Source organism: Bacillus sp. FSL P2-0099, assembly GCF_038007445.1.
Lineage (GTDB): Bacteria > Bacillota > Bacilli > Bacillales > Bacillaceae_G > Bacillus_A > Bacillus_A mycoides.
This window is the reverse complement of record NZ_JBBOXE010000001.1, coordinates 2,270,288-2,327,958: the sequence shown is the minus strand read 5'-3', so window position 1 is coordinate 2,327,958 and position 57,671 is coordinate 2,270,288. Positions and strand designations below refer to the sequence as shown.

Genomic DNA, 57,671 nt, shown 5'->3' with positions numbered 1-57,671 from the left:
TCAGGAGCGAATGTATTTGGATCAAAAACAACGTCCTCTCGGAAGGCCTCGTCAAAATAAAAATACAAAGTCTACAAAAGAAATCATTTTAGAAGTTGCAACTAGGTTATTTCTCACTCAAAGTTATCAAGTTGTTTCAATGGATGAGGTCGCGAAAGAATGTGGAGTTACAAAAGCAACTGTCTACTATTACTACTCAACAAAAGCTGATCTATTTACCGCTACTATGATTCAAATGATGGTGCGCATAAGAGAAAATATGGATCAAATACTCTCTACGAATAAAACTTTGGAAGAAAGATTATTGAACTTTGCTACAGTATACTTACACGCAACGATGGATATTGATATGAATAATTTTATGAAAGATGCAAAACTTTCTTTATCTGAAGAGCAATTAAAGGAATTAAAAAATGCCGAGGATAACATGTATGAAGTGTTGGAAAAAGCGCTAGATAACGCAATTCTCCTTGGAGAAATTCCTAAAGGAAATCCTAAATTTGCTGCCCATGCTTTCGTCGCTTTATTATCAATCGGGAATTTTAAAGATGAGAATCACAATCCTACTCTTGCAAATATAGATGAATTAGCAAAAGAAATCGTTTCGTTTTATTGGAATGGATTAAGTCATCAAAATTAAATTGATTATATTTAATAAAGAGCACATTTGAAATTCCTTCAAACATGCTCTTTATTAATTTAAGGGTTTTATTTATATACTAGCAATTAAATTATACTTTAGCACTGATTAACAAAAAATTCTTATCTATAGCTCTTGAATTTGTGCATTTATATTCCCCTTACTTAATCCACCATGGTAACAAACTACAGAATCAATTTCTAGATTTAAATACTTCTTCAAAGAATTTTGCGCTTCTTTTATATCCAAAGTAGTTGGGGCATGAATTCCACCTAAAATTCCGTTTACGCTATACATTGAATCCCCAGCGATAAGAGTTTTACTTTGTCTCAAATATAAACTAATATGACCAGGAGTGTGCCCTGGGGTATGAATAATAAGAATACCACCGCAATATGGAAGTTCTTGGCCGTCAACCAAAGTATCATCCACTTTTCCCTTCGGAGGATTCTGTACTTGTGCATCCTTCAACAAAGGTAACTCCCCCTCGATATACGGCTTATCTAGATCGTGAGCATAGACTTTTATATTACTTCCACAGTTTTGTAATAGTTCAGGAAGACTACCTATATGATCTATATCTTGATGCGTCAAAATCACGGCTTTTAGTTTATCAAACGATACTCCAACCTTCCCCATCTCTATTCGTATATCTTCAATTTGTCCAGGAAATCCAGTATCTATTAAAACTGCCATTTCATCATCCCATAAAAGAATTGGGTGAATAATATACTCTTGAAATTCAAGATGTAACATCTCTACCCCTTTAGCAATCTCCATAACATTATTCTCCTTTATAACGAAATTTTTGAAATCTAAAAATTGGCCTGATAAACAAGTAATTCTAAATTACAAAGCCCCGCTATCGTTTAATATGTTTCGTCATACCAATCGAAAATCCCTCAAATCCAATTGATTCATAGTAAGATTTTAAATCTTCAACACACATAAGTTGTGGAATAACTCGTTTTTGTTCACAGTGCCGGATTAATCGTTCCACTATTTCCTTTCCAACGCCCATGGACTGATACTCTGGCATTACACATACACCGCAAATAATGCCCGTTATTACACCATCTGATATTACTCGTCCCATCCCAATTAATTGTTGCTCTTTAAAAGCATATATCACATACCAACTTTGTTTACACATTTGCTCTAACTCATTAACCGATAATTCAAGAGAATTCCATCCTAAAGATTCATACATAGTTAATAATTCATTGAAATCTTTAGGGGGTTCAATCGTGTAATTTAAAATAGTTTTCATGTAAATACTCCTTATCATCCTTTTTGTTTTTATTCCATAAAATTTTTGACCGTCGTTAAACTGACTAGAACAATACTTCAATAAAAAAAAATGAAACTCCTTCTCTTTAAAAACATAAGCTTAATAAGATTGGTACCATATATATTTCTCTATTTAATATTTGTTTAATATATCAACTAATGGTGAGTATAAAATATATACATTTCAACCATCACCAAATACTGAATCTAAATTACAATTATACGAAAAAGAAGGTATCTCATCTTTGTGAGATACCTTCTTTTATATCAATCCATCATTATATTATCAACCAAAAATCATACAGCTACATACGATAAGAACAAACAAAACTAATAAACTATTTGAGAAATAACCCATAGAATACTACCCCTTTATTTCATTATGTAAAAGATTTTACCATAAAATTATTAATAGTATAATGACTGAAAAAGACATTGGCTTCATTAGTTTTTTATGTATAAAGTAATATTTTATAATCTTTCTACTCACCGCTCATAAAAAACTTTAACTTTTCCTCTACTGCATCTCTCACGATTTAAATAACATTGATATTAGTAAAAATAGTAATAAAATAATTACTAAATTGATAAAGGACACGAAAAATAATGACTAATAAAGAATTAATAAACGAATACATGAATTTATTATTAAATATGTCAGGTACTTTCAAATTATTATCAGAGAAATCCACTGAATTTACACATTTAGAGCAACACATAATTGAGTATATTGCCCAGCAAAAAGTCGCTGTAAATTTAAAAATGATTGCTAGTTATTTAAACATACCTAAACAACAATTAAGTGTAACCGTTCGTAATTTAGAGCAAAACGGATACATTGTAAAAAAACAAGATACAGTAGATAAACGAGCTGTTTTAATTTCCTTAACAGATAAAGCTGAAAAAGTACATTATGAAAGATGGAAACAAATTTATAATAATTTCACTAGTAATCTTGAAAAACTCAGTGAAGAAGATCAACGTGATTTAACTTACGGACTGTATAAAACAAATAAAATGCTATCAAAAATGCTAAATAACGACTAATCATATATATATGATATTTTTTTATTATTAAATGGAGGACGTTTCATGGTTAAAGAAATAGATTTACAATCAGTTCAAAGTACTATGCTTATTCCACTATGGGGACGAGCATATGGTAGTGAGAAAAACAAGGATATTTTAGATGATACGGAAGCTATTCGGATTATTAAAGAATGCGACTTTGATTTCTCTAAAATAGCAGATACATTTGGCGAATATGGATGTATCACTTACATTACCCGTGCAAGAAAAATAGACGATACTATTAAACAATTTATTAGAAAACATCCGAATGCTACTATAGTAAATATCGGTTCTGGACTAGACACTACTTTTTCAAGAATTGATAACGGTACCCTACAGTGGTATAACCTTGATTTGCCTGATGCGATCGCTTTCCGCAAAACATTAATTGAAGATACACCACGAAATATAAGCATTGCCAAATCATTTTTTGACACTTCTTGGTTCAACGATATAAAATATGATCCAAAAGACGGTATTCTTTTTATATCAGCAGGTGTGTTTTATTACTTTAAAGAAGAAGAACTGAAGGAGATATTTGTCGCTATGGCAAAACGTTTTCCTGGAGGAGAGTTATATTTTGATGCCGAATCAAAGTTCGCACTGACACTTTCGAATGCTACTGTAAAAAAATCTGGTAATAACGGCGCTATGATGTATTTTTACGTAAATAATCCAAAGACAATAGAAAAGTGGTCTTCTAACATAAAAATATTAAGCTGCTCCCCTTTCTTTAAACATATACCTACAAATAAAGATTGGGATGGAAGTACACGAATTATGATGCGGATTGTAAATTTAATAAAGATGTTGAAGTTCGTTCATATACGGTTTGAAAAATGATAAATCTATAATATATTAATCATATATAAAAGAAGACCTCGATTTTATTAAATTCATATAATAATCTATAGGATAGTTAGTCCATTATGAGGGCTAACTATCCTTTTTTATTTACATAATGAATGAAATAAGTAAACAATAAATATTTAGTTTAATCAGTATAATAAAGATATATAACTTGAAACGTTCGATTGGTTTTGGGAGGAGGACATGCTTCAGTTATAGTTTGTCACTATTTGAATTATAAATCAGTTATTTTATCTTTATCTGGATTCTTGCCCAAACTAATGACCTCTTCTCCTTTTCAATAGTTTCGAGTTAGGTCCGGGATTTCTAAAGGTCGCGTACGTTCCAAACAATCTCACCGCGCTCGTCCCACGTACTGTGATGCCTCTTAAATCCTATCTTTTCTAACACCCGGAAGGACGCAACATTCCAAGCGCCTACAGTCGACCAAAGTCTGTGGCGCCCCGTAGCAATCGCAGCGTCCAGCACAACAGATGCTGCCTCAGTCGCATAGCCTTTGCCATGAGCACTGCGGAACAACTCGTATGCGATCTCCGGCTCTTCCAGTGTGGAACGACCGATAATCAAGCCACAGTATCCGATGAAATCACCTTCGTCTCGTCGGCGAATAGTGAGAAGGGAAATGCCATTTTCGCCTGCTCTCTTACGCATCTCTATAAGCATGCTACGAACGGCGTCAAGGGTTGGCATATCCACACCACGTTCGCCAATTAATTTTCTCATCCAGACTGAATCGGATTCCTCCCACATACTCAGATCAAGTCGTTCAGTTTTCAGCTGGAACTCCATAGCTTTAAATAAAGCTGTCATAGTGGAAACCTCCTTGTTATGTCACTGCACTCATAATATAATGTACACCATCTTCCAACATGTACTGAATCACTTATTTTCTCTCCTTATCGCTCATTTACTACCACCTAAATGTATATGTTCTAATTATTAACACCTTTTTCCTTTAAATTCTTTAGACCCTATCCTCATTTATAGTAATAGCTTTCTTATTCGAAAAAAGATTTTTAAAAATTCCTACCCCTACAATTAATAGACCTATACCAATTAATTTATTTATTTGTATAGATACTCTCTCCATTCCAAACAATCCAAATGTATCAACACATAATGCAACAACTAATTGAGTAATAAGGCTAATGAGCACCGTATAAGCTGGACCTAAACTCTTTATTGCACCCATTATACAAATAATTAATCCGATACCAAACAATCCACTTATATAAAATAAATAATTTGCAGTATAAAAGTTAACGCTTATACTTTTCTCTGTAATGATATGAAATAAAACAGAACTTATGAGACCTATTCCAAGAACACATGCAGTTGTTAACCACTGTCCTACAATTTCATTCACTTTCGTATTAAAAACAGATTGTAAGCTAATTGATATTCCAGCTAATATAGCTAAACTAAATCCAATCATAACCCTTCTCTCCCTTTCATTACTCATATATATTATCTTTAGCAACTTCCTTCATTCTAGAAAAATCTTTAATTACAATAACTCCATTTTTCTTTTTAATTAATTTTTCACTATAAAATTTTTGTAAAACTCGAATTACATGCCTATAACTTACACCTATAAAATCTGCAATACTTGATACAGAAGTTGAATCTAAATCCTCTTTATACATATTCCCATTACTATCCGTTGAAATCGAAAGTAAATAACTAGCTACACGTACTTCTACCGGATAAAGTAAATTTAGAGCTGTAAAACGAGTCGATATTTTTAACGTGTTCGCAATGTTTTCAAGCAAGAACTTCATAAATATAGGATCATGTAATAACTTATTTCTAATAACTGTATTAGAAATGGAGATTGCTACAACATCTGAACAAGCTTCAACAACATTATGTGCTTTGCTATTTTGTATTAATTCAATATCACCAACAATTGCTAATGGATTGATAAAGCGAAGGATTAGTTTCTTTCCTTCTGGTGTAATCGTGTAAACTTTTACTTTTCCTTTAATAACAAAATATAAACGATGAATTTCATCATCTTTATCGCAAATAAGCTTGCCTTTTTCAAAATGATTTACTTGAAAATTGTCAGTACTTATTCCTGAAAAAATTTCAAGTATATTATAAGCTTTCAAATATTGAATAATTAAGTCTGATTTATTATCCACTTACAGTCCCTTCTTTCCTTACATATTAAACACAAAAATACCTAAAATCATTACTATTGTCCCCACAATATGGTATCTCTCCATTTGTATCTTTTTTATATGAAATAATCCTTTCATTTCAATAACAGTAGCTGTTAATAATTGAGCAACCATAAGTGTTCCAGCTGTTAATGTAACTCCCATTGAATATATCGCCATTGTTTCCGCACAAATAATCAACCCACCAAGTGCGCCAGCTGCTAAATATACTTTTTTTACACCCTTTAAATCCGTTACTTTCTCTTCTTTCTTTAACAAAAATATAGTTGTTGCAATAAGAAACCCAATTAAATGCGTCATAATACTCGTCGACCATATACCGATATCTGAACTAAGTTTCGCATTAAACGTACCTTGAAGTGTAATGAATACTCCTCCAAAAACTGAAAGTAAAATACCTTTCAAAAAAATCATCTCCTAATCTTCTATCTATGATTTAATTAAAAGCTACAATACTACAACGACAAAAGGACAAATGTCACATCGATATGAAAATAATTAGTAATGTACACGAAAAAACACATCTCAAAATATGTGAGATGTATTTAAAATACTTAATCCATATATAATATTTTAGTAATTAAAACTACGCTACATTAACAGCTTTATTCTTCAAAACAAACTTTCCAAATAAGAAACGTACAAGAGGTCCCATTATTATTAATTGAAGTGGGTACGCCATAATGAAATTTTTAATGAAAATCGAGAAATAAATTGAAGCGAATGAGTCACCATGTAACCCATTATGTAAATACATCATAGCCATTCCGTAAAATGACATAAAGAATACCATTCCGATTACCATTGTTGTTGCCATCGCAATAATCATGTTTACTTTTTTTGATTTATCAAATGGTAATGCAAATACAATCTTTTTCGCACACGGTCCAACGATACATATTTCAATTAATAGCGCAATAATAAATCCAATTATTAGTTCTAATGCGATTTCCTTAATATGAATTGGTCCTCCTGCTCCATTCATTAATAAATTGTAAAACGTCATAACGATAACCATCCCGAGGCACATCATCATACCAAATTGGAGGTTTTCCTTTCTTGTTGTTGGCAATTTTCATCATCCCTTCTCTTTGAGTCTTTGTCATTATATCGATATTGGAAACTCCTTCGTAAGTGAACATTTTGTGAACATTTTTAAAGCGTTTACGTGCATTTCTTCCACTCTTCACTCCAATCCTCCCACTTTATAACTTTTTACTTACAAAGGTTTTATATATTTTGATGTTGAATTATTAAATTTAATATTGAATTATATGATAATTACTACTAGGAGGATAACCATGAATAAAGCAGAATTTTACGCATATCACATCGTTACAAGGAAAACAATGAGTATCGGAAAAATCATTCACTTTGACAAAAATCAAACTAATACCCTCTATCACTTCTTTTTTGAAAGAGAACAATTAAATTCTAATGATGAAGACTCCATTCAAATTTTAAAAAGGCATTATATCAATGAAGAATTACATATAAATAATGAAAATGCTAAAGTAGTTCTGAATTATATAGATCAAACAATTAGAGCAGTTAGAGAAACGATTGTGGAAATGGTTAGGCTGCAAGAATTTCCTGAATACCCGTCAAGGTTGTCTTGCTTATATGCTGCCAAAAGCTATGAGGATGCTTTGAAATGGAAAGCTTTATTTGATTCTTATAATCGAAATGTTTTACAGATTGTTAAACTACGAGTGATCGGTAGTTCTTTTGAAGGTGACGGAAATCTTTTACCGAAAGAAGATGGTATTCCTTTCGCTCAAAAAATGGAACAAGCTAGAGAGTATTGGAAAGGAAACGTTAGAAATGAACTTCCTGAGTTACTGATTAATGGGAGAATTGAAGTGGTGGAAATTATTGATGATTTTTCATCAATTAAAATTTAATTCCTGGTTAAATATTAAAGAATGGAGATTAAAATGATGAAAAAAGTGTACTTCAATCATGATGGTGGTGTAGATGATTTAATATCACTATTTTTACTACTCCAGATGGAAAATGTAGAACTTACAGGTGTTTCAGTTATTCCTGCAGATTGTTATTTAGAACCAGCAATGTCTGCCAGTCGTAAAATTATAGATCGCTTCGGCAAAAATAATATTCAGGTAGCAGCGTCCAACTCTCGTGGAAAAAACCCATTTCCAAAAGAATGGCGGATGCATGCATTTTATGTAGATGCTTTACCAATTTTAAATGAGTTTGGGAAAGTTGTTACACCTGCATCAAAAAAACCTGCACATCATCATATAATAGAGACTCTTCTACAAACTGATGGAAAAACAACTTTATTATTTACAGGACCCCTGACTGACCTTGCTCGTGCACTATATGAATCTCCAATAATCGAAGATAAAATTGAACGTCTCGTTTGGATGGGCGGTACATTTCGTACTGCAGGCAATGTACATGAGCCAGAACATGACGGAACAGCCGAGTGGAATTCATTTTGGGATCCCGAAGCAGTAGCTCGTGTTTGGAATGCTAATATAATCATTGATTTAGTAACTCTAGAAAGTACAAACCAGGTTCCGCTAACTATAGACATACGTGAACAGTGGGCAAAAGAGCGTAAGTATATTGGTGTTGATTTCCTTGGTCAATGCTATGCAATGGTTCCCCCTCTCGTTCACTTCTCAACGAACTCTACTTACTATTTGTGGGATGTATTAACTGCTGCGTTTGTTGGGAAAGCTGATCTTGCAAAAACAAAAACGATTGCTAGTATCGTTCATACATACGGACCCAGCCAAGGACGTACAGTGGAAACTGCTAACGGAAGACCAGTAAATGTCATTTATGATGTAAAACGTGATGCATTCTTTGAATATATTACTGAATTAGCTAAAAAAGCTGCTACTTGAAACCTCAATTTTACGAAAAATAACTTTTAAAATTACAATACATATATTCTGAGAAATCACTCCTAAAAGTTAGAAACCCAAACGAAAAGTATATTAAGAATGATATACTTTAATTAATATAACATGGGGTGATATGATGGATTACGAGTTACTAAAAGAAAGAATAGAAATAATAACTTCTAGAATTAAAGAAATAGGCGGTGAAGTTCAAGAAGTTTGTATAGATGAACCATCTTCTCTTGAAAAGATAATCCAAGCGGAAAAAAAACTTGGTGTTAAATTACCAAATAGTTTCAAAAAAGTACTTTTAGAGTTCTCAGGAAATTTTAGCTTACGCTGGTTTTTACCTGACGATATGGAGCTACCAAATGAATTTCGTGAAATTTTTTGCGGAACACCCCACTGGAGTTTAGAAAGTCTTTCTGAGTTTGAAAAAGAACGAAAAGACTGGATTGACACGGTTTTTCCAAATCCTGAAGATGAATATGATATAGTGTGGCATAATAAATTAGCATTTTGTGAAGTGGGCAATGGGGATTATTTAGCATTTGATATGCAAGATAATATAGATGCTCCGATAATTTACCTAAGTCACGAGGATGGAGAAGGACATGGATATAAGATTGCGAATAATTTCATTGAATTCATTGATAATTGGTCAAGAATAGCTTTTGTAGGATGCGAGGATTGGCAGTGGTTACCGTTCGCAACCAGTCTTGAAAGTGGTGTAAACCCAGATGATGAGCCAGCAAAAAGATTTAGAAATTGGTTGGGGCTGGATATTTAATTATTAAAAAGAGTATTGAATTAACTTTCAATACTCTTTTTGTACAGTTTAATTATATTCAAATCAGAATAAGCTTCAATCTGGTTTGAGTTAGGTTTTACAGATTAACCATTTCATAACCATTTACAAAGTACGTTATTGTTTCTAGCTCATCTTCATTTAATTCTCTATCTAGTTCTTGTTTATACGATGCCTTTATCTTCTCTTCATCGCCTTTATGAGTTTCCGTATAAGTTCCTACTGTTTTTAGCAAATGAATTTCTTGTGAAAACTCATCCCGATTTATAGCTGTCCCATGGGAAAGAATATAGGTCTCGGCATCAAATTTCTCTAACTCTTGTATCAGTTTAAACGTTCGTTTCGTCGTATAGTTCCGCTTTGCAGAAAAGATATCTGCATATATACAGTCTCCTAAAAACAAAATCTTTTCTTCTTTAATATAAATAACAACAGAGTCATGTGAATGATCTCCGCCCACATGCTCTAACACACATGTCACATCACCAAGGTCTAATTCAAGTTGTTTCTGAAAGGTTAAGGCCGGCGGAAGAATTTGAATATTTCTTGGTTTTTCACTGAACTCTTTTTTTATACAGTCCGCACAAAATTCAATTTCTGTACCTTCTTTCACTCGTGCGTCCAATGCCTCATCCGACCACTCATAAGAAACAAGTGTGTTCATCTCTTTTTTTGTTTCAAAATGTGCGATAGACAATGCATTTTGTAATACAGGCAATCCAAAAATATGATCCCAGTGCCAATGCGTTAATGCTACAAAATCAGGATTTGAGATATTTTGCTCTTTTAGCATTTCTAAAAACAATTGTGTATGTGCTTCTGAATTACCTGCATCTATCATCAAAGTCTTTTCTTTTCCAACTACCATTCCTAAGATAGGTCTATCAGTCTCGGAAACAGGTGTCATGTACCAAAATGCGTTTCCTATTTTTTTAATTTGCTGCATAACTATTGCCTCCATTTTATGAGTATGTAACAATTTCCAGCCGAGAAAATTCTTTATTTTGTATTTTGATTACTATTAAATAACAATGTCAGAAATAAAATCATTCTACATTTTTTATTATCTAGTGAAATACAAATACTAATTTTGACAAGGGAATCCTTTCTCAACATTTGTTACTTTTAATCTATTTTACGCTACGAATTTACATTTAAATTATATTACAATTTGTATAAATGAGATACATTTTACAATATCGAAGGAGTGTTGAACCTGGAATGCAAAGGAACCAATCATTCCCTATTTCGGTAATGTGTTAACAGGTAAAAAGTTGATCAATGAATTTAATAAGGAGGGCTACCATGTTATCAATTGAATAAAAGCAGCAACTATACAGTTGCTGCTTCCAACATTTCTTTTTGTATTTCAACACGTTTGATTTGGTGAGGGTCTTTAGAAAGAATTTTAAATGCATATCCTTCGCTATTCACTGTTTGCCCTTCTTGGATATCATAATTCTGCATCAGAATCCAACCACCAATCGTGTCAACATCACTATCATTCATATGTAATCCTAGTAAATCATTTAATTCGCTAATTAATACTTTACCTTCTACGACAACATGACCTTCATTCATTTGCTGGATGGGCGGACGCTCATCTTCATCGTATTCATCACGTATTTCTCCTACAATCTCTTCCAGTATATCCTCAATGGTTACAATACCAGCCGTACCGCCGTATTCATCATATAACACAGCCAACGGAATACGTTTCTTTTGCATTTGTAGTAAAAGATTATGTATTGGTATGGTCTCAATTACTTCAATTACTGGACGCGTATACGATTGAATAGAATTGAATTCTTTTATTTCCTTATTCATATAACGAATAAAGAAGTCTTTCACATTCACCATGCCAATGATTTCATCTTTATCTTCCCCAAATACTGGGTAACGTGTATACTTTTCATCACGGATTATTTTCATATGGTCTGCTAAAGAATTATCTACATGTAACCCTATAATTTCTGTACGGGGGACCATGATTTCTTTCGCAATACGATTATCAAATTCAAAAATATTATTTACATATTTGTATTCAGCTTGATTAATTTCTCCACGTTCATAACTTTCAGAAAGAATCAATCGTAATTCTTCTTCTGTATGTGCTACATCATGCTCTGATGCAGGTTTTAAGCCGAACATTCCTGTTATCATCCTTGCAGAGCCATTTAACAAGCGAATAAACGGATACATGATTTTGTAGAACCAGATAAGCGGAGCCGAAAGTAATAAAGTAACCTTCTCAGCCTTTTGAATCGCGAATGTTTTTGGTGCTAATTCACCAACTACAACATGTAAGTACGTCATAATAGTAAAAGCAATTCCTAAAGATAATACACTTGCAATGGAAGGATTGATGTTCCACTTATCAAATAAAGGATGTAAAAGTCTCTCAATCGTTGGTTCACCTAGTGCCCCGAGTCCCATTGCTGTAACTGTAATCCCTAATTGACAAGCTGACAAATACTCATCCAAGTTTGATGTCACTTTCTTAGCTGCCAGCGCACCCTTCTTTCCTTCTAATACAAATTGATCAATCTTTGATCCTCTTACTTTTACAATAGCAAACTCAATTGCTACGAAAAATGCAGTACATGCGATTAAAACCACTACCATGATTAAATTAAATATGTCCAACTAATTCCCTTAGCTTCCTTGAAACTAAAGGATTCACCTCCTGATATATTTTCTCTTTCCAGACCTACTTCATACACATTTTGAGATTGTATAAAATCTACATTCTCAAAATGATGAGGGGTACTCTGAGAAAATCGAGGTCATTTAGCCACCTATCCGAGTCAACATCTGAGTCCAATACATTTCCACCGCCTTGATTAAATTATCTATATGTTAGCATGAGAAATAAATCCCAGTCAACGTTTACATTTTGTATACCCTGAAATTCAAACAAAAAGCTTCTCTTTCCTGTGACATAAAACCGCTTAATGTGTGCATCAAACACTATAACATTTCCTTCGCTGCCACTAACTATATTATTTTTTTGCTCATTTTTTACATTCCTTCTCACATTAAAAATAAAGCGAAGAAACATTTATCAATCTTTTTTTAAAATATTTTGACACACATATTAATAATAACTAATACGATTGTTCAACTCAAATGATTTAGATGTGAAAGCGAAGTTCATACATGGCTTTACCGATAAAATAATGTTACAAATGCTTCAATGTATCATAGGTGGGGAAAAACAGTTTCTTATTTAAATGTCATTCTCTTCTTGTTTTTCAAAATCACTCCATGTCCAATTGGTCCAATCATTATTTACTTTCCCTACAGTTATCAAATTCACATTATTTAATTCAATCGCTTTAGCTAAACTTTGAAAGAATATGCTCTCACTCGGTTTTTGATCATCACTTATATCAGGATGTTCCCATTCTTCTGTTTGATAAAATAGCTTTGGTTTAAATTCTGCATTGGTTTCATCTAATATGTCCGAGGGATTTACCCAGAATTTCTCCTTATATTTAGAAGTTAAAAAACGAATAAGTTTGGTAGGATGAAATAAATCTGTTTCAATTCCTAAACGCTTATACTCTTCTACAGTTGGTGTTAAAGTGATACGTTCTCCTTTCAAAAGTAACTCCATATGAAAAGGATCTACAAGGAAATGATCTTCATCATCGTACCAATATTCTTCATTTACAAGCGTTAAGATTTCATCGAAACATGAAAAGAATCCTTGCTGTCTCATACTATTACTATACACATAGAAGTTATTCGATATCTCAAGGTTTGCATCAACGCCCACAACCTCAAATACAACGAGCCACTTGTCTTCCTCTCGAAAAACAGATATTCTGGATTGTGCTAAGTCAAAATTATAGTTATCAAGTACTGGAAAATCAAACTCCTCCGCGTACCTATCTAGTGTTTCAAGTGTTTTTTCTGCTTTCATAACATTACTCTCCATAAAGTTAGTATAGTAAATTTTTATTACATTCGTTTTTCTTTATTTAACTCATAAACATTATCTAAATACCAGGACATTTTTTTATGACCCTCTAAACTGGCAACCATCCAGTTTTGTTTATTTGTATATTATATAAAACTCTAATGGCTCAGTAAACAACATTTGATTATGACCTTACCGTTCATTTTCTTTATACACAGTCCCCACCATAGCACTCCACTGCAGCTCCTCTTATTCTTCCTTACAATTAAAACAAAGACACATAGTCTATTGTTAATGTGAAATACAGTTTGATCATTTTTTCTAATAACTTACTATATAACAATCGGACGCATTTCTATATAAACGCGTCCGATTGTTATATTCTTAGGAACACTTCTTTATGTCACTTATCAACTAATAATCAGCATCCCTATCTTTTCTTCTGGCAAACTACCACCATAGAATAACAATCCTCCTGCAACTCATTCCCCTCCCAATCATTGTATATCTGTAACAATTCAAACCCATTCGCTACAAGTAATCTTTCTAATTCTTGCGGATACGTATACCGAAGATCTATTGTTGTTTTCAGTTCCTCTACTAGCGTATCCGCCTCATAAAACCTTCTTGTTGTTATGTAGTGCTGTATTTGTTGAATTGAATCATAATTCATCTCAGTATATAAATCACATCTTCTTCCCTTTTCATCTGCAATAGTTGTCCAATATTCTTCTGTAGATGGTTGTATTAATTCTTCCTTTGACGGAAAACGTGTATCAAATATGAATATACCATTAAATGAATTTACAGTTTTTTCTCTATAATTAGTCATAATAATTTGGACTAATCTCCCTCCCCCATTAGTAAGCTGAAAACAAGGGGATAGAATTGGAGTGTGATGATATGGAACGTTTATGGATTCCTATAATCGTTACGTTTTTTTCGTTCGGTGGATTACTATTAGGAGGTGCTGTTGGAGTAGCAACACGCCAACTAATTGAAGAAAAGATGCATCGCTTATACGCATTATGTGGTGGGGTTTTACTTGGGCTTTTATCACTTGAAATTATTCCTGAAACATTTTCAAGCTATGACATAATAGGTCCTATACTTGGGATAGCTATCGGTATTTTAATTATGAGCTTATTAGATAACTATTGTCATCATCCAATGATACATAAGAAAGATCAACAAGCATGGCAAACCTTCCTTTTTCTTTCTTTTGCTATATTCATTCATAATATGCCGAGTGGGTTTGCGTTAGGTACAGCTTTTATAAATCATAATGACTCTGCCATTCCTTTCTTACTTGCGATTGTCATTCACCATATTCCAGAAGGGTTAGCTTTAATTATTCCATTTCTTTTTACAAAACATAAATATATTTCATTTTTATTAACAACTTTATTACTTTCTCTTATCCTAGGTACCGGTACTGTTTTTGGCATTATGATGGACGGGAAAGCGCTCCATTTACAAGGACTTATTATGGGAAGCGCAATTGGTTCTCTTGGCTATGTCACAATTCACGAAATGCTTTGGAAAGCAAAAAAACAGCTATCTCTCCTTCCGTTTCTATCGTGGTCTATTAGTGGATTTTTATTAATAGTAGCCTTCACTCTTTTCACTGGACATCATTAAAACAAATAAGTTATATCATTTGTATATTTTCCCTTTTTCTCCAAAACATAATAGTATCTACCTATTATAAGGAGGAACGATTATGTTTGGAAAAACAGCCGGTGAAGCATTAGTGGATCTTTTAATTGACTGGGGTGTAGAACACATATATGGTATGCCTGGAGATTCCATCAATTCTATAATTGAAGCTTTAAGGAAAAAACAAGATAAAATTAAATTTATTCAAGTTCGCCATGAAGAAGCTGGCGCATTAGCAGCGGCAGCATATGCGAAATTAACAGGAAAACTTGGTGTTTGTATGGCTATTGCAGGACCTGGAGCGATTCATTTATTAAATGGTTTATACGATGCAAAACTCGATCAAGCTCCTGTACTAGCAATTTCAGGACAAGTAGAAAGCGATTTACTCGGAACAGATTTTTTCCAAGAAGTAAACTTAGAAAGAATGTTTGATGATGTTGCGGTTTATAACCAACGAATAATGTCAGCTGAACAGTTACCTGCTGTAGTGAATCAAGCGATTCGAATGGCATATACAAAAAAAGGTGTCTCTGTTCTTACAATTCCAGATGATGTTCCAAAATTCGAAGTAAAAAATGGTGCGCGCATTACAAACTCTTCCTTTACATTACCAGAAATATTTCCGCAAGAAGAAGATTTAGCTGTAGCGAAACTCGCACTTAATGAAGCGAAAAAACCTGTTATTTTAGCCGGAAAAGGAGCTAAACATGCGAGAGAGTCTTTACTTGCATTTGCAGAACATATCGGTGCTCCAATCGTACTTACATTACCAGCTAAAGGGATTGTTCCTGATGAACACCCTCTTTGTATCGGTGGATTAGGATTAATCGGGACGAAACCTTCTTATGAAGCAATGAAGCATGCAGATACTTTAATTATGGTTGGTACTTCTTATCCGTTCACTGGCTTCTTACCCGAAAAAGCAAAAACACTTCATATTGATACAGACCCTGCACAAATCGGGAAACGTTATACGACAGATATCGGCTTAGCTGGTGATGCTGATAAAACATTAAAATGGTTAATTGAAAATGTAGAAAAACACGAGGATCATTCCTTCTTAGAGCATCATCAAGAAATGATGAAAAAGTGGGAAGAAAAATTACACACTCAAGAAGAAGATTCTTCTACTCCAATTAAACCACAACGAGTTATGCATGCACTGCAGAAAGTAGCAGAAGATGACGCAATTCTTTCAGTCGATGTCGGAAATGTAACAGTATGGACTGCAAGGCACTTCCGTATGACAAACCAGAAATTTATCATTTCTAGTTGGCTTGCAACACTTGGCTGCGGTTTACCTGGTGCACTTGCTGGACAAATTGCTTTCCCGGATAAACAAGTGTTTGCAGTTTGTGGTGACGGCGGATTCGGAATGACAATGAACGATTTCGTAACAGCTGTTAAATATAAACTACCAATCGTTGTCATTGTATTAAACAATAATAAAATTGCTATGATTAAATTTGAACAAGAAGTTATGGGGAATATTGAATTTGGTACAGACTTAACGAATCCTGATTTCGCAAAATACGCAGAGGCGTGCGGTGGTATTGGATACCGTGTAGAACAGTTAGATGACTTACTTCCTGCCTTTGAAAATGCGGTAAAACAAAGTAAACCATGCATTATTGATGTAGTTGTAGATGTAAATGAAGCACCAATGCCAGCAAAAATCACATTTGGTCAAGCAGCTGGTTATACGAAACATATGATAAAGGAATTATTTGAAGAAGGTAAGATTGATTTACCACCACTTTAAACAAAAAAGATAGCTGAAAACAATTTGTCTTCAGCTATCTTTCTTTATTTTTGTACCTCTCTATGAAATGAAAAATCATTCACGGTAGGCTGTATTTGTTTCTCTACTTTCACTTCTTCCTTCTTCCGATTCGCTCTTCTAACATTCCCTAGCTTAATCGCATCTTGCATACTATTACTAACTAGATTCCCCGCTAAAATTGTCATGCTATAAAAAGCAATTGGTATAAGTACAATCCATGTATGTGTGGTTAAATGACGGAAGTTTTGACCAATTAGGCCAGTCCATTCTTTTGTTACACTATCTGCTTCTGTACCAAAAATTATTGTTCCGCCAAAAAATAATTCTAACAAACCAAGATGCAAGAGGAGTAATAAAGTACTTACAAATTGCTGGGCTATTAATAAAAGAAATGATGGTAACATATGCGGCCATACATGGCGTCTCAACCTCTGCCACTTACTTCCGCCTAGCACAGTGGCCGCCAACATAAATTCTTCATTCTTAATACGTTTTACTTCTTGCGCCACGTACAACATAACAGTCGGTACAGCAAGGCACGCAAGAACTATAATTTGAAACGCAACCCGTAAATGAAACGGAGCAGCAGCCTCTCCACTTTCGAACATTAAAACTGCATTTAACATAAAATAGGAAATCATAATCATTGGTACAATACTAAACGGATCAAAAAAAGATGAGATTACTGGAAATGAGCGTTTACTGTACATACCAAGTAATAAACCAATAGCTCCTCCAATTACTACACGTAAAACTGCGATAACGACACTTGCACCAACTGTCCATTTCGCTCCTTCTATTATTAACTGGAACAGGTCACGGCCTTTCTCATCAGTTCCAAACCAAAATTTACTCGACGGTGAAAACGGAGCAGCCTCTAATTCTCCTTTTTCGTTATACATCATCGTTAGTTCACGAATATTCCCATCGAAAAACAGCGTATTTCCAATACTAACAATCATTAGTACACTCAAAAAAGTAACACCTAGCAAAAATCTCACATCTCTTTTTACAACTTGCCACATGTTACACACGCTCCTTTATAACATTTTGTAAAAGCGTATGTAATAAACGAAATAGTATAAAAAGCGGTACGTATAATAAAACTAAACTCACTGTGAATATTTCTAATTTTGAATTTTCTTTCACGAAAACGAACATACCGTACGTATTAAACAGCCATTCAATAATATATAAGTTTGATAACATAAATAAAATATTCGTTTTTGCATAATAGACTGTTGTTAACAGGACATTTCTTGAAATATGGTGCGTCAAAATATGTCTTAAACTTAGCCCTTTACTCTTAGCAAATATACTATAATCTTTCTCTAATTCTTCTCTGAAACGTAATAGTAGTAACTTAATAAATAATAATGTTGTAGGTAAAGTAAGGCATATTATTGGTAACAGGCGAGCCCTTTCCTCTCCAAGTCCTGCAAATTTCACTGGCATAAAACCTGTCTTTTGAAAGATTATTACTACTAGAAGTTGAGATAATAAAATTAATAAAATGTCCGGAATACTTTCAAGTGCGACGAAAATCCCATTCCACATACGTTGCTTTGATTGAGAGCGCTGTAATACCCACACAACGATAAGATACGCAATGAGAAAAGATAGTATAAATGCCGAAATAAATACAAACATTGTTTCTACATAATGAATCCATATTTGTGGAAATAACTTTCTTGAATTCCGAAATCCATACGTAATTTCACCTGGTTGAAGTAACTTCTCTCCAAGAAACACAACTGTGTTCCAAAAACCGATTAAATCAATTTGTAATCCCTTAAATAAACGCGGTAGTGCCCCTAAAAATAGAATACAAATAAGCGCCGCAAATAATTGTAAACATGTAACCCCACACCACTTACCAATTCGAATGAACATAACTATTACCCCTTCTGTTTAAACGAATATTCAGAAATTAAAACTATGTATAGTACCTATACCTTTTAATAAAATAACTCCTCTCTCGACAAAACATATCGATTCTCGTCATTTCTCTGAAGTTGTATTATATCTTTCGACTATTATCCAACATTTTCCTTCTCGCTCGATTATATACTATAAAAAAGCACTTATTTTTAAAATAAGTGCTTTTTTATTTAATTTCATTTTACGAATGTATCACACAACCACTCATAAAACTTTTCCTTCTCTTCAAATTGAGGATAATGTGCTGAGTTTTCAAAAGCTATAAATTCTTTTTGATTCGCCTCAATTCTATCAAAATACTGTTTTGCTGCATGAAATGAAGTATTATAGTCATATTTACCCATAAGAAAATAAAGCGGTAGATTCAGCTTAGTTACTTTAGTAGATAATGGATTCTTTAAATCTTTTTCTAATAAGACAGTTTGAGAATGTGATAATCCAACGTTATAACGAATTACGTCTAACAAGTTATATTCATTACTAAATAGCATCCTCATGTTATCACCATCTGGATTTTCAATGAGTCTTGATGTTCCACCATATTTCGCAACATAATTTCGCGGAGTGTATGTATCACCATTTTTAATTTTTTCGGTTAACCCTTTTAAATAGGAAACCTCATCTGTATTCCCCGCATTTTGTGCCTGTTCAATAACATAGTTTAAGCTATCCATTTCACTTTCTACTGTATCGCTCATCTGTCCAATGCCAATATATGCTTCATATTTTTCAGGAGCTTTGTTGGCAGCCTGTATTCCAATATATGTACCATAAGAATGGCCTATTAAAATTACTTTTTCTTTGCCTAGACGTTTTGAAACGTAATCCGTCATAGCTAATAAATCCTCCACGAGTAGATCTGATGAAAGGTTAGAATAGTCTTCAAAGAAATGATACGATTTTCCACTTGCTCTTTGATCGTAATTGACAACCGTGAATTTCTCTTCCAATAAGTCTTGGTATTTTTGAGCATATGGTATTTCCGAAGAACCTGGTCCACCATGAACAAAGATAATAACTGGATTACTCTTATCTTTGCCTCGTATCATAATTTCATGACCAGTTCCATTTATCTCTACTTGTTCTAATGTACTTATACTGTTTTTGACCTTTATTTGTGAGGTCCATGTAGGAAATACCAACGCTATGATTAGTAATAGTATAGTAATGACTCCGATAAGTTTTATTAATTTTTTTATCTTCCTCATACAACGTTTCCTTTCCTGTAAATTTATAAAAATATCAATTCCATCTAAATTTGTTTGTACATTATTAGTCTCCCATACACTTCTTAACTTTCCACTACATAAACCCTTAACATTTCCTTAATTTTCTATATATTCATTGCAGAAAGACTTGAAAACATCTCGCATACACGTATTTATGTATCACAAGCACAGAAAAAAGCCCTTGTTTTCATAACAAGGGCTTTTTCGTTAAACTATTTCACCACTTCTTCTTTCGGCATTACCATACCTTTATAAAGTTGGACAGTAATCCAATAATAAATGAAATAAATTACTATGAAGATTCCTATTGGCATCCACACTTTTACAAATGGGTCAACTAATATGAAACTGAATAAGTTAAGCCCTACTAAAACGTGGGAGATTCCAATAATCGCTGGGAAGATAAATAAATATGAGATTTCTTTATATATACTTTTTGTTAACATACTACGTCTCACACCGATTTTTCGTAGCATTTCATAACGGCGTACATCACGAGAAGCGCCTGTTAATATTTTGAACATAAGAGAACTCGCCATCATTGCTAAAAACGCAATTCCAAGGAAAAACCCCATAAACATTGTTCCGCTCATGAAACTGTTCACGAACTGATAAATTGTCATTTTCGTATATAGTTCTACTTTTGCGCCTGTTGTTTTTTCAATTAATTCTTTTTGTCTCTTATCTATATCGAGCAACAATGGTTTATATTTTTTCATATCATCTACTTTTGCTAATGTTACAGTATGTTCTGTTCCTTGAATTCCTTTGTAATGCTCTTCATCTGCAATTCTTACCGGTTTTCCGTTAAACTGATTATGTGTAATTTGTATCTCTCTTACAACCGCATCTTCCCAATCTTTTGGCATACGAGGAAGCTTATTCGCTACTTCAGGAGCTTCCAAAGCAGAATAGACAGGTTCAGTTAAAGGTGTAGCCACACGTTTACGAGCAGGTTCTTTTAAAGTCTTTGTATCAAAATGATCTGAAATAAGTGGTGGTTTTTCAGTTAAGTCGTTACGTAAATAATAAACCGCTTCTCCATCTACTTTATACTTATACTTGCTTTCTTCAACAATTTCCATTTCTTTTAATGCCGCTTTATCTTGTTCATTTGGATCATGAATTACGACATCATATACACGTGAGAAGTCTGTCATAATGCCTACATTCTTTTGAAACGCCATACCTGCTGTCATTGCACCTGCACCTAATGCAATTAACATCGCTACAGTGCCTAGTACCCTCGATAAACTAGTTACTCGAAAACGTAACTGTGCATAAGTAAAACTATTTAATCCCGTTTCATTTCGTTTTTTATTTCCCTTAATTTTCATTACAAAAAGTGGGAGCAACGAGCTAAAAATGAAATACGTTCCTACTGTCGTAACAATTGTCGCTATTATAAATCCTAGTTCAGCAAACATTTTTATATTCACCATAAAATAATATCCTGTACTTACTAGCAATACACCTAGTACTGTCATAATAACAGTGCGAGTCTTACTTTTCTTCACCTCATCTTGCGTTTCATCTTCACGTATTAACTCTAATTCTGTTTTACGTAATAATCGGAAACTATTCATTAAACCAGTAATGAAAAATAATATTAAGAAGAAAATAGATGTAACTAATATAGCTGGTGTGTACACAGATGCGTAATTACCTTTTGCTGAAATCTCCATTCCATTCATTAAAAAATTTCCTGCTACACTAGCAAGTACTATTCCTACTAAAATACCGATAATAATACTGACAATCCCCATACCAAAAGTCTCAATAAATAATAATTGCGCTACTTTTTTCTTTTTCGCTCCAAGCATCATGTACATACCGAGTTCTTTTCTTCTTAATGTAAGTAAAAAAGAATTGGCATATATGATGTAAAAAACTGTAATGAAAGAAAGCAATATTGCACCAACCCAAAAGACGAGCCTAATACTACCAATGAGACTATTATCTTTTGTAAATTCACTATTCATCGCCATCGTTTGGAACATGTAAAAAATACTAATACTAATGACTAGACCAATAAGTAAAACCATATAATCCTTTAACATTTTTTTCATACTATGACGTGATAATTTGAATAACATAGTCTCGCCCCCCTTACTTCAACTCAGTTGCTGAGCCCATTTGGGCAAGCACTCCTAAAATATCTTGATAGAAATTTTCTCGTGTTCCTTGACGTTTTAACTCTTTATAAAGAAGTCCATCCTGTATAAATAAAATACGTTCACAATAGCTCGCACTAAATGCATCGTGTGTTACCATCAAAATACTTACATTGTGATTTTCATGTAAATCTTGCATCGCTTCTAATAAACTTTTTGCATTTTTACTATCAAGTGCTCCTGTCGGTTCATCTGCTAATACGATTGCCGGATTATGTACTAAAGCTCGTGCTGCCGCTGTTCTTTGTTTTTGTCCACCAGAAACAGCAGTCGGATATTTAGTTAAAATTTCAGTAATCCCTAATTTCGTCGCAACCCCATTTACTTTTCCAGTAATCTCACTTGATGGTACGCCTTGCAAGGAAAGTGGTAAAGCGATATTTTCATAAATTGATAAATTTTCTAGTAGATTAAAATCTTGAAAAATAAATCCTAATTTTTGAGAACGAAAATCTGATAATGCATTCCCTTTCATAGAAGTAATATTTGTGCCAGCTATTGTTACACTACCACCTGTCGCTTGATCAAGTGTACTGATCACATTTAGTAATGTCGTTTTACCGGATCCAGATGGACCCATAATCCCTACAAACTCTCCTTCTTTAATACTTAATGAAACACCCCTTAATGCTTTTGACTGATTCTCATTTCTTTTTCCATACGTTTTTTCTACACTTTCTACAGTAACTACATTTGTTGACATCTCTTTCACTCCATCCCTTTTGTATAGTATAAATTCCCCATATATTTCTTATATTTTTCTCATAAAAATTCTTAAGAATTTTTAAATTTTCCAAATGCAGATTGAGATACATAAGAAATACAAACGATTTCTCTGCTTAATATTCTCACTTTTCTAAAATCCTTTCATTCGATTTCCCTTACATTTACCTTACATTTTTGTAAGGTTAAAAAAACAAACCACTTCATAAGAGCATTTCTTTGGAATGAGAAATGCTTTTTATTGTTATCAAAATTCAAAAGATATTTCAATAACAATAATAATTAAATAAAAAACAATACATTTTTATTGCAAAACGATAAAAAACATGATAAAATCATGTTGTTATTACATAAGTGAGGTGCTTTTTATGAAACAAGTTACGACACTCTTTTTAAAGCTAGCTATTACTTTTATAGGATTCCCAGTTCTTGCATTGTGCATATTTTTGGTGCCTAAGATTGGGAATTTTGCTGGAGAATTGTATCCAGATATTGCTTATATGAAATCTCTCGTTTTAATTGATATGTACGCGGCAGTGATACCTTTTTACTTTGCTCTGTATCAAGCTTTTAAACTTTTAAGCTATATTGATAAGAACCAAGCGTTCTCGGAATTATCGGTAAAGGCTTTAAAGAATATAAAATACTGTGCCATCACGATCAGTACCTTGTACTTGCTAGGTATGCCACTCTACTATCTCATGGCAAAAAAAATTGATCCTCCAAGTTTCATACCAATCGGATTGACCATCATTTTCGCCTCTATGGTGATCGCCGTTTTTGCTGCTGTTCTCCAAAGGCTTTTACAAGAAGCTATTAATATAAAATCAGAAAATGATTTAACGGTCTGAGGTGGAGAATATGGCAATTATTATTAATATTGATGTGATGTTAGCAAAACGAAAAATGAGCGTAACGGAGCTTTCGGAGAGGGTTGGGATTACGATGGCGAATCTTTCCATTCTGAAAAATGGGAAAGCAAAAGCGGTTCGTTTTTCAACATTGGAAGCGATATGTAAGACTTTAGATTGTCAACCAGTTGATATTTTGGAGTACAAAAGCGACGAATTCACTCAATAAATACAGACAACAACTTTCTTCAACCAATGGGATTAAATAGTGAAATTAAAATGAAGGGATAGCAATTAAGCTATCCCTTCTCTGCGTTTGTTATTGTTATTTAATATATCTTTAATTACTTTAAATTCAGTATTACATATTAATGGTGTGTTTTATTATCAATCTCTATTTCCTATTTTTAATTTCCTCTTTCATACTTTCCACAAACGCATCTAGTTCAAGAACTTCTGACTTCTCTTCACCATATTTCCGTACATTTACAGCTTCGCTTTCCATTTCCTTATCACCAACAACAAGAACATACGGTACTTTTTGCATTTGCGCTTCTCTTATTTTATATCCTAACTTTTCATCTCGCATATCTCGTTCAACCCGAATTCCAGCTTGTGCTAATTTGTCTGCAACCTCATCTGCGTATTGTACATGCACTGCATTTGAAACTGGAATTACTTTCACTTGAACTGGTGCTACCCATGCCGGGAACGCGCCTCCAAAGTGCTCAATTAATATCGCTAAGAATCGGTCTAACGAGCCTAAAACTGCCCTGTGAATGACAACTGGTCTTCTCTTTTCATTCTTCTCATCTATATAATTTAAATCGAATTTCTCTGGCATTTGGAAATCGAGCTGGATTGTTCCGCACTGATGACTTCTATTTAAAGCATCTTTAATATGGAAATCAATTTTCGGTCCATAAAATGCGCCGTCACCTTCATTTAGTCTATATTTATAATTTAATGAATGTAATACATTTTCTAATGCCGCTTCTGCTTGCTCCCACAATTTATCATCACCCATTGAATCTTCTGGACGAGTAGAAAGCTCTACTTCATACTGGAATCCAAAAGTTTTATATACGTAATCAATTTGCGCCATTACTGATTTAATTTCATCTTCAATTTGTTCTGGAGTTACAAATAAATGAGCATCATCTTGGCAGAAAGTACGAACTCTTAATAATCCGTTTAAAGCGCCACTAAATTCATGTCGATGCACTTGACCGAACTCACACATACGAATCGGTAATTCACGATAAGAATGTAATTTATTTTTAAACATAAGCATATGGCCTGGGCAATTCATCGGTTTTAACGCAAAACTTTTATGATCTACTTCTGAGAAATACATATTGTCTTTGTAATGTCCCCAGTGTCCTGATTTCTCCCATAATTCTTGATTCATCATAAATGGAGTACGCACTTCTTGATAATTGTACTCATTTTGAATTTCTCTTAAAAATGCTTCTAATTCATTGCGAATAATCTGTCCTTTTGGCAAGTAAAAGGGCATTCCCGGAGCCTCTTCCGAAAACATAAACAATTCAAGTTCACTACCTAATTTCCGATGATTTCTCTTCGCAGCCTCTTCAACAAAATGCAAATAATTTTCTAATTCTTTTTGTGAAGCAAATGCAACGCCATATATACGCTGAAGCACTTGATTGTTACTATCGCCTCGCCAATATGCACCAGAAACATGAGTTAATTGAAATGCTTTCAAATAACCAGTAGATGGCAAATGTGGTCCTCTACATAAATCTACAAATTCACCTTGTTTATAAAGTGTTACACTCTCCCCATTAGGAATTGCTTCTAAAAGCTCTAATTTCAAACTATCATTCATTTCTTGAAACAGTTTTTTTGCTTCTTCTCGAGAGATTTCAACTCGTTCTATCTTTACATTTTCATTTATAATATTTTTCATTTCTTTTTCGATTTTCGGTAAATCTTCTACGTTTACACTACTTGGAAGATCCATGTCATAATAAAATCCATTTTCAATGACTGGCCCTACACCAAGGTTTACATCACCATAAATTCTTTTTACAGCTTGCGCTAATATATGTGCCGCAGAGTGTCTTGCAATTTTTACCCCTTCATCTGAATCCATAGTAATGATTTCAACTTTCGCACTTTCTTCAATGTTTCGTCGTAAATCAAAAGACTTATCATTAACTTTTCCTGCGACTGCTTTCTTTTTCAAGCTACTACTAATTGCCCCAGCAATTTCTTCTAAAGTAATGCCTTTCACAAATTCTTTAACGCTACCATCTGGAAATTTAATTTCGATCATCTGTTTTTTCATTTTTCATCTCTCCATTTCATAATAAAAAGCACACTCATCCCTAAAATAGGGACGAGTGTGCTTTTACCCGTGGTTCCACCCAGATTCCCATCGCAAATATACAATGGCTTCTTTTACGGTAACGTCGTTTACACGGCACTAGATACTTGATTTCCCCAGTGCAGCTCTAAGGTGGTAAGTTATTTTACTGCGTTAGGAAGTTCTCAGCTTTTCTTCCTTCTCTGTATAACCGTTTAAAATAACTCGTGTCCTTTTCTTCGCTTATTATGAAATAAAATATAAAAAAGCATATTCATCCCTAGTAAATAGGGACGAATATGCTTATATTCGTGGTTCCACCCAGATTCCCATCACAAAAAACATAATGGCTTCTTTTGCGATAACGTCGCTTACACGGCACTAGATACTTGATTTCCCCAGTGCAGCTCTAAGGTGGTAAGTTATTTTACTGCGTTAGGAAGTTCTCAGCTTTCCTTCCTTCTCTGTATAACCGTTTAAAATAACTCGTGTCCTTTTCTTTGCTTTTGTAACAATTACATTTATTGTTATTTAATATATCCTATTCATTTTATTTTTACAAGTGTTAAAAATATATTTTTTATTCAAAAAAAAGAAACCAAAAACATTTTTTGGTCTCCCCTTCTCTTTTTTACCAATCTTGTGGTTCGTAATTTAAGTCTGAAAATAGGCGTTTCTTCTCTTTTTTCGATAAATCTCTCCACTGTCCGACTGGTAAATTATTCAACTCAATATTCATAATTCTCGTACGTTTTAACGTGTATACTTGATAACCCAAAGCTTCACACATACGGCGAATTTGACGATTTAGCCCCTGTGTTAAAATAATTTGGAACTCATATTTTGATAACTGTGTTACTTCACAAGGAAGTGTTTTTGTATCTAAAATTTTAACACCTGCTGCCATTTTCTCTAAAAACTCCGGTGTAATCGGCTTATCTACTGAAACGATATATTCTTTCTCATGTTTGTTTTCAGCACGTAAAATCTCATTAACGATATCGCCATCATTCGTTAACAAAATTAAACCGTCTGAGTCTTTGTCGAGACGTCCGATGTGATTAATTCGTAAAGGATGATTCACTAAATCGATAATGTTACCTTTTACGGCTTTTTCACTTGTACATGTAATACCTACTGGTTTATTTAAAGCGATATACACATGGTCTCGAGCAATACGAAGTTGCTCTCCATTTACTCGTACGTCATCACCTGGATTTACTTGGTCACCAATTTTTGCAACCTTACCGTTAATAATTACTTTTCTCTCGTTAATTAACTTATCTGCTCCACGTCGAGACGCTTTTCCAGCTTCACTAATAAATTTATTGATACGCAAGTTAGGCACATCCTTTTCATAAAAAATTTCAAGCTCACACTGCTTCTACCGTACAATACAAAAGGGTAAGCCTCCTATTATAACTTAAATATATTAACATGAAAGGGTATATGACGTCTTCACTTAATTACATGTTTACACGAAAATAATTGGTCCTCTTTTCCTTTTCACCTCAAACTGTTTAGCAGTCAATAGATCAACCCTTGAATATAACATCATTTATTTACTTTTTTCATAGATAATATACCGATATAAGTTTGATTAATCATGCCTAAATAACTCACAATATGTGAAAAATAAAAAAGAACCCTTTTGAAAATAATCAAAATGGATCCTTCTTCAACTAAACGAATACTAGTTTTTATACAAAAGTGTTCAATAATTATAATCTTTGATAGAAAACATCGTTCAACAAACAAAATAATCTCGAACTCCCCTAATTTTTTACGCTTCACTATTTTCTTCACATACTCCAAAAAGAAGCCCTTGATTATCTATACAATAAGCAAAGTAACCCATATTAGGAATAGCAGTTTTAGGTACAACTACTTGTCCACCATTTTCAATAACTTTATTTATGTACTCATCTACTGAAGGTACTTCAATCGAATTAGTTGTCCTAGTAGCACCATCAGGTGATTTCATTAATCCACCATCGATACCAGGTCTATCACTCTCACCTGTAATTATGAACCAATAGTCATGTGGCCCAGGCATTTTTTCAAACTTCCATCCAAAACTATTTGTATAAAATTGAATAGCTTCTTCAGGGTTTGGGACTTGCAATTCAAATCTTAAAACTCTACTCATTTAAATATCTCCCCTCTTATTCTTGTACAAAGTAATTATACAAGAACTAATGTTCTGTATCAAATTTTTCGAAACTAGCTACTTTAATAAGTTCTAACTTTATTTAGAAGCGGCAACAGACCATTCTTCCTTCCGAATAACTCTCTTCCCATTTATATTTTCAACATACTCATTTACATTTGCTAACTGATATAACTCTGGGAAAATTTCTTTCATATAGAGTTCATGTGCTATTTCATCTTGCCAATACGTTAATACTATGTAACGATTTTCAGTCTTTAAAGACTTCCCAACAACTCCACCTAACATTCCTTTTGCATTTTCCATTCCTTTATTCCAAATTGTTTCTTGCGTATGTAAAAAATCCTTTTCTTTACCTTCTTTCACATCGCAAATTGCAACTCTTACAAATGACCCTTGTGCAGTTACGTCTTTCAAAGGAGTTTCTGTTATATCATACAACGTTTGAAACATTTCAATATTACAGGAAGTATATGTGCCTTCTTGATTACTATTTAAAAAAATTGTATCATGAGCATCATTCATGAATGATTGATATGCATTTCTATCCTTCCATAAAGTATACACACACGCTTCAGCTTCATTCCACCCACCAAATTGTCCATAGAATCCGTCTAAATACTGTAAATCACGCCATTTTTCTTGTGCATCAGAAAACAATTCCCTTTTCTCTTCTTCCACCTTACAAAATATTGTTTTTAATAGCATTTCTAATCCCCCTTATGATACGGTTCATTTCCCACTTGCAATACTTTCTATTTTTCCACCAACGCAAACATTAATTTTACTCTCAATCACCTCTGCTTCTATATGTATTAGAGAATGGCGATTTATCTCATCCTCTTGTCCAACATGCATATTTATCTTTTCCGTTCCAAGATAACGATATTTTATAAGATACGCCGCTAAACATCCATTTGAGCTTCCTGTCGCCACATCCTCTGTGATTCCATAATAATCTGCAAAATCACGGACATTAAGATCATTGATTTCCTAAATGTAAAAATCCCAATATCTCTCCTCTCTTCTATTCTTCAATACAATCTGTTTACATAATGAAATTATAGTTTATTAAATTTGTATATTTTTCAAAGAATCCTCTACTTTTTCTATCAACCAATCACCAAACGTATCTAAAAATGATAAGATTTCTTCTATATCTTTTATCGGTTCAATTACATATTGTAGTGCTTTCCTCATATTTTTTTCTTGTTCGGGAAAATGCTTACTAAATAACTCATATGCTGGATATAGGTCCCTGGAATACAGCCCTTCTCTATCAATTGTTAATGCTAGACCTGCCCTGACTACAATCTTCATGATCCAACGACAACAATCCTCTATATCATCTACGTCCTTATTATGAATTAACTCTTCGTGTGTTTGTTCAATTTGTTTCCGCAAATGAATGAGATGTTCATACACTATCTCCTGACTTACTTTATATTTAGGTAAATATAATTTTACGTCTTCACCTAATATACATACACTATGTGTCTGAATCATAAATCCTATAAAAGAAAAATCCTCTGAGTTTATTACTTCTTTTTCACTATAAAAACTTAACTCCACTCCTGATATACAATTAAACTGCTGTGTAATTTGGACTTCTAGCTCCTTTCTCCAGCTTAAGTCAATTACTTGAGGATTCTTTCGAACTAATATAATCATATCTACATCTGCAACTCCTTCTATCCCAATCCCTCTTGGAATAGAACCCCTTATATAAACACTGTGCAAATCATCCCGCAAAAATTGACAACAAGTATCCTTTATTTCTTGTATTACCTCCAAAAACACAGGCTGAATTTTATTAAAATGTGCATCGTTTATAATAAATCCTTCATCATCCACAGGACAAAAACGCCCTATTTTTTTTATTCTTGGCAATTTATCAACTCATTTCCCTATAAAATATTGGTTTATTCCACACATACAACAATTATAATTCAAATAATTCAGAATTGAAAATTTGAAAGTAAGACATAAATAATCCTACATTGTTACGTCCTATCTCTTTTATCACCATTCATTTTTCGAATATATAATAAGTAATCTCTCCTGAGATCATAAAATAGAAGATAAATTAGGAATACCAAAAAAATAAGTTTATTTACTATTTCAAAATAAAAAATGATTGCATTTCATTAATTGTATATCTATAATGTTTTTATTGATTCTATACAGAATCAATGCGTTTAAGTTTTTAATTTTATAATTCGGATGAACCATTCAGGAGAAGGTCTATTGATCTACCGATGGGGCAAAAAGTTGCTGAACCAACTTTGAAACTCTCAGGTCTTGTTTACAAGTAGAACTGCATGGGGACGAATCTCTGGAGAGACTCCCTCTCGCTTAATATAGCGCGGAGGAAAACGAGCACCGAAGGAGCAAATCCGCTAATCTAGCGGATAATCTCTCAGGTAAAAGGACAGAGACAAGCGAAAGAAAATGCCGATTTGTATCGGTTTATTTTTCTATCCCTTGTTTCTCCAGAGACCATTTCATTTCCTTGAAGTGGTTTTTATTTTTTCTAAAAAAGGAGAATACAGATGGAGACAGTAAGTAAAGTATTAGAACAAATTAATCAGTATGTGTGGGGGTTACCAACTTTGTTGCTACTCGTTGGAACTGGTATCATTCTCACAGTGCGCTTAAAAGGTTTACAGTTTAGTAAACTAATATACGCTCACAAGCTAGCTTTTAAAAAATCAGAGGATACATCATCTTCTGGAGATATTAGTCACTTCCAAGCACTGATGACAGCTATGGCTGCAACGATTGGTATGGGAAATATAGCAGGTGTCGCAACTGCTGTGACAATCGGTGGACCCGGCGCAATCTTTTGGATGTGGATTACTGCTTTATTTGGAATGGCAACAAAGTATGCCGAAGCAATTCTTGCGGTGAAATACCGTGTTAGTAATGAAAATGGTGAATACTCCGGTGGACCAATGTATTATTTAGAACGTGGTTTAGGGAAAAAATGGCTGGCTGTTTTATTCGCTATATTCGGCACAGCTGCTTCTTTCGGTATCGGTAATATGGTTCAATCTAATTCAGTTGCAGAGGCAATGCGAATCAATTTTTCTTTCCCTCCTGCATTAACTGGTATACTCATGTCATTCTTAATCGCTATCGTTATTTTGGGCGGTGTAAAAAAGATTGGTAGAGTTACTGGATATATCGTTCCTATTAAAGCATTCTTTTATATAATCGCTGGCCTTATTATTATTTTCTATCACTTTGATCAAATTCCAGAAGCATTTTCACTTATTTTTTCTGGTGCATTTCAAGGTACTGCAGCTGCTGGTGGTTTTATCGGAGCAACAGTTGCATCTGCAATTCAAATAGGAATGGCACGTGGTGTATTTGCTAACGAGGCTGGTTTAGGAAGTGCTCCTATTGCTGCGGCTGCTGCCAAAACAGATTCACCTGCAAAACAAGCTTTAGTTTCTATGACTGGTACTTTTCTAGATACATTTATTGTATGTACAATTACGGGGCTAGTATTAATTACTACAGGCGCATGGAAATCAGGTAAAACTGGTGTTGAAGCTACAACATTAGCATTCCAATCCGTATTCGGTACTGCTGGTAGTATGATTCTCGGTATCGCCATTATATTATTCGCCTACTCTACTATTTTAGGTTGGTCGTATTACGGAGAGAAGTGTGTAGCTTATTTATTCGGACAAGGTGCTGTACGATATTATAAAGCAATCTTTATCGTTATGATTGCAATAGGTGCTAATTTAAAGCTAGGTGTCGTATGGACATTTGCCGATATTGCAAATGGACTTATGGCGATTCCAAACTTAATTGGTCTAATCGGATTAAGTGGTATTGTTGTCGCTGAAACGAATCGCTTTTTACAAGCAGAGAAATTGAAAGAAAGTCATAAAAAACAGGCAAGTTAATCACTAAAAAAAGGAATGGTTCATTTATAATAAGCCATTCCTTTTTTCTCTATTTCAATTCCTTTCCCTCCTGAACCATATGTAAATAAAGTACAAAATCCATCATTGTAGATGAATAACCAAGTTGACGGATCATTGCTGTTATATTCCCTCTATGATATGTACCATGATTTACGACGTGTTGCACTAACTCTAAAATGGAAGTGTCTAATGCACCTGCATATGGGTTCTCAATAACAAATACAGTATTTACGTCTTGTATTCTACTTAAAAATTCTTTATATTGATTTGCCATGTTTTCAAACATTTTTTCTAATTCATGTAACGATTTAGTTTCGATTTGTTTTCGTAATTTTTCTCGGTCTTGTATTACTTCACCCATACTTTTACCATGCAATATGTGTAACCACACTTGATCTGTAATATAAATATGTACAAAAGTATCCTTAATTGATGGGAATACACTCTGTATCTGTTCATTAAAAATTGTCTCATAGTTTGGTAACTCTTTTAGTCGGTTGAATAATCGTGTATTAGCCCAAGCATGGTAATCAAACTGTTTTAACATGTAATCTTTCAATCTAAATCGCCTCCTTATTGTATGAAACGAATGTTTTGCTTCTTCATTTCCGATTCTCTATCAGCTTTTACAATCCCTTTTTCTTTAACTTCATGTTTATTTATAGTTTTATATTTTACATACGTATGAAATTCCGCTTTAAATGGAAACGATGTTATTTGAATTGTTTCTTCATCCACCCATTCAGCTTGAATAGGCTTCTCCCCCTTACTATTAAACATTTCTGTTCCTTCAAAACCCTCTTTAAATAAATCAATTTCATCTTTCTTTTTTACACCAGGTTTATTCATACATACATATAAGGAAAGTTCATCACAAAACTTTAATAATCTATAATGTTTATCAAACATCGCATATTGTTCTTTTGTTAACGTTTTCAAAATTCTTTTTTGTCGTTCCAATTCATTTTTATAAAAAGACATCATCTCTTCATCTTCCTCATTTAATGAAAATGATAAAAAGTGCTTACTACAAAGTAGCGCCCCGTATGGATTTGACTCTTCAACTGCATTCAAACCAATCGTATAAAAAACAAAGCGTAATGAACTTGGACAATCCATAAATGTATATGGAATATTTTTAGCATCATTCAAAATTGGTACTTTATCAAGCTCTATCCATCCTCTATCATGCTCATATATAGCATCAATTGTCTCTTTTAAGTATATTTTATCTTCAAAAAAATCTTCTATTATATGTCTTGCAATTTCACCAGCTAAAAAACCATGATCATGTTGACGAATTAATATACTTTCTTTCTCATTCTTTTCACGAAAAATCATCCGTATATTCCCCCTCATCCTCATATTACAGCTTGTTGTATGCATCAATTCTTAATTAATCCCTAAATATTAGCAGGGATTCAGTTTCTTTCAACGAAATTAACATAAATATACAGCATTCTTTCTAATCACAAAGTTAGCTTTATCTTTACTAACCATTATACTAAAACATTCATTCTAAAAAATTTTTTATGAGGTGAAAACATGAACAAAACAGAATTAGTTAAAAATGTAGCACAATCAGCTGATATTTCTCAAAAGGATGCTTCTGCAGCTGTACAATCCGTATTTGACACAATTGCTAATGCATTACAATCTGGCGATAAAGTGCAACTAATCGGCTTTGGAACTTTTGAAGTGCGTGAAAGATCTGCTCGTACAGGGCGTAATCCGCAAACTGGAGAAGAAATTCAGATTGCTGCTGGTAAAGTTCCAGCATTTAAAGCAGGAAAAGAATTAAAAGAAGCTGTTAAATAAACAAGAAACCAGCCATTTTATAGGCTGGTTTCTTGTTTATTGTTTATTTCTTATTTAAGCAGTTCCTTTATATTCTCTGCATGATACACTTCACAAATATAAAATACACATTTGCAGTTACTTACAATTTGATATTTTCTAGTTGGATAAACATTCGCCGCAACAGAACATCCATCAAACAATTCGATAATATTTCCAGATGGCTGATATCCTTCATATAATACGTTTCTTCTTACTTCCATCTTTTCTATAAGGTTTTCAACAGGAATATTTCCACTCTCTAATTCACTCTTTATTGTATCCGGTAAAAACGAAGTGTCTGCAAAAATTAGATTTTCAGATAACACCTTACCTTTATAACTAACATTAGATACGCGATAAAGAAATGTTCCGTTTTTATCAAAGAAATTCTTTGCTTCTTTCGGAATGTATTGTCTATCGAGCGCTTCCTGTTCAAGTACATCAAACTGAACTGTATCTTTTACAAGTTTTTCTAAAGCTAGAATAGATGACGTATTTCTAGAAAACAACATATCTTTAATTGCCTGTACATTATAAGTTAATTCAGTTTTTCTATTTTCCGCTACTAACATGAGGAACACCTCTTCTATAAGAAATTTTATTAAAAATTAACGATGATTTAATAGCAATCCCGCGTCTAACTGCGTAATTTCAGTTACTTCTTTACTAAATATTGCAATGGAAGCCATATAATCTAAACTAGGTCTTACATCTTCCATCATTGTATTTTCTGCTAACTCTTGTCTATCTTTAAAAATCAACAATTTTGGAGGGTCATTTGGAGCTGATACTGTAATTTCTACTGGTGGAATCAATAGTCCTTCACCTGTCGCTTTCAGCACTGCTTCTTTTCGAGTCCAATATGTTAAAAACCCTTCTAGTCGCTGCTCATCAGGTAATTTCATAACTTGTGCTATTTCAATGTCTGTTAATACGCCCTCTGCCATTTTCATAACATCTATATTTGGATTCATTTGCTCAACATCAACACCCACAGGTGCAGATTTAGTAAATGCCACAACAACCCACTCACCCGAATGTGAGACTGATATTTGCGGCATCCCTTCTGGTAACTGTGGTCTGCCATGTTGTAATTTACATACTGGGCACATTCGATCAATTGGCACTTGAACTGGCGACATAGAAAGTACCTTTCCAAGTACTAATCTACTAATTACACAACCTATTATAAAACGCGCACGGTCTGCCGAATGATGATATGAATTTGCTTTCTCTCGCTCTACATCATTTAGTAAATTGTAATGCCATGATTGTAAATCTGAAATTCTTGCCCACCATATTTGACAACTATTCTCATTAAGGGTTGGTACAGAATCTACAACTTTACTCTCTATCATGTAAACTCTCTCCTTTTAAATGCCAATATTACTTTATTTTAAAAGAGTATTAGCATGCTGCAACTCATTCATTTACAACTTCTTTCTCTTTTTGTAATACAGATAACGGCTTTTTATTCTTCTTTGACATTACCTCTTTATCGGAAATACGTAAAGAAAATAGTAATGCTATGAGTAAAAATATTGCTGATCCAATTAATGCTGCTTGATATGGTAAAAAATCTGACTGTGCATTATTCTGTACGTTATTACTTCCAAAACCAGATAGTATACTAGCTAAAACAGCAACTCCTATTGCAGATCCTAATCGGTTTTGCACATTGAATATAGTAGTTGCTCTCCCCATAGAAGGTGGTGCAATATTGTTAAAAGCAGAAAATTGAACCGCACCGACAGATTGACCTAAGAAAATACCAATGCCAAACAATAGTGCCCGAATTTGCCATGGATTCGTATCATGATTTACAAAACTTAATAAAATAAAGATAACCGCCGTACTTACTAATCCAATAGAGATTACCTTTCGAGCTCCTAAATTCTTATATGACCATGGTACAATCTGCGAAGAAATCATTAATCCAATCGCCTCTGGGAATGTAGTAAGACCCGATTCCAGCGCGGAAACTCCTATTACATTTTGATACATAAGCGGAAAAATAAATAACATTCCTAGTAAACCAGCTGATGAAAACAACGAAATAAGACTCATTTTTCTAAAGACCGGTTCTTTTAATAAGTGTAAATCTAACATCGGTTGCTTTACTTTAAGTTCTACAATAATAAACAATGTAAGTAATACAATCCCAGCTATCCCAATACTAATTATTTCTGGAGAAACCCAACCTTTTGACGGGCCTTGACTGAGTGCATAGATGAGCATCGCAAAACCTGGTGCTGAAAGAACAAAACCGAGAGAATCAAAACGACCAGCCGATTTTTCAATATGCTCTGCTAAAAATAGAAGTCCAAATAGCAACGCAATGATACCAAACGGCAGATTAATATAAAATGCCCAGCGCCAAGACATTTGATCTACAAAGAAACCACCAATAATTGGTCCGATCGCTGGTGCTACAGCAATTGGAAGTACAATAAATCGAGAAATTTTTGGTCTTTCCTCTGGTGAAAATGTTCGGAATAACATCGCCATCCCGACTGGTGTTAAAAGTCCGCCACCAGCACCTTGAATGATACGAAAAATGTTTAATGAAGTAATATCATTAGCAATTCCACATAGTGCAGATGCAATTGTAAAAACGAAAAGGGCAGTTAAAAATACTTTTTTCGTACCAAAGCGATCTCCTAACCAACCAGAAATCGGAAGGAAAATAGCTAAGCTAACTAAATACCCAACATTTACAGTCCCCATTGCAGATGGGGGCACTTGCAGTTCTTTGCTTATCGTTTGCAGTGCTACATTCACAATCGTTGCATCCATCGCAGCCATAAACATCGCTGTTATATAAACGATGCTTACAACTACTTTTGGATTTATTTTTACTTTCATTATTGTTTTCCTACTAATATTTTTTCGCTAATTTGATTTTTTTTCGGCTCTAAATCATTCCAGTTAACTTCAACGTATTCTAAGCAAACTTGTCTGCTAGCTTCTTCATGTACGACATTCCATCCAATTGGTACATCGAGAAAGGCAGGCCAGAGAGAATACTGGCCCTCCTCATTCATTAATACTTTATATGTGTAATTATCATTTTCAAATGGATTCGTCATACTTTACTTACCCCTTTCTTATTCTGCAAATATTTCGCTAGCACTTGTCCAATTTCTGTAAGTGGGCCTGGCTGACATAAATCTTTATGTCTACAATCAATGTCATGCTGCACGATTTCCCCGTCTAAATAATTTAGCCACGTATTTGGAGAAATAGGATCAAACCAGTCTGGTATAACAGTAGATCTAAAGAATAAAATATCCCCGTTATAAACTTTTGGCACGTATTTCCCTAACAACCCTACTGAATTTACATATGTTTCTTTCAAGTTTAAAATAGTCTCTTCCTCAAGACTTGCTAATGCACTTCCATCTTTGCGAAGTATTGCAACCGCACTTTCCATAGTAAGTGGTTTACCATCCATGTTATCTGGATCATATCCACCTAAAGCAAGTAATGCGATTAACGCTTCTTCTTCAGTAGGTGCTTCCGTATTCGGTAAGAAGTGACCAGGATACGAATCCAGCATAACGAGTAATTCTACTTCTTCCCCTTCATTTTGAAGTTGCGCCGCCATAGCATGAACAACATTTCCTCCAAGCGACCATCCGAGTAAACGATATGGTCCGTGAGGCTGTATTTCACGAACGTGTTTTAAATAATCCGCCGCCATCTCCTCTAAGCTTTTTGGAAGTTCTTCATTTTCAGCGATACCACGTGCTTGTACACCATAGATTGGATAATCTGTTCCTAAAGATTTCATAAGTCCTGCATAGCACCAACTTAATCCACCTGCTGGATGTACACAAAATAGTGGTAATTGATCTCCGCTTGCTCGTAATGGAAGCAACACATCAAGTGCACTTTGACCATTCCCCATTTCAAGTCTTTCAGCAAGCCCTGCAACAGTAGGTGCTGCAAATAAAGTTCCGATATTTAGTTCAACCCCAAGTGCCTCTTTAATACGGCTCATCAGCTGCACTGCAAGAAGTGAATGACCACCAAGATCAAAGAATCCATCATCAATTCCAATTTGAGACACACTTAAAACTTCTGTAAACAAGTCGCATAACATTTCTTCTTGCGGTGTTCTTGGTCCGCGGCTAGAAGATGATGCAATAAATTCTGGAGCTGGCAATGCCTTTCTATCTAATTTACCGTTTGGAGTTAAAGGCAACTCATTTACTACTACAAAAGCGTACGGAACCATGTAATCTGGTAAACTACCTCCTGCATGCTGACGCATTTCATTCGTATCAATCGTTTCATTATTTGATGCGACGATATAAGAAACTAATCGTTTATCCCCTGGTTGATCTTCTCGTACAATAACAGCTACTTGTTCAACTTTAGGATGTTTCATTATTACCGCTTCTATTTCCCCTAATTCAATTCGGAATCCACGAATTTTAATTTGATGATCTGCACGTCCTATATAATCTAACGTCCCATCTTGACGCCAGCGCGCTAGGTCTCCTGTACGATACATTCTTGTGCCTGGCTTACCAAATGGATCTGCGATAAAACGTTCAGCAGTTAATCCTGCTCTTCCTAAATATCCACGAGCCAGTCCTGCACCTGCAACATACATTTCTCCAACTACTCCAGGTGGCATCGGTTGTAAATAGTTATCTAATACGTATACTTTAAGATCCGGTATACTGCACCCGATTAAACTATTTGCTCGTAAAGAGACGATGCTCTCATCTAATTCAATATAACTAACATGTACCGTCGTCTCCGTTATACCGTACATATTAATAAGCTTCGGTGAGTTATGAGGATGACGACTATACCAATCTTCTAATCGACTTAGTTCAAGTGCTTCTCCTCCAAAAACAACATATCGTAAAGATAATTTTTGACCAATCTCTTCATTTTCACGATCGGCTTGCATCAATTGATAGAACGCTGATGGAGTTTGGTTTAAAACAGTCACCTTTTCCTTAACAAGCAGTTGTAAAAATTCTTTCGGCGAGCGACTTACAGTATGTGGTACTACAACTAAACGCCCTCCATATAATAAAGGTCCCCAAATTTCCCAAACCGAGAAATCAAAAGCGTATGAATGGAACATCGTCCACACATCTTCTGCGTCAAATTGGAACCAATGATCAGTTGCTCCTAAAAGTCTTACTACATTTTGATGAGGTATCATAACCCCTTTCGGTCTACCTGTTGAGCCTGACGTATAAATAACGTAAGCAATATGTGAAGGAGATAACGGCTTCATGCGCTCCATTTCATCTATATTGTCTTCACTATATTTCTCAATTTCTTCTATTACGTTCACATCATCAACTAAAACCTTTAGTGCTTCATCACATTCAATTTCCACATCTGAATTTGTTAAAACACATGATGGTTTCGCATCGTGTAGCATAAATGAGATACGATCTGACGGATAATCCGGATCTAACGGAAGGTATCCCGCACCAGCTTTAAGAACAGCAAGTAAGCTTACAACCATATTTAAAGATCTCGGCATCGCTAAAGCAACAAGTTGATCAGGACCGATTCCTTTCGCTATTAACAAACGAGCTATTTTATTCGCTTTTCTATTTAACTCTTCATAAGTTAGCTTTTCATCTTCAAAGACGACAGCAATAGAATTTTGATTTACATGAGCCTGCTTTTCAAATAATTGTGGCAATGTCATTTCAGGTACAATTTGAAAACCACCATTCCACTTTTCTAAAACTGTATTTCGCTCTGCTAAAGTTAATATTTCTAATCTACCAATTGATTGATCCGGATGTTTCTCTGCATCATCTAATAATAGAATGAATCGTTCTATTAGTTTTTGAACCGTTTCACGTTTATATAAATCGGTACTAAACTCTAACAATCCGTGTAAGCCGTTTGGAGTACCATCAACTCCGTTACTCTCGCTAATTTCAAATGTTAAATCAAATTTTGCAGAACCAACACTTTGAATTTCAAGGCTCGCTTCTAAATCCGGTACATTAAACGTTGCTTCTGGCGTATTTTGGAAAGCTAACATAACTTGAAACAGCGGATGGCTATTTCGAGTTCGTACTGGGTTTAACACTTCAACAAGTCGTTCAAATGGAACATCTTGATTTTCATAAGCTGCAAGGTTTACCTGTTTCACTCTATTTAATAATTCTTTAAAACTTGGATCTCCTGATGTATTAGTGCGTAACACTAATGTATTTACAAATAAACCAACTATATCCGTGAGTACATCGTCGTTTCTTCCAGCAATCGGACTACCTAATGGTATATCAGTTCCAGCACCTAATCTTGTAAATAAGGCACTTAGTCCTGCTTGCAACACCATAAACAAACTAACTCCATTTTTACGAGCGAGCTCCACTAACCTACTATGCATACCTTCATCTAAATGAAAATGAATTGTTTCCCCGCGATAACTAGTTTCAATTGGGCGCTGGTAATCTGTAGGTAACTCCATTTGATCTGGTAAACCTTTTAACTCTTCTTTCCAAAAATCTAATTGTGTTGAAATAATACTGTCTGGTTTTGTTTCATCACCTAATAGCTGTTGTTGCCATAGTGAATAATCTGCGTATTGAACTGGAAGGGTTTCTAGTTGAACACTATCACCTTGACATCGTGCTTTATAAGCCGCTGTAAAGTCTCTCGTTAACGGTTGTAATGACCATCCATCTCCTACAATATGATGCAAAAGAATTAGTAAAACATGTTCGTTTTCACTCACTTTAAAAAGTTGCAAACGAACTGCTGGCTCAACATCAAGGTTAAAGCTATATTTTACCGCCTCTGAAAGTACACTTTCTAATTCATCTTTACATGTTTTTGTTATAATCATTTCTAGATTTAAGTCTTCCATATTTAAAATTTCCTGATATGAACTACCTAATACATTAGGGAAAATTGTTCTAAGTGTTTCATGTTTCTTCACTACATCATAAAAGGCACCTTGCAGTGCTTCCTCATTCAATTTTCCAGACATACGAATGACTAACGGAATATTATAAGTAGGACTTGGACCTTCTAAACAATTTAAGAACCATAACCTGCGCTGTGCAAATGAAAGTGGAACTTCATTTGGCCTACTTACTTTCTTAATAGCTGGTCTTGCGCTTTTTGCATGATCCAATTGTTTCGCTAATTCAGCAACAGTTGGTAATTCAAATAGCTTTCCGATTCCTAATTCTACACTTAACGTTTCACGAATTCTTGCCATTAAACGAGATGCAAGAAGCGAATGGCCACCCATTTCAAAGAAATTATCATCTATACTAATTCGTGAAACACCAAGTACCTCAGCAAATAAATCACATAATATTTCTTCTTTCGGATTTCTAGCAACTCTCTCATTGTTCATTCCATTAAAATCAGGAGCAGGTAATTTCTTTCTATCAATCTTACCATTTGGCGTTAATGGTAATTCTTCTAGCACAACAAATGCCGATGGTACCATATAATTCGCTAAACTTTCTGAAACATAAGAACGAATTTCTGAAAGATTAATTGGTTCCTTCTCTTCGGCAACGATATACGCGATGATTCGTTTATCATTTGGGCGATCTTCTCGTACCATTACTACCGCTTGTTGAATATTTTTATGTCGTTGTAATACCGTTTCAATTTCAGCTAATTCAATTCGGAAACCGCGAATTTTAATTTGATGATCTGCGCGACTAATGTACTCTAACACACCATCGTTACGCCATTTCACAAGATCACCTGTGCGATACATACGTGCTCCAGCTTTCCCATAAGGATTTGCAACAAACCGTTCAGCTGTTAACTCAGGTTTTCCTAAATATCCGTTTGCAAGCCCTTCCCCTGCAATATATAATTCGCCTATAACTCCAGGTGGAACTGGTTGTAACCCTGCATCCAATACATATACTTCTGTATTCCAAATTGGCTTTCCAATAGGAGGTATACCACTTTCACTTTCATCAATATTCATGTAAGTAGACCAAATTGTCGTTTCAGTTGGTCCATATAAGTTACTTATAGAGCAACCTAATTCTTTTAATTTATTTGCTAAATGTGCTGGTAGAGCTTCACCACCAACGAGTACGTTTAGCTCTTGTAGCCGCTCTGGATATTCAGTTACTAACGCCTGCCAGAGCGTCGGTGTAGCTTGCATAATTGTCACTCTTTCTTCTTGTAAAAGTGTCGTTAATGCAGAAGGCTCTTGGATTACTTCTTTTTGAGCAATTGTTATACTTGCACCACTAATAAGAGGTAAATATATTTCTAGAGCAGAAATATCAAACGCAAACGTTGTAACCGCTAATAAATGATCGTTTTCATTTAATGAAAACGTATGTTGCATAGCCAATAAGAAGTTACTTAAACCTTTCATAGAAACAATTACACCTTTTGGATTTCCTGTTGATCCTGAAGTGTAAATTGTATACGCTGGATTTAAAAGTGATTCATTATTTTTAAATGATATATTCATATGAGAATATGTTTTTAACGCTATTTTCGTTTCTTCGCTATCTAATATGATTTTTTTAATATCATTTTCTATAACTAAAGTAGATGAAACAGATGAATGTGTTATGATACAAACCGGATTTGCATCATTTACTATATAATTAATTCGCTCGGCTGGGTATTCTGGATCTATCGGTAAATATGCTGCACCTGCCTTTAGAACTGCTAACATACTAACTACCATTTCTATTGATCTCGGAAATACTAAGGCTACAAATTGATTTGCTTGTATTCCTTCTTCTACTAAATAGTTTGCAAGTTCATTTGCTCGTTCATTTAGCTCTTTATACGTAAGTTTTATCCCGTTACAAGTAACTGCTATATTATTTGAATTTTTTTGTACTTGTTTTTCAAATAATATAGGTAGATTAATTAGCTCTTCAGCTCTCTTAGTTTCATTCCATTCCAATAAAACTTTATGATTTTCTTCAGGAAGAGTAATGTTTATTTTTCCAATCGGCTCGTCTTTGTGATCATTATTTATCACTAATTCTAATAGATTCATAAATCTTTCTTTATGCAATGCTAGTTCCGCACCGTTATATACTTCCGGATTCGCATCAAAATGAATCATTAGCTCATTTTCATCGAAGCGCTTATATACATTTATCGATAAATCATCGACAGGTCCTGCTGATAAATTATGTGTAATACCACGATTTCCAGCAAAGTTAAGCCCGTAATCAAAAGGCATAACATTCACTAACGGCCCAAACAACCTTTGATTTTCACTTAGTAACTTTAAGTCTCTTCTTAATTCCTCATGACGATATTTATGATGACGACGTACGTCTCGAATTTCTTTAGAAACTTGCTGTATTAATTCTGCAAAAGTTATATTTGGAGTTAACTTTAGACGAAGTGGAACTAAATTCATTACCATGCTAGGTGTATGAATAGATACAGAACCAAGACGCCCCATCATCGGTAAACCTAAAACAATATCATTTGCACCTGTTAATTTATGCATATAAATACTTGTTACAGCTACAACAAATTCGGGCCAACTCGTTAACGAAATATTAATATCTTCTAGTAAAGTTTTCGTACTAGCATTTGATAAATAAGCAGTTTCTCGTAAAAATCCATTTGATGTTCTCGGCGCTCGTTCTGCTAAACTTATAACTTCCGGTTCATCTGCAAACTTTTCTAGCCAAAAAGTACGATTTTCCTGAAATTGTTTAGATTCACGATACTCATTATCTTCTTGTACAATTTTGGCAAGAGAACCAAATGGCTTTTCATTCTTATTTGTTTCTTCTATAAGTGATGTATACTCATTCGCTACCTTTTGGCTAAGAAGTGAAAATCCATAGCCATCCATCACAATGTGATGGATGCGCTGATACCAAAAGAAACGATTATTTTCAACTTGAATAAGTGCTTCAGTAAATAATTTATCTTCTTTTAAATCTATTGGTACAGATAAATCATTTTTCATCCATTCCTTAGCAGCTTCTTCAGGATTTCCCTCTTTACGAACGTCAATAAAATGCATATGAAACGTTGACGATTCCTCAATAACTTGCCATGGGCCAATTTCATTCTCTTCGAAACGAACATGAAGTGCTTCTGCTTCTTTTACCACTTTACGTACAGCTAACTCGAAAATTTCATGATTAATATTTCCGTTTATTTCTATATATTCCCCAGTATTATAAATCGGATTAAGCGGATCTAATTGTTGCGCAAACCACATACCAGACTGCGCAGATGATAACGAATGACGAATCTTTTGACTATTAGGCATTCTTTACTACCCCTTTATTATGTAGTCTATTTGTTACAGCACTTGTGCTGCTTGTGAAGATAGTAAACGGTACCAATCATCAACAGTTGGACGTTCTGCTAAATCTGCAAAAGTGATTTCTTTCCCTTCGCGGCGCCACTTCTCTACTAAACTCATAATTCTGACCGAATCAAGTCCTCTATTTAATAAGTCTTCATCAACTTCAATACTCTCTACTGGCTCACGGAGTAGTTGTGCAACTAGTTCATGTACTTTCTGTAAAGTGATTCCTTCACTGTCATCGCTTTTTACACTTTGTAAATCTTTTAATAGTAAGTTTGTTGATGTCGTTACTGCACATCTATTAGATGCATACTGCAATGCTTGTTTATGATGCTCTAGCGAAAAATCAGCAACTGCATCTGCTACAAAAAATGGCTCTATACCATCCATAAATGCTTCACAAGCTGTTAAAAGACAGCCAATATGCGCATAAATACCGCAAATAATAAGTTGATCTCTTCCCTGCTCATTTAAAATTTCTAATAGATTCGTCTTTTTAAATGCACTATATCTCCATTTGGTTAGGAATATATCATCCTCATCTGGAGTAAGCTCATCGACAATTTTCTTTTTATCTGGTCCAGCAGGAATACCGTCACCCCAAAAGTCTTGTAATAACCCTCGTTGTTCTAACGTTTGTCCACCAGGTTGTGCTGTATAAACAACTGGTATACCAAGTTCCTTGCATCTTTCTCTTATCACCTTAATATTTGAAATTAGTTCTACTTTTGGCGATTCTTTATCGCTATATGCATCAAGAAAATATTCTTGCATGTCATGGATTAGAAGAACCGCACGTTTCGGATCTGGCGTCCAATTCACTTTATTTTTTGGTAGTTCTGATTCAATTGGCATTTTATATACTGAAATAGATGGGATAGCCATCTAATCACTTCCTTCCGATTTTTATTATTGTTTTACTGTAATAAGTTTTTCAGCAATGACTTTACGTAATTCTTTTTTGCTTACTTTTCCAACACCTGTTTGTGGGAATGATTCAATAAATTCAATTCGATCTGGAATCTTATAAGCTGCTATACCACGTTCTCTTAAGAACATTTTTAATTTGTTTGCAGTTAGGACTTGTCCACGAGCGATAACAAAAGCGCAAGTGCGTTCTCCTAAATAATCGTCAGGCATAGATACAATTGCTACATCATGTACTGCATCATGTGCTAATAGATGATTTTCAACTTCTTCCGCAGCAACCTTCTCACCGCCACGATTAATTTGATCTTTATCTCTTCCTTCTACAATGATGTAACCTTGTTCATTTACTTTCACAAGATCTCCTGTACGATAAAATCCATCCTTTGTAAATGATCGTGCATTATGCTCTTCCGCTTTATAATAACCACGAATTGTATATGGCCCTCTTGTTAATAAATTTCCTACTTCACCGGGTTTTACATCGTTATCATTTTCATCAACAACCCTTACTTCATCGAATGTAGACATCGGTCTACCTTGCGTATGAATAATGATTTCTTCTGGATCATCTAGTCTTGTGTAATTTACTAACCCTTCCGCCATACCGAACACTTGCTGTAACGTACATCCGAATGTAGGGCGTATACGCTTCGCAACTTCGGCACTAAATTTCGCACCGCCTACTTGAATAACTTGCAGGCTTGATAAATCGTTATTACGGGAAGATACCGCATCAAGCCAAATCATTGCTAATGGTGGAACGAGCGCTGTAATCGTAACTTTTTCTTTTTCTATAAGAGTAAATGCCTCATCTGGACTACCTCCAGTTGCCAATACTACTTTTCCACCCGCATAGAAAGTTCCAAATGTCCCTGGAGAACTCATCGGGTAATTGTGTGCTACTGGAAGAACTGCCATATAGACACTTTCTGCATTTAAATTACAAATGTCAGCGCTAACACGTAAACTATAAATATAGTCATCATGTGTTCTAGGAATTAATTTAGAAAGGCCTGTCGTCCCTCCTGATAATTGGAGAAACGCAACATCACTTGGCTGAACTTCTGGTAACGGAATCGGATCCATATAAAGATCAGTTATGTTCACGAATTCTTCTTCTTCCCCCACTACGATTACATGTTGTAAAGCGGGAACTTTCTCTTTCACTTCTCTTGCTAGTTTTCGATAATCAAAGCCGAGAGCCTTATCTGAAATAACGTAAGCACTCGCTTCACCAAACTCGCAAAAATAACTAATTTCACTACTGCGATGAGAAGGTAGTGCAAAAACAGGGAGTGCTCCAATGCGAAATAGCGCAAAGCATATTTCGAAAAACTCTATAATATTAGGTAACTGGATTACAACTCGATCTTCTTTCTTTATTCCTAAATTCAGTAAACCTGAAGCTAAGCGATCTACCTTTTTATCAAGTTCACTATACGTTATATGCGTATTACTACTTACAACCGCAATTTGATCCCCATATTTTTCAGCGCGCTCTTTTAACATCGAACCAAATGTTTCTCCAAGCCAACACCCTTCTTCTCGATAGCGATTGGCAAATTCTTTTGGCCATTCCGTATAACCTATTAACATTCTTTCTTCCCCCTATTTTTCATTCAGCGAATTATCTCTTAACCCTAAAGCCTTCAGCATTGTTTGGAACTTAGCTGATGTTTCTGCTAACTCATCTTCTGGCTTTGATTCAGCAACAACTCCAGCACCTGCATATAAGCGAAGTGTATTCTCTTGCACTTCAGCACAACGAATTGTAACAATCCATTCGCCATCTCCATTTAAATCGCTCCACCCTAACATTCCTGTAAAGAATTCACGGTCAAATGGCTCAATTTTTTGAATAGCCTCTCTCGCTTCTTCCATTGGAGTTCCGCAAACTGCTGGCGTTGGATGAAGGGCAATTGCTAGTTCTAAAGAAGACGTATTTGGGTCCTTTAGTTCACCTTTCACTTCCGTAGACAAATGCCACATTGCTTCACTATGAATAACTGAGGGTTTTTCTGGAACATGTAATATATGACAGTAAGGGCGAAGCGCAGCGGCAACCGATTCAACTACTACCGCATGTTCATGTAAATCTTTTGGAGAAGAAAGTAATTCTTCTGCCCTTCTTTTATCTTCTACTGGATCCTCACTTCGTGGTCTTGAGCCAGCCAACGGATTAGAAATTACTTGCATACCATGACGTGAAACAAGTAATTCAGGACTTGCTCCAATTAACGTCTTACTGTACTCGTTTTCATCTTTCGGCAAATTAACAGCAAATGTGTAGCCGTGCTTATTATGTTCCGCTAATTCACGAAGTAGTTTTTGTTGATCAATTTTCTCGGAAGACTTAACATCCAACGATCTAGATAGAACGATTTTCCTTAAATCTCCGTCCTGAATTTTTGCTATTCCTTGCTTCACACCATCCATATAAACTTCAGGAGCTGGAACCGGTGTCATTTCAAATGTCAGTTTCTCATTTCGTTTTATCTCATTTGTTGTCTCTAACTGTAAACGCTCAGTAATTCTACTATGTTCTGGTACGATAAGTTGAACTTCTTTTCTACGATCAAAAGGCAAAGCACCAACAACGATAGGATTCGGATTTCCAGCTTGTTTTGCATTACTTAATACCGCTTGTACAAGTTCTGGAAAGCTTTCAATTTCACGATGTTTTACTGTAGTAAACTCTCCTTCTGCTAATATTGTTCGAGTTGGTGAAGCGAAAAAGAATGAAGATTCTGTCTTATAATCTTCTAAAAGTTTTTCTGACAGTTCCTTTACGGCTGTAAGTTCATTCATAGTACAATAACCTCCTGAATTTTTTATTAAGCTCCTAATGTAGCTCCGCCATCGACACATAAATTGTGCATTGTAATATGACTCGCTTTATCAGAAGCTAAAAACAATACTGCTTCAGCAATTTCTGAAGGTTGTGCAATTTTTTGTAACGGAATACCGAGTCTATATGTATTTTGAGAACCAGCAATTATATTTTCAGCTCCATTCTCATCAGCCCATAGTAATCTTTGCATTTCAGTTTCAGTAGAACCAGGAGAAACTAAGTTGCAGCGAATATTGTATGCTGCAAGCTCTAACCCTAAACACTTCATAAACATTGTCGTTGCGGCTTTTGATGCAGCGTACGCAGCCATTTCCATTCTCGGAGTATTTGCCGCATTTGAACCAACTGTAACAATTGCCCCTGACCTTCTTTGCATCATATGTTTACTTACTGCTCGAGACATATAGAAAACTCCTGTAGAATTTACAGAGAAGGTTTTATTCCAATCTTCATCACTTAAAGAGTGAATTGGTCCCATACGTAATACCCCTGCAACATTTATTAATATATCTATTGGTGCTATATCATTTTCAATACCGTTTACCATATCTTCAACAGCGGTACTATCACTCACATCTAAATGAAATGTTTTCATACGTGTTTCATTTAATTCATTTTCATTTAAGAGTACGTTTAACCCCTCTTCATTTTGATCAACCGCAATAACTGTAGCTCCTCTTTCTAAAAACATTTTGGCAACAACACTGCCTATACCTTGAGCTGCACCTGTTACTAAAACCGTTTTTCCATCAAATTCCCCTAAGTTCATTTCCTCTATCCTTTCATTTGAAAATTGATCTAATTAAACAAATAGTAATAATGATAACGATTATCACTATCAATGTAAAAAATAATACACTTACTAAACTAATTGGTCAAGTGTACTTTTCATCAAAATATTATTCATTGATAATGTTTTTCATTTAATATTCTTACATCGAAATGATAATCTTTCTCAATAAACTTGTCAACCTATTTTTATTTTTCAGATAAAATATTTTAGTACTTCTCAATACAATTACATCTAAAAGCATTAATAAGTACTTACATTAAAAAAATTTAATTCGTACTCCTCTTTTTAAAATTGAAGAAGATAAACTGTAGATACCTTCATTTACAAAGCCTTACCAAAAACTCAAGTATATATTTTCTCAACATTTTTCTGAAAATATCGAGAAAGTATATCTTGCAATTACCGATACATGTCGTGTTTATAATTTAAGATTTAATAAGTATTTCGAATATAATATATCAATTTATGATATTCCAATATATTCCAAACGGATACTTTACTCATTTTTTTGCCTCTAGAAAATTCCACATGTTGTAATTTATAAAAAAGCACCCTATTAAATAGGGTGCTTTTTAGTAAACATAGTGTTAAAGAAGATTTATATACTTACGCTACACTGCGATACTCTTCTTCTTTTTCTTTTTTCTGCTTAGGCACTTGGATTAAAAGTGCGATAATAAATGATACGACACATAATACGCCGATCACCATGAAAGTTGGTTTGAATCCACCTAGAACTGCACCGATAAAGGAACCAGCGAGCGCTCCAAATCCAAATCCTTGATACACAATTCCGTAGTTCTTACTATGGTTTTTCATACCGTAGAAATCACCAACGATAGCTGGGAAAATAGTGATATTTCCACCAAAGCAAAACGCTACACTTGCTACACATACGAAGTAGATACCATAATTTAAATCTACGAAACTTAAAACCAAGACTGAAGCTGCCATAACAACAAATGTACCAGTAACGATTTTTAAACGGCCGATTTTATCTGATAACGGTCCTAAAATAATACGACCTAATGTATTGAAGATTGCAACCATAGCCACCGCATTAGCTGCTGTCGCTGCGCTAAGCCCTACAAGTTGAACACCAATGTCTTTTACCATACCAATTAAGTATAAGCCACTCATACATGATGTAAATAACATAATAAATAATAAGTATACTTGTTTTGTGCCTAACATTTCTTTCGTTGTATATTCCTGAGTTTTTGTTTCATGAACTGCTCCTTGATCTGCAGCTTGATGGATTAAACAAGCGCCAAGGACAATCATAGCTGTAACAATTAAACCCCAGTATATAAACGCTTGTGATACACCAACTGATTCAATTAACTGTGCGTTAATATATTTAAAAATTAAGCTACCCGAACCATATGCAGAGACAGAAATACCAGCAATTAAACCTTTACGCTTTGGAAACCACTTTATTAAATTGGATAATGAAGTGATATATGCTGTACCATCTGCATAACCTACAACAACCCCTGCTAGTACATAAAGCAATATTAATGAGGAAGCTTGTGAACTAAGTATTAATCCTAGTCCTAATGCTAGTCCAGCTATCATAATAAGTTTACGAAGTCCCCATTTTTCTTGCAATTTACTCGCAAACAAAGTTGAAAACGCTAAAGACAGGCTAGTAATTGAGAATGTTATAGCAACAGCGTTAAGACTCCAACCGTATTTACTCACTAAGGGCTGATTGAATAAACTCCATGTATATATCGTACCAAGCCCCATTTGCACTATGACTGTTCCAAGGACAACAAGCCATGGATTAACCGATGATTTTTTCATACCATCTCTCCTCCTCTTTCTATTTCAATGCTATTCGCTAAATATGCTTTTTTTATTTTTATTTTCGCCACCTCATTCGACTTAACAACTTCATTGTATAGGATGTTCTCACTTATGTAAGCACTTACAAGACGGAGCGTCAAAAATATAGAATCAGTTACAGAAAACGAAGGGTGAAATACAAAAAACTACTTGTTAAATACGTAGTAGTTTTTATAATGTTTTACATCAATACGACTTATGTGTGTTTTCATATCCTCTTTTATACAAAGTTATGCGCCCTGTTACACCATGGCTGGACTTCAAAATTTTGATTATCCTATATAAACAAAAAACACCATATTCTTTTTAACTCCCCAGCTTTATAACATGTTGCGTCTATATTTCTTAATACAAATCATTTAATAGTCTTGTAATCTGGCTTCTCATTACAATGCTTGTAATCAAAAATTCCATCTTTTATACATTTTAACTTCCATATATCTTGTTTTTAACGAAACATACAGAATTACAACGTTTTTTTACAATTTTATACATAAAAATAGAAAATATATAATTCATTTACATAATGTTGCACTTTAATTTTTATTAAACAACAAATATTTTATTGATAAATAAAACTAAACATTCACTAATATATCTATACGTGGTTTAATATATATAATAAACAAACATTTCTGACTTTTATAAGGAGGTACTATGAAAGCAAACGTAGGCGATACTATACTATTTCAACGAAATAACTTAAAGATCACAGCATCTGTACTAAAACTATACACTGAATCGGTCTTAGTTGAAGTCACAGATGTAAGCGGTGGTACTTTTGAATTTGACCGAACAATTGTAAATCATAAAAACTATAAAATTTTAAATGCAAATAAATAAAACAATACAATACAAAATAGCCCCTGCTTAACAGCGGAGGCTATTTTGTATAATAACAATTCATTAATTTACATATCCTAAAACACTAACAATCTTGCTTGCTTTTAAATTATTAATATAATAATAAATTTCTAACCCTCTTCTCTCAGCTCTTAGCACTTTACCTTTCATTTTTGATAAATGCTGCGAAACAGTCGATTGAGGAATATTCAATATTTCTGTTAATTGTGTTACATTACAAGTTTTGCGTGCACTTAATTCATTTACAATTTGTAATCGTATTGGATGCGCCATTATTTTTAAAATATCCACATCTTCTTCAGTTACTAAACTTTTTTTTATCTCGCTCGTATATGTTGTCATAAGACATTCCCCTTTTATTTGAATTCCTTTTTATTAAAATCTGCTTCTAAATAAAATATTATCTCTAATATACAATTAAGACCCTTATATAGAAATAATAGGATTTTGATTATTTAAAAACAGCAATACTATACAATTTCATCTATTTGGTACATATACATAATACAATTTCAATTTGTGCTCTATGTGAAGTTAGCATAAATTTATAATGAAGATTTTTCAAACAATTCACATCTAACTATATACTTCCTCATAATACTATCCAGTGATTTTAACATATTTTAGGCATTTGTATATACTATTGCAAAACACATTCTTATTGAGGGGGAATTTATATGCCAACACCGTTACAAGAACAAGTTGAAGAAGCTCGTGAAACGTATGTCAGTCGTATTATTTTAGTTGGTGGTTCAGCTTTATTTTTAACAGGTGGTGTTATATCTGCAATTTCAGCCTTTAAAAGTTATAACCGTTTGGCAAATACGCCACCTTCTTCAAATGATTCATAATTGCATCATTCATTCCTTTAAATAATAAAGATGCCGCCTCTACTATAGAGACGGCTTTATATAAAAACATTATTAAATTCATTTGAACTTAATTGAAAAAACGTTATAACAATTTGATACAATGTTCAAAGTAAGGATAGATACTTTCAATTTGACAAGCTTATTTCACCACAAACCTCGTCTGACTACACCCATCTTTCTGCTTCGTTACCTCTAATACAGCTGGCATTGCGTTTTTCAGTTCTTGAACGTGTGAAATTACACCGATAAAGCGACCTGATTTTTGCAAGTCGATTAGGGCGTCAACTGCTTTCGTTAATGACTCTTCATCTAATGAGCCGAATCCTTCATCGATAAACATCGTTTCGATGGAAATACCACCCTCATACGCTTGAATTACATCTGCCATTCCAAGTGCTAAGCAAAGTGATGCGTTAAATTTCTCACCGCCAGATAATGTTTTTACATCTCGGGTTTGACCTGTATATGCATCATATACATCTAATCCTAATCCACTTTGTCGATTCCTCTTTTCAACTCGTTCGCTTCGTTTTAAATAAAATTGTCCATTTGATAATTTACGTAGTCGTTCGTTCGCAATTTGAACAATTTGTTCTAAATACTCAATTAAGATGTAACGTTCAAAGGATATACGACTATCGTTATCCCCTTTCATTACTTCATATAAATCAACAAGTTCTTGGAATGCTTTTTCTTCCTCATGAATTTGTTCATCAATTCGTTTAATATTTTCATGTAAATCCGTAATATATGATACGGCGTTTTGAGCACGTTGTCGTTTTTCTTTAATAATATCAAGGCTAATTTCCAATTCTCTCACTTGCTCATCTAATGAAGAAATGTCCATATACTCTTTATCTTTTAAGTCTGCTTTTAATTCGTCAATTTGTTTTGTAAGTACTTCTAGAGATGAGTAATAACTTTGGATTTCTTGTTGTAACTTATCCATCTCAGCATCATTTAATTTGGATTCTTTATATGTTAATTGATCTGTAAATCCGCTTTGTTCTAGCTCTTTCATAAAGCGTGTAAACGTCTCTTCTTTCTTCTCTTTTGCACTATTAAATTGATTAGAAGCATTATCATGTTCTGCTTGAATACGTATATTTTCATTTTGCCAATGTTGATACGCCTCTTGTACTTTCTCCCATTCATCTTCCATTAACCTAAGTTCTTGCAGAGCTTGGTCAAACTGTACTTTCCAAGCTTGTACCGTTTGCAAACTTTCCGGAATATTTTGCTTATCATGTTCATATGACGTACGAAGCTGCATACACTCCATTTCAGTACGGTGCTGCACAGTTTCTACTTCACGCTTTTGTTTCTGGAGTTCTTCTACTTTTTCTTCTACGCTTTTTATATTCACAGCAATTTGCTTACGCGTTTCTTCACTTGCTTTTAACGCATTAACTTCTGCTGCTAATTGCTTTCCTTTTTGAACGAGCGCACTATATGTTTCTACTAATTCTTCTGAGCGATAGCCTCGCTTTAGCACTTCTTCTATCACTTGTTCATATTGAACTCGATAGAAATTCCACTTTTCTTCTAATTGAACATGTAATTTTTCCGCAATATTTTTCTTTTCTCTTAGCTCATTTAACTCTTTTTCATCAATTGCATTACTTTGCTCTGTAGCTTTTTTCGGGTGGTCCATACTACCACATACTGGACAAGATTCACCATCATGTAAATGAAGAGCTAATATACCAGCTTGTTCACTTAACCAGCGGCGTTCAATATTTTCATATGTACTAACTGCCTGTTGCATCTTATGAAACGCACTTTCTTTTTCTAGCTCGTATTTTTGTTTTTCTTGCCATACATCATATGCCTGCTTTAATACTTTTGCATCTTCTCGCATATTCGTTAGTTCTTCTACTTTAGCTACATATTGTTCAAGCGCTGCTTCTAATTGCTGTAATTCGCCAGACATTCTTTGTTTTTCATTTTTATGCGCTTCTAGTTGTTCATCTAACTTTTGCATACCTTCTTTTAATTTTCCTATTTGAATTTCAGCATTTTGCAAATTTAACTTTTTCTCAGCTAATGATGCAATAATTGGGTGTAACTCTTCTAGTCTTTGAACTTGTTTTTTAGCATTTTCTCGCTCGGATGCCTTATTCTTTAATGCTTCATATTTCTCCTGAGCAAGTGCAAAACTGTTCATTATATGCTCTTTTTTTGCGATTATCTGTTTTAACAAACTTTCAGACTGCTGTTCATATTGCATCGCTTCCTCATACCATTGCTCAAATGGTAATAATCGCTTCGCCTGTTCCGCATGTTTAAAAGATTTTTCTTTCATTTCGATTACGGCACGGTTTTCTTGTAAAATACTGTACTTCTCATTCTTTTGTTCTAAATCTTTGAATTTCTCATTTACAGCTTTTGCTGCATGAAAACGTGCCTCTGCTTCTTTTAATTGTTTCGTTTTGTCATTTTGTTCTAAGTGTAATTGCTCAACCTCTGCATTGTACCAAATTGTTTCTTGTTCTAATGCCTCTACTACTTGATGTGTATTTACATGCTCTTGCTCCACTAATGTCTCTAATAATGCTCCATCACGTATTGGTAATTTAAATACATTACGGAAATATAACTCACGTTCTTTTTGTTTTTCTTGTAAGACGTCTTTCCATTGTTTACGCTTTTGATCTAATATCTCACGCATTAATTTATAACGATCTGTTTTAAAAATGCGGCGTAGTATTTCTTCTTTATTTTCCGTTTCAGATGTTAATAATTTTCGGAACTCTCCTTGCGGTAACATGACAATTTGGCTAAATTGATGTTTACTTAATCCAATTAAATCTTCAACTTTTTTATTTACATCCGTTACATGAAAACGATCGACACATGGAACTTTTTCCTCATCAATTACTTCATATAATTCGACTGCATGTCCTGTAATTGTTTTATTTCCTTGTTTTTTATGGCCCAGTTGTCGTTTAATTTCATAACTTTTTCCTTTTAATTGAAAAGTTAATTCCACACTTGTATAAACATCATCATCAGCAAATTGGCTACGAAGCATGTTTGTATCACTGCGCTCTTCTCCACTAGCCTCTCCATATAATACATAACAAATCGCATCAAAAATCGTTGTCTTTCCAGCTCCTGTATTTCCAGAAATAGCGAAAATACGATGCTCACCAAGATCTTTAAAATCGATTACTTCTTTCTGTTTATATGGACCAAACGCGGTCATTATAAGCTGAATCGGTCTCATCCTCGCTCACCTTCCCGTTCTTGCACTGTTTGCAAAACATCTAAAAATAGACATTCTTTCTCTTCTGATAAATCTAGCCCTTTCATTTCTTTATAAAATGCTTTTAAAAGAGATAAATCATCCGTTTTATGTCTTGAAACAGTTACTTCATTTTCATCTGTGAACTCTCGTCTTTGAATAGATCTTTCAACATGCATTGCATTTGGGTATACAGAACGTATTTTTTCCATTGGCTGCAAGACAGGATTTTCATCTAATAATTTCACAAATACATAATCTTCACTCACTGGATGAAGCAATAAATCGTCTATTTTCGCTTCTACTGTACGCATTTTACGACGTGGTGTAAGTAAACGTTTTTCAATTGTTATTTCACCTTTTTCATCCAGTTCCACAATATAATATCCTTTTTTATGCTTTTCTTCAGAAATAGAATATGCAAGTGGTGAACCTGAATAACGAATTGTCTCATTACGTACAAAATGCGCTTGATGTAAATGGCCAAGCGCCGTGTAATGAAACTTATCAAAATAATGGCTATTTACATATTCAGCACCACCAATTGAAAGTGGTCGTTCCGCATCACTCGTATTTTCCTCTGCCTCTCCTGAAGCAGTTACAAATGCATGTCCTACAAATATGTGTCTCGCTTCTTTATCCATCGTTTCAGAGAGTTCGTTCATAAAAATACGCATCGCATCATCATGAGAACGAACATCTTCATTTTTCAATATGTGTCTAACAATACTTGGATCTGCATACGGAACGAGATGGAAATGAACCTCTCCGTATTCATCATTTAAAACAACAGGATTGTATGGAAACTGGAATTGTCCAACAATATGTAATCCTTGTTTTTTCATTAAATTACTACCAAAATGTATGCGGTCCGGACTATCGTGGTTTCCTGCAACTGCAATTATTGGTGTTTGTAAATCAATAACTATCTTTTGTAATACATCATTTAATAAGTCTACTGCTTCTGTAGGTGGAATTGCTCGGTCATATAAATCTCCTGCAATAATTACAGCATCCGGTTTTTCCTCTTCAACAGCTTGTACAAACTGATCTAACACAATTTTTTGATCTTCAGTCATATATACACCATGAACAAGCTTACCTAAATGCCAATCCGCTGTATGAAAAAACTTCATATTACCCTTCTCCTTTTAGTTTACTGATTGTAGTGAAACAAGCTGATAGTTTAGTGTAGTTTTTCCGTTCTCCCATTCTAACTTTTGGACAATTGCACTACCGATTCTTTCTTCGTTTGATTTATATAAAGGCAATATTTCTTGAATAGTAAATAGATGATAACCATCTAAAATTAATTGAAATAAATTATCTTCTATATGTAATCTTACTTCTTTTTCATTTGAAATAATTTTTGTATGCATCTCAAATTTCATGCTAGATACAACCCCTTTTTTCTAATCTCTACATTTTAATAGTATAGTGGTCATGCAAGATTGACAAGTAAATACACCGCGATGTACATACTTTTTTAATTATAAATATTTTATGTTTTTTTATATGAAATACGGTATGTGAAATTATTAATCTACAAAAATAAAAATGCCCTTTCAGGCATCCTTATTTTTGTAAGTACTCTTTCATAACGTAGTACAATACAGTTATTAGGACAATCGCTACAAAAAACGCAAATACGGCCACAACATACC

Annotated in this window: 53 protein-coding genes, 2 pseudogenes, 1 riboswitch and 2 other annotated features (1 of these 58 cut by a window edge); of the genes and pseudogenes, 15 read left to right on the top strand and 40 right to left on the bottom strand. The window is 34.1% G+C overall.

From position 1 onward, the window contains the following. Positions 1 to 16: 16 nt before the first annotated feature. Positions 17 to 640, top strand: a complete 624-nt coding sequence (locus tag MKY90_RS11940) for a TetR/AcrR family transcriptional regulator (RefSeq protein WP_002127328.1) — start codon at positions 17 to 19, stop codon at positions 638 to 640. Between the two features lie 126 nt (positions 641 to 766). Here MKY90_RS11940 and MKY90_RS11935 read toward each other — a convergent pair whose 3' ends face one another. Both MKY90_RS11935 and MKY90_RS11930 read right to left on the bottom strand, forming a co-directional pair. Next, positions 767 to 1,420 carry an MBL fold metallo-hydrolase gene (locus MKY90_RS11935; protein WP_002012823.1) on the bottom strand — a complete coding sequence of 218 codons (654 nt, stop codon included), beginning with the start codon at positions 1,418 to 1,420 and terminating at the stop codon, positions 767 to 769. Positions 1,421 to 1,502: 82 nt separating this feature from the next. Beyond that, positions 1,503 to 1,910: a GNAT family N-acetyltransferase gene (locus tag MKY90_RS11930; RefSeq protein WP_002127326.1), complete on the bottom strand. Its 408-nt coding sequence runs from the start codon at positions 1,908 to 1,910 to the stop codon at positions 1,503 to 1,505. Between the two features lie 626 nt (positions 1,911 to 2,536). Between MKY90_RS11930 and MKY90_RS11925 the strand changes: the two genes are divergently transcribed. Continuing rightward, entirely contained in the window at positions 2,537 to 2,977 is a 441-nt protein-coding gene (locus MKY90_RS11925) for a MarR family winged helix-turn-helix transcriptional regulator (RefSeq protein ID WP_050000737.1), read from the top strand. 45 nt (positions 2,978 to 3,022) lie between these two features. After that, positions 3,023 to 3,844, top strand: coding sequence for a class I SAM-dependent methyltransferase (locus MKY90_RS11920; RefSeq protein ID WP_061688779.1), 822 nt, complete (start codon positions 3,023 to 3,025; stop codon positions 3,842 to 3,844). A gap of 333 nt (positions 3,845 to 4,177) precedes the next feature. On the opposite strand, the gene MKY90_RS11915 is transcribed toward MKY90_RS11920, so the two are convergent. From MKY90_RS11915 to MKY90_RS11890, 6 genes are all read right to left on the bottom strand, one after another. Then, positions 4,178 to 4,681, bottom strand: a complete 504-nt coding sequence (locus tag MKY90_RS11915; protein WP_002012819.1) for a GNAT family N-acetyltransferase — start codon at positions 4,679 to 4,681, stop codon at positions 4,178 to 4,180. Between the two features lie 154 nt (positions 4,682 to 4,835). Then, entirely contained in the window at positions 4,836 to 5,306 is a 471-nt protein-coding gene (locus tag MKY90_RS11910) for a DMT family transporter (protein WP_341091416.1), read from the bottom strand. A gap of 19 nt (positions 5,307 to 5,325) precedes the next feature. Beyond that, positions 5,326 to 6,018, bottom strand: a complete 693-nt coding sequence (locus MKY90_RS11905) for a Crp/Fnr family transcriptional regulator (RefSeq protein ID WP_016102042.1) — start codon at positions 6,016 to 6,018, stop codon at positions 5,326 to 5,328. An 18-nt stretch (positions 6,019 to 6,036) separates the two neighbouring features. Next, positions 6,037 to 6,462, bottom strand: a complete 426-nt coding sequence (locus MKY90_RS11900) for a DMT family transporter (RefSeq protein ID WP_002127319.1) — start codon at positions 6,460 to 6,462, stop codon at positions 6,037 to 6,039. Between the two features lie 181 nt (positions 6,463 to 6,643). Continuing rightward, positions 6,644 to 7,093, bottom strand: coding sequence for a DUF2798 domain-containing protein (locus tag MKY90_RS11895; protein ID WP_229180808.1), 450 nt, complete (start codon positions 7,091 to 7,093; stop codon positions 6,644 to 6,646). Beyond that, the gene (locus MKY90_RS11890; RefSeq protein WP_229193939.1) at positions 7,011 to 7,247 is read right to left on the bottom strand and encodes a hypothetical protein; all 237 of its coding nucleotides are present in this window, start codon (positions 7,245 to 7,247) and stop codon (positions 7,011 to 7,013) included. The genes MKY90_RS11895 and MKY90_RS11890 overlap by 83 nt, the downstream gene beginning before the upstream one ends. 111 nt (positions 7,248 to 7,358) lie before the next feature. Here MKY90_RS11890 and MKY90_RS11885 point away from each other — a divergent pair, with 111 nt between their 5' ends. The 3 genes from MKY90_RS11885 (at position 7,359) to MKY90_RS11875 (ending at position 9,723) form a co-directional block, all read left to right on the top strand. Beyond that, entirely contained in the window at positions 7,359 to 7,961 is a 603-nt protein-coding gene (locus tag MKY90_RS11885; RefSeq protein ID WP_088292230.1) for a DUF2441 domain-containing protein, read from the top strand. A gap of 33 nt (positions 7,962 to 7,994) precedes the next feature. Further along, the gene (locus MKY90_RS11880; protein ID WP_098168171.1) at positions 7,995 to 8,936 is read left to right on the top strand and encodes a nucleoside hydrolase; all 942 of its coding nucleotides are present in this window, start codon (positions 7,995 to 7,997) and stop codon (positions 8,934 to 8,936) included. Between the two features lie 136 nt (positions 8,937 to 9,072). Further along, a complete protein-coding gene (locus MKY90_RS11875) occupies positions 9,073 to 9,723 on the top strand; it encodes an SMI1/KNR4 family protein (protein WP_061688776.1) in 651 nt (216 codons plus the stop codon). 97 nt (positions 9,724 to 9,820) lie between these two features. Here the strand turns inward: MKY90_RS11875 and MKY90_RS11870 are convergent, their stop codons facing one another. Then, positions 9,821 to 10,702 carry an MBL fold metallo-hydrolase gene (locus tag MKY90_RS11870; RefSeq protein WP_002031885.1) on the bottom strand — a complete coding sequence of 294 codons (882 nt, stop codon included), beginning with the start codon at positions 10,700 to 10,702 and terminating at the stop codon, positions 9,821 to 9,823. A gap of 371 nt (positions 10,703 to 11,073) precedes the next feature. Then, complete coding sequence (locus tag MKY90_RS11865) at positions 11,074 to 12,387, bottom strand: hemolysin family protein (protein WP_098168170.1); 1,314 nt, start codon at positions 12,385 to 12,387, stop codon at positions 11,074 to 11,076. A 470-nt stretch (positions 12,388 to 12,857) separates the two neighbouring features. On the opposite strand from MKY90_RS11865, the pseudogene MKY90_RS11860 reads away from it, so the two are divergent. Continuing rightward, positions 12,858 to 12,959, top strand: a pseudogene (locus MKY90_RS11860) (ArsR/SmtB family transcription factor); the annotation flags it as partial. A gap of 11 nt (positions 12,960 to 12,970) precedes the next feature. Here the strand turns inward: MKY90_RS11860 and MKY90_RS11855 are convergent. Both MKY90_RS11855 and MKY90_RS11850 read right to left on the bottom strand, forming a co-directional pair. Then, positions 12,971 to 13,669 carry a DUF7003 family protein gene (locus MKY90_RS11855; protein ID WP_234803755.1) on the bottom strand — a complete coding sequence of 233 codons (699 nt, stop codon included), beginning with the start codon at positions 13,667 to 13,669 and terminating at the stop codon, positions 12,971 to 12,973. A gap of 427 nt (positions 13,670 to 14,096) precedes the next feature. Continuing rightward, a pseudogene (locus MKY90_RS11850) lies at positions 14,097 to 14,462 on the bottom strand (SAM-dependent methyltransferase); the annotation flags it as partial. A 107-nt stretch (positions 14,463 to 14,569) separates the two neighbouring features. Between MKY90_RS11850 and MKY90_RS11845 the strand changes: the two are divergent. Both MKY90_RS11845 and MKY90_RS11840 read left to right on the top strand, forming a co-directional pair. After that, on the top strand, positions 14,570 to 15,307 hold the full coding sequence (locus tag MKY90_RS11845; protein ID WP_098168223.1) for a ZIP family metal transporter: 738 nt from the start codon (positions 14,570 to 14,572) through the stop codon (positions 15,305 to 15,307). A gap of 82 nt (positions 15,308 to 15,389) precedes the next feature. Further along, positions 15,390 to 17,090: a pyruvate oxidase gene (locus MKY90_RS11840; RefSeq protein ID WP_002136230.1), complete on the top strand. Its 1,701-nt coding sequence runs from the start codon at positions 15,390 to 15,392 to the stop codon at positions 17,088 to 17,090. Between the two features lie 44 nt (positions 17,091 to 17,134). Here the strand turns inward: MKY90_RS11840 and MKY90_RS11835 are convergent, their stop codons facing one another. From MKY90_RS11835 to MKY90_RS11815, 5 genes are all read right to left on the bottom strand, one after another. After that, positions 17,135 to 18,136, bottom strand: a complete 1,002-nt coding sequence (locus tag MKY90_RS11835; protein ID WP_215598757.1) for an ABC transporter permease — start codon at positions 18,134 to 18,136, stop codon at positions 17,135 to 17,137. Position 18,137: 1 nt separating this feature from the next. Beyond that, positions 18,138 to 19,004: an ABC transporter permease subunit gene (locus MKY90_RS11830; RefSeq protein ID WP_098168168.1), complete on the bottom strand. Its 867-nt coding sequence runs from the start codon at positions 19,002 to 19,004 to the stop codon at positions 18,138 to 18,140. Between the two features lie 224 nt (positions 19,005 to 19,228). Continuing rightward, complete coding sequence (locus tag MKY90_RS11825; protein WP_002168430.1) at positions 19,229 to 20,260, bottom strand: alpha/beta fold hydrolase; 1,032 nt, start codon at positions 20,258 to 20,260, stop codon at positions 19,229 to 19,231. Between the two features lie 233 nt (positions 20,261 to 20,493). Next, positions 20,494 to 22,377, bottom strand: a complete 1,884-nt coding sequence (locus MKY90_RS11820) for an ABC transporter permease (RefSeq protein ID WP_098168167.1) — start codon at positions 22,375 to 22,377, stop codon at positions 20,494 to 20,496. A 13-nt stretch (positions 22,378 to 22,390) separates the two neighbouring features. Continuing rightward, positions 22,391 to 23,158, bottom strand: a complete 768-nt coding sequence (locus tag MKY90_RS11815) for an ABC transporter ATP-binding protein (protein ID WP_016102055.1) — start codon at positions 23,156 to 23,158, stop codon at positions 22,391 to 22,393. 388 nt (positions 23,159 to 23,546) lie between these two features. On the opposite strand from MKY90_RS11815, the gene MKY90_RS11810 reads away from it, so the two are divergent. Together MKY90_RS11810 and MKY90_RS11805 are read left to right on the top strand one after the other, a co-directional pair. Further along, positions 23,547 to 24,029 carry a DUF2975 domain-containing protein gene (locus MKY90_RS11810; RefSeq protein WP_016102056.1) on the top strand — a complete coding sequence of 161 codons (483 nt, stop codon included), beginning with the start codon at positions 23,547 to 23,549 and terminating at the stop codon, positions 24,027 to 24,029. Positions 24,030 to 24,039: 10 nt separating this feature from the next. Further along, positions 24,040 to 24,258, top strand: a complete 219-nt coding sequence (locus MKY90_RS11805; RefSeq protein WP_098168166.1) for a helix-turn-helix domain-containing protein — start codon at positions 24,040 to 24,042, stop codon at positions 24,256 to 24,258. A gap of 165 nt (positions 24,259 to 24,423) precedes the next feature. On the opposite strand, the gene thrS is transcribed toward MKY90_RS11805, so the two are convergent. The 6 genes from thrS to MKY90_RS11770 form a co-directional block, all read right to left on the bottom strand. Then, complete coding sequence (gene thrS / locus MKY90_RS11800) at positions 24,424 to 26,343, bottom strand: threonine--tRNA ligase (RefSeq protein WP_098168165.1); 1,920 nt, start codon at positions 26,341 to 26,343, stop codon at positions 24,424 to 24,426. A 44-nt stretch (positions 26,344 to 26,387) separates the two neighbouring features. Beyond that, positions 26,388 to 26,610: a binding site (T-box leader), on the bottom strand. Between the two features lie 37 nt (positions 26,611 to 26,647). Then, positions 26,648 to 26,871, bottom strand: a binding site (T-box leader). 121 nt (positions 26,872 to 26,992) lie between these two features. Then, positions 26,993 to 27,700 (bottom strand): pseudouridine synthase, encoded by a 708-nt coding sequence (locus MKY90_RS11795; protein WP_002085707.1) that lies wholly within the window; start codon positions 27,698 to 27,700, stop codon positions 26,993 to 26,995. 444 nt (positions 27,701 to 28,144) lie between these two features. Further along, positions 28,145 to 28,510 (bottom strand): VOC family protein, encoded by a 366-nt coding sequence (locus MKY90_RS11785; RefSeq protein WP_002031902.1) that lies wholly within the window; start codon positions 28,508 to 28,510, stop codon positions 28,145 to 28,147. Positions 28,511 to 28,609: 99 nt separating this feature from the next. Then, complete coding sequence (locus MKY90_RS11780; protein ID WP_098168164.1) at positions 28,610 to 29,239, bottom strand: DUF4937 domain-containing protein; 630 nt, start codon at positions 29,237 to 29,239, stop codon at positions 28,610 to 28,612. Positions 29,240 to 29,263: 24 nt separating this feature from the next. Next, positions 29,264 to 29,521 (bottom strand): PhzF family phenazine biosynthesis protein, encoded by a 258-nt coding sequence (locus tag MKY90_RS11775; protein WP_098634979.1) that lies wholly within the window; start codon positions 29,519 to 29,521, stop codon positions 29,264 to 29,266. A gap of 81 nt (positions 29,522 to 29,602) precedes the next feature. Further along, complete coding sequence (locus MKY90_RS11770) at positions 29,603 to 30,421, bottom strand: nucleotidyltransferase (RefSeq protein ID WP_098634978.1); 819 nt, start codon at positions 30,419 to 30,421, stop codon at positions 29,603 to 29,605. Between the two features lie 435 nt (positions 30,422 to 30,856). Then, positions 30,857 to 30,976: riboswitch (glycine riboswitch) on the top strand. 107 nt (positions 30,977 to 31,083) lie between these two features. Here MKY90_RS11770 and MKY90_RS11765 point away from each other — a divergent pair. Further along, positions 31,084 to 32,451, top strand: a complete 1,368-nt coding sequence (locus tag MKY90_RS11765) for an alanine/glycine:cation symporter family protein (RefSeq protein ID WP_002012784.1) — start codon at positions 31,084 to 31,086, stop codon at positions 32,449 to 32,451. Positions 32,452 to 32,500: 49 nt separating this feature from the next. On the opposite strand, the gene MKY90_RS11760 is transcribed toward MKY90_RS11765, so the two are convergent. Next, positions 32,501 to 33,031, bottom strand: coding sequence for a DinB family protein (locus tag MKY90_RS11760; protein WP_341091403.1), 531 nt, complete (start codon positions 33,029 to 33,031; stop codon positions 32,501 to 32,503). Between the two features lie 14 nt (positions 33,032 to 33,045). After that, positions 33,046 to 33,813 carry a DUF3891 family protein gene (locus MKY90_RS11755; RefSeq protein ID WP_061688769.1) on the bottom strand — a complete coding sequence of 256 codons (768 nt, stop codon included), beginning with the start codon at positions 33,811 to 33,813 and terminating at the stop codon, positions 33,046 to 33,048. Between the two features lie 204 nt (positions 33,814 to 34,017). Between MKY90_RS11755 and MKY90_RS11750 the strand changes: the two genes are divergently transcribed. Then, the gene (locus tag MKY90_RS11750) at positions 34,018 to 34,290 is read left to right on the top strand and encodes an HU family DNA-binding protein (protein WP_002012780.1); all 273 of its coding nucleotides are present in this window, start codon (positions 34,018 to 34,020) and stop codon (positions 34,288 to 34,290) included. Between the two features lie 50 nt (positions 34,291 to 34,340). Here MKY90_RS11750 and MKY90_RS11745 read toward each other — a convergent pair whose 3' ends face one another. The 10 genes from MKY90_RS11745 to MKY90_RS11700 form a co-directional block, all read right to left on the bottom strand. Then, positions 34,341 to 34,883 carry a hypothetical protein gene (locus MKY90_RS11745; RefSeq protein ID WP_002012778.1) on the bottom strand — a complete coding sequence of 181 codons (543 nt, stop codon included), beginning with the start codon at positions 34,881 to 34,883 and terminating at the stop codon, positions 34,341 to 34,343. 36 nt (positions 34,884 to 34,919) lie between these two features. Next, positions 34,920 to 35,669 (bottom strand): 4'-phosphopantetheinyl transferase Sfp, encoded by a 750-nt coding sequence (gene sfp / locus MKY90_RS11740; protein WP_002031914.1) that lies wholly within the window; start codon positions 35,667 to 35,669, stop codon positions 34,920 to 34,922. Between the two features lie 64 nt (positions 35,670 to 35,733). After that, the gene (locus MKY90_RS11735; protein ID WP_098168161.1) at positions 35,734 to 37,176 is read right to left on the bottom strand and encodes an MDR family MFS transporter; all 1,443 of its coding nucleotides are present in this window, start codon (positions 37,174 to 37,176) and stop codon (positions 35,734 to 35,736) included. Further along, positions 37,176 to 37,400 carry an MbtH family protein gene (locus MKY90_RS11730; protein ID WP_000184075.1) on the bottom strand — a complete coding sequence of 75 codons (225 nt, stop codon included), beginning with the start codon at positions 37,398 to 37,400 and terminating at the stop codon, positions 37,176 to 37,178. Before MKY90_RS11730 ends, MKY90_RS11735 begins: the two co-directional genes overlap by 1 nt. Beyond that, positions 37,397 to 44,557, bottom strand: a complete 7,161-nt coding sequence (locus tag MKY90_RS11725) for an amino acid adenylation domain-containing protein (RefSeq protein ID WP_341091398.1) — start codon at positions 44,555 to 44,557, stop codon at positions 37,397 to 37,399. The genes MKY90_RS11730 and MKY90_RS11725 overlap by 4 nt, the downstream gene beginning before the upstream one ends. A 33-nt stretch (positions 44,558 to 44,590) precedes the next feature. Continuing rightward, the gene (locus tag MKY90_RS11720) at positions 44,591 to 45,484 is read right to left on the bottom strand and encodes an isochorismatase family protein (RefSeq protein WP_098168159.1); all 894 of its coding nucleotides are present in this window, start codon (positions 45,482 to 45,484) and stop codon (positions 44,591 to 44,593) included. A gap of 24 nt (positions 45,485 to 45,508) precedes the next feature. Continuing rightward, positions 45,509 to 47,125, bottom strand: coding sequence for a (2,3-dihydroxybenzoyl)adenylate synthase (locus MKY90_RS11715; RefSeq protein ID WP_098168158.1), 1,617 nt, complete (start codon positions 47,123 to 47,125; stop codon positions 45,509 to 45,511). A gap of 12 nt (positions 47,126 to 47,137) precedes the next feature. Further along, complete coding sequence (dhbC, locus tag MKY90_RS11710) at positions 47,138 to 48,337, bottom strand: isochorismate synthase DhbC (RefSeq protein ID WP_098168157.1); 1,200 nt, start codon at positions 48,335 to 48,337, stop codon at positions 47,138 to 47,140. Between the two features lie 26 nt (positions 48,338 to 48,363). After that, positions 48,364 to 49,149, bottom strand: coding sequence for a 2,3-dihydro-2,3-dihydroxybenzoate dehydrogenase (gene dhbA, locus MKY90_RS11705; RefSeq protein ID WP_098168156.1), 786 nt, complete (start codon positions 49,147 to 49,149; stop codon positions 48,364 to 48,366). 630 nt (positions 49,150 to 49,779) lie between these two features. Further along, positions 49,780 to 50,982 carry an L-lactate MFS transporter gene (locus MKY90_RS11700; RefSeq protein WP_063219575.1) on the bottom strand — a complete coding sequence of 401 codons (1,203 nt, stop codon included), beginning with the start codon at positions 50,980 to 50,982 and terminating at the stop codon, positions 49,780 to 49,782. Between the two features lie 699 nt (positions 50,983 to 51,681). Here MKY90_RS11700 and MKY90_RS11695 point away from each other — a divergent pair. Continuing rightward, a complete protein-coding gene (locus MKY90_RS11695) occupies positions 51,682 to 51,867 on the top strand; it encodes a YkvS family protein (protein ID WP_002012762.1) in 186 nt (61 codons plus the stop codon). A gap of 63 nt (positions 51,868 to 51,930) precedes the next feature. On the opposite strand, the gene MKY90_RS11690 is transcribed toward MKY90_RS11695, so the two are convergent. Next, positions 51,931 to 52,230, bottom strand: coding sequence for an ArsR/SmtB family transcription factor (locus tag MKY90_RS11690; protein WP_002012759.1), 300 nt, complete (start codon positions 52,228 to 52,230; stop codon positions 51,931 to 51,933). A gap of 335 nt (positions 52,231 to 52,565) precedes the next feature. On the opposite strand from MKY90_RS11690, the gene MKY90_RS11685 reads away from it, so the two are divergent. Beyond that, entirely contained in the window at positions 52,566 to 52,739 is a 174-nt protein-coding gene (locus MKY90_RS11685) for a hypothetical protein (RefSeq protein ID WP_002031929.1), read from the top strand. Between the two features lie 160 nt (positions 52,740 to 52,899). Here MKY90_RS11685 and MKY90_RS11680 read toward each other — a convergent pair whose 3' ends face one another. From MKY90_RS11680 to MKY90_RS11665, 4 genes are all read right to left on the bottom strand, one after another. After that, positions 52,900 to 55,989, bottom strand: coding sequence for an AAA family ATPase (locus tag MKY90_RS11680; RefSeq protein WP_098168154.1), 3,090 nt, complete (start codon positions 55,987 to 55,989; stop codon positions 52,900 to 52,902). Further along, the gene (locus MKY90_RS11675; protein WP_098168153.1) at positions 55,986 to 57,143 is read right to left on the bottom strand and encodes an exonuclease SbcCD subunit D; all 1,158 of its coding nucleotides are present in this window, start codon (positions 57,141 to 57,143) and stop codon (positions 55,986 to 55,988) included. Before MKY90_RS11675 ends, MKY90_RS11680 begins: the two co-directional genes overlap by 4 nt. A gap of 15 nt (positions 57,144 to 57,158) precedes the next feature. Continuing rightward, positions 57,159 to 57,398: a DUF2584 family protein gene (locus MKY90_RS11670; protein ID WP_002085739.1), complete on the bottom strand. Its 240-nt coding sequence runs from the start codon at positions 57,396 to 57,398 to the stop codon at positions 57,159 to 57,161. A 184-nt stretch (positions 57,399 to 57,582) separates the two neighbouring features. Then, positions 57,583 to 57,671 carry the end of a hypothetical protein gene (locus MKY90_RS11665; RefSeq protein ID WP_002012747.1) on the bottom strand. Its footprint extends 169 nt past the window's final position, so the window shows 89 of its 258 coding nt (coding positions 170-258); the start codon falls outside the window, past its right edge — the gene reads right to left on this strand; the stop codon is at positions 57,583 to 57,585.

Coding starts and splice junctions, on each gene's coding strand:
- MKY90_RS11935 (WP_002012823.1), bottom strand. CDS start 1,420: ATGGAGATTGCTAAAGGGGTAGAGATGTTACATCTTGAATTTCAAGAG.
- MKY90_RS11930 (WP_002127326.1), bottom strand. CDS start 1,910: ATGAAAACTATTTTAAATTACACGATTGAACCCCCTAAAGATTTCAAT.
- MKY90_RS11925 (WP_050000737.1), top strand. CDS start 2,537: ATGACTAATAAAGAATTAATAAACGAATACATGAATTTATTATTAAAT.
- MKY90_RS11920 (WP_061688779.1), top strand. CDS start 3,023: ATGGTTAAAGAAATAGATTTACAATCAGTTCAAAGTACTATGCTTATT.
- MKY90_RS11915 (WP_002012819.1), bottom strand. CDS start 4,681: ATGACAGCTTTATTTAAAGCTATGGAGTTCCAGCTGAAAACTGAACGA.
- MKY90_RS11910 (WP_341091416.1), bottom strand. CDS start 5,306: ATGATTGGATTTAGTTTAGCTATATTAGCTGGAATATCAATTAGCTTA.
- MKY90_RS11895 (WP_229180808.1), bottom strand. CDS start 7,093: ATGATGATGTGCCTCGGGATGGTTATCGTTATGACGTTTTACAATTTA.
- MKY90_RS11885 (WP_088292230.1), top strand. CDS start 7,359: ATGAATAAAGCAGAATTTTACGCATATCACATCGTTACAAGGAAAACA.
- MKY90_RS11880 (WP_098168171.1), top strand. CDS start 7,995: ATGATGAAAAAAGTGTACTTCAATCATGATGGTGGTGTAGATGATTTA.
- MKY90_RS11875 (WP_061688776.1), top strand. CDS start 9,073: ATGGATTACGAGTTACTAAAAGAAAGAATAGAAATAATAACTTCTAGA.
- MKY90_RS11870 (WP_002031885.1), bottom strand. CDS start 10,702: ATGGAGGCAATAGTTATGCAGCAAATTAAAAAAATAGGAAACGCATTT.
- MKY90_RS11855 (WP_234803755.1), bottom strand. CDS start 13,669: ATGAAAGCAGAAAAAACACTTGAAACACTAGATAGGTACGCGGAGGAG.
- MKY90_RS11845 (WP_098168223.1), top strand. CDS start 14,570: ATGGAACGTTTATGGATTCCTATAATCGTTACGTTTTTTTCGTTCGGT.
- MKY90_RS11840 (WP_002136230.1), top strand. CDS start 15,390: ATGTTTGGAAAAACAGCCGGTGAAGCATTAGTGGATCTTTTAATTGAC.
- MKY90_RS11835 (WP_215598757.1), bottom strand. CDS start 18,136: ATGTGGCAAGTTGTAAAAAGAGATGTGAGATTTTTGCTAGGTGTTACT.
- MKY90_RS11830 (WP_098168168.1), bottom strand. CDS start 19,004: ATGTTCATTCGAATTGGTAAGTGGTGTGGGGTTACATGTTTACAATTA.
- MKY90_RS11825 (WP_002168430.1), bottom strand. CDS start 20,260: ATGAGGAAGATAAAAAAATTAATAAAACTTATCGGAGTCATTACTATA.
- MKY90_RS11820 (WP_098168167.1), bottom strand. CDS start 22,377: ATGTTATTCAAATTATCACGTCATAGTATGAAAAAAATGTTAAAGGAT.
- MKY90_RS11815 (WP_016102055.1), bottom strand. CDS start 23,158: ATGTCAACAAATGTAGTTACTGTAGAAAGTGTAGAAAAAACGTATGGA.
- MKY90_RS11810 (WP_016102056.1), top strand. CDS start 23,547: ATGAAACAAGTTACGACACTCTTTTTAAAGCTAGCTATTACTTTTATA.
- MKY90_RS11805 (WP_098168166.1), top strand. CDS start 24,040: ATGGCAATTATTATTAATATTGATGTGATGTTAGCAAAACGAAAAATG.
- thrS (WP_098168165.1), bottom strand. CDS start 26,343: ATGAAAAAACAGATGATCGAAATTAAATTTCCAGATGGTAGCGTTAAA.
- MKY90_RS11785 (WP_002031902.1), bottom strand. CDS start 28,510: ATGAGTAGAGTTTTAAGATTTGAATTGCAAGTCCCAAACCCTGAAGAA.
- MKY90_RS11780 (WP_098168164.1), bottom strand. CDS start 29,239: ATGCTATTAAAAACAATATTTTGTAAGGTGGAAGAAGAGAAAAGGGAA.
- MKY90_RS11765 (WP_002012784.1), top strand. CDS start 31,084: ATGGAGACAGTAAGTAAAGTATTAGAACAAATTAATCAGTATGTGTGG.
- MKY90_RS11755 (WP_061688769.1), bottom strand. CDS start 33,813: ATGATTTTTCGTGAAAAGAATGAGAAAGAAAGTATATTAATTCGTCAA.
- MKY90_RS11750 (WP_002012780.1), top strand. CDS start 34,018: ATGAACAAAACAGAATTAGTTAAAAATGTAGCACAATCAGCTGATATT.
- MKY90_RS11745 (WP_002012778.1), bottom strand. CDS start 34,883: ATGTTAGTAGCGGAAAATAGAAAAACTGAATTAACTTATAATGTACAG.
- sfp (WP_002031914.1), bottom strand. CDS start 35,669: ATGATAGAGAGTAAAGTTGTAGATTCTGTACCAACCCTTAATGAGAAT.
- MKY90_RS11735 (WP_098168161.1), bottom strand. CDS start 37,176: ATGAAAGTAAAAATAAATCCAAAAGTAGTTGTAAGCATCGTTTATATA.
- MKY90_RS11730 (WP_000184075.1), bottom strand. CDS start 37,400: ATGACGAATCCATTTGAAAATGATAATTACACATATAAAGTATTAATG.
- MKY90_RS11725 (WP_341091398.1), bottom strand. CDS start 44,557: ATGCCTAATAGTCAAAAGATTCGTCATTCGTTATCATCTGCGCAGTCT.
- MKY90_RS11720 (WP_098168159.1), bottom strand. CDS start 45,484: ATGGCTATCCCATCTATTTCAGTATATAAAATGCCAATTGAATCAGAA.
- MKY90_RS11715 (WP_098168158.1), bottom strand. CDS start 47,125: ATGTTAATAGGTTATACGGAATGGCCAAAAGAATTTGCCAATCGCTAT.
- dhbC (WP_098168157.1), bottom strand. CDS start 48,337: ATGAATGAACTTACAGCCGTAAAGGAACTGTCAGAAAAACTTTTAGAA.
- dhbA (WP_098168156.1), bottom strand. CDS start 49,149: ATGAACTTAGGGGAATTTGATGGAAAAACGGTTTTAGTAACAGGTGCA.
- MKY90_RS11700 (WP_063219575.1), bottom strand. CDS start 50,982: ATGAAAAAATCATCGGTTAATCCATGGCTTGTTGTCCTTGGAACAGTC.
- MKY90_RS11695 (WP_002012762.1), top strand. CDS start 51,682: ATGAAAGCAAACGTAGGCGATACTATACTATTTCAACGAAATAACTTA.
- MKY90_RS11690 (WP_002012759.1), bottom strand. CDS start 52,230: ATGACAACATATACGAGCGAGATAAAAAAAAGTTTAGTAACTGAAGAA.
- MKY90_RS11685 (WP_002031929.1), top strand. CDS start 52,566: ATGCCAACACCGTTACAAGAACAAGTTGAAGAAGCTCGTGAAACGTAT.
- MKY90_RS11680 (WP_098168154.1), bottom strand. CDS start 55,989: ATGAGACCGATTCAGCTTATAATGACCGCGTTTGGTCCATATAAACAG.
- MKY90_RS11675 (WP_098168153.1), bottom strand. CDS start 57,143: ATGAAGTTTTTTCATACAGCGGATTGGCATTTAGGTAAGCTTGTTCAT.
- MKY90_RS11670 (WP_002085739.1), bottom strand. CDS start 57,398: ATGAAATTTGAGATGCATACAAAAATTATTTCAAATGAAAAAGAAGTA.